Origin of the sequence: Kribbella sp. NPDC003505 (assembly GCF_040610875.1) — a bacterium.
Lineage (GTDB): Bacteria > Actinomycetota > Actinomycetes > Propionibacteriales > Kribbellaceae > Kribbella.
In genome coordinates, this window is sequence record NZ_JBEXNA010000012.1 from 166,605 (window position 1) to 223,126 (window position 56,522).

55 protein-coding genes and 1 pseudogene (2 of these 56 cut by a window edge) are annotated in these 56,522 nt (G+C 69.5%); 38 read left to right on the plus strand and 18 right to left on the minus strand.

The window, feature by feature from the left end; all coding sequences use genetic code 11:
- Both ABZX12_RS33860 and ABZX12_RS33865 read right to left on the minus strand, forming a co-directional pair.
- Nucleotides 1-287 carry the 5' end (the start) of a glycoside hydrolase family 3 N-terminal domain-containing protein gene (locus ABZX12_RS33860; protein ID WP_355699506.1) on the minus strand. 2,278 nt of this gene lie to the left of the window's left edge, so 287 of the gene's 2,565 nt are visible here — the first part of the coding sequence; it begins with the start codon at nucleotides 285-287; its stop codon lies off the left edge, out of view.
- Between the two features lie 81 nt (nucleotides 288-368).
- Complete coding sequence (locus tag ABZX12_RS33865) at nucleotides 369-914, minus strand: 4'-phosphopantetheinyl transferase superfamily protein (RefSeq protein WP_355699507.1); 546 nt, start codon at nucleotides 912-914, stop codon at nucleotides 369-371.
- 100 nt (nucleotides 915-1,014) lie between these two features.
- Here ABZX12_RS33865 and ABZX12_RS33870 point away from each other — a divergent pair, with 100 nt between their 5' ends.
- Complete coding sequence (locus ABZX12_RS33870) at nucleotides 1,015-2,181, plus strand: MFS transporter (protein ID WP_355699508.1); 1,167 nt, start codon at nucleotides 1,015-1,017, stop codon at nucleotides 2,179-2,181.
- Between the two features lie 95 nt (nucleotides 2,182-2,276).
- Here the strand turns inward: ABZX12_RS33870 and coaA are convergent, their stop codons facing one another.
- Nucleotides 2,277-3,230, minus strand: coding sequence for a type I pantothenate kinase (coaA, locus tag ABZX12_RS33875; RefSeq protein WP_355699509.1), 954 nt, complete (start codon nucleotides 3,228-3,230; stop codon nucleotides 2,277-2,279).
- A gap of 152 nt (nucleotides 3,231-3,382) precedes the next feature.
- On the opposite strand from coaA, the gene ABZX12_RS33880 reads away from it, so the two are divergent.
- The 5 genes from ABZX12_RS33880 (at nucleotide 3,383) to ABZX12_RS33900 (ending at nucleotide 11,253) form a co-directional block, all read left to right on the plus strand.
- Entirely contained in the window at nucleotides 3,383-5,221 is a 1,839-nt protein-coding gene (locus tag ABZX12_RS33880; protein WP_355699510.1) for an alpha-glucuronidase, read from the plus strand.
- Between the two features lie 32 nt (nucleotides 5,222-5,253).
- Nucleotides 5,254-6,267 (plus strand): LacI family DNA-binding transcriptional regulator, encoded by a 1,014-nt coding sequence (locus tag ABZX12_RS33885; RefSeq protein WP_355699511.1) that lies wholly within the window; start codon nucleotides 5,254-5,256, stop codon nucleotides 6,265-6,267.
- A gap of 174 nt (nucleotides 6,268-6,441) precedes the next feature.
- Entirely contained in the window at nucleotides 6,442-6,792 is a 351-nt protein-coding gene (locus ABZX12_RS33890; RefSeq protein WP_130384581.1) for a holo-ACP synthase, read from the plus strand.
- 2 nt (nucleotides 6,793-6,794) lie between these two features.
- Entirely contained in the window at nucleotides 6,795-8,225 is a 1,431-nt protein-coding gene (locus tag ABZX12_RS33895) for an NAD(P)H-hydrate dehydratase (RefSeq protein ID WP_355699512.1), read from the plus strand.
- 79 nt (nucleotides 8,226-8,304) lie between these two features.
- Nucleotides 8,305-11,253 carry a PIG-L family deacetylase gene (locus ABZX12_RS33900; protein ID WP_355699513.1) on the plus strand — a complete coding sequence of 983 codons (2,949 nt, stop codon included), beginning with the start codon at nucleotides 8,305-8,307 and terminating at the stop codon, nucleotides 11,251-11,253.
- On the opposite strand, the gene ABZX12_RS33905 is transcribed toward ABZX12_RS33900, so the two are convergent.
- Nucleotides 11,202-11,690 (minus strand): hypothetical protein, encoded by a 489-nt coding sequence (locus tag ABZX12_RS33905; protein WP_355699514.1) that lies wholly within the window; start codon nucleotides 11,688-11,690, stop codon nucleotides 11,202-11,204. The two genes, ABZX12_RS33900 and ABZX12_RS33905, sit on opposite strands and share 52 nt — an antisense overlap.
- A gap of 5 nt (nucleotides 11,691-11,695) precedes the next feature.
- Nucleotides 11,696-12,481: an META domain-containing protein gene (locus tag ABZX12_RS33910; RefSeq protein ID WP_355699515.1), complete on the minus strand. Its 786-nt coding sequence runs from the start codon at nucleotides 12,479-12,481 to the stop codon at nucleotides 11,696-11,698.
- Nucleotides 12,482-12,700: 219 nt separating this feature from the next.
- Between ABZX12_RS33910 and ABZX12_RS33915 the strand changes: the two genes are divergently transcribed.
- From ABZX12_RS33915 to ABZX12_RS33960, 10 genes are all read left to right on the plus strand, one after another.
- On the plus strand, nucleotides 12,701-13,945 hold the full coding sequence (locus ABZX12_RS33915) for a hypothetical protein (RefSeq protein ID WP_355699516.1): 1,245 nt from the start codon (nucleotides 12,701-12,703) through the stop codon (nucleotides 13,943-13,945).
- 65 nt (nucleotides 13,946-14,010) lie between these two features.
- Nucleotides 14,011-14,652, plus strand: coding sequence for an HAD-IA family hydrolase (locus ABZX12_RS33920; protein ID WP_355699517.1), 642 nt, complete (start codon nucleotides 14,011-14,013; stop codon nucleotides 14,650-14,652).
- 15 nt (nucleotides 14,653-14,667) lie between these two features.
- Nucleotides 14,668-15,846 (plus strand): alanine racemase, encoded by a 1,179-nt coding sequence (alr, locus tag ABZX12_RS33925; protein WP_355699518.1) that lies wholly within the window; start codon nucleotides 14,668-14,670, stop codon nucleotides 15,844-15,846.
- 6 nt (nucleotides 15,847-15,852) lie between these two features.
- Nucleotides 15,853-16,971, plus strand: coding sequence for an alpha/beta hydrolase (locus ABZX12_RS33930; RefSeq protein ID WP_355699519.1), 1,119 nt, complete (start codon nucleotides 15,853-15,855; stop codon nucleotides 16,969-16,971).
- Nucleotides 16,968-17,891: a tRNA (adenosine(37)-N6)-threonylcarbamoyltransferase complex ATPase subunit type 1 TsaE gene (gene tsaE / locus ABZX12_RS33935; RefSeq protein WP_355699520.1), complete on the plus strand. Its 924-nt coding sequence runs from the start codon at nucleotides 16,968-16,970 to the stop codon at nucleotides 17,889-17,891. The genes ABZX12_RS33930 and tsaE overlap by 4 nt, the downstream gene beginning before the upstream one ends.
- A gap of 171 nt (nucleotides 17,892-18,062) precedes the next feature.
- Nucleotides 18,063-18,731 (plus strand): tRNA (adenosine(37)-N6)-threonylcarbamoyltransferase complex dimerization subunit type 1 TsaB, encoded by a 669-nt coding sequence (tsaB, locus tag ABZX12_RS33940; RefSeq protein ID WP_355699521.1) that lies wholly within the window; start codon nucleotides 18,063-18,065, stop codon nucleotides 18,729-18,731.
- Entirely contained in the window at nucleotides 18,728-19,177 is a 450-nt protein-coding gene (locus ABZX12_RS33945; protein ID WP_355699522.1) for a GNAT family N-acetyltransferase, read from the plus strand. The genes tsaB and ABZX12_RS33945 overlap by 4 nt, the downstream gene beginning before the upstream one ends.
- Complete coding sequence (gene tsaD / locus ABZX12_RS33950; RefSeq protein WP_355699523.1) at nucleotides 19,174-20,232, plus strand: tRNA (adenosine(37)-N6)-threonylcarbamoyltransferase complex transferase subunit TsaD; 1,059 nt, start codon at nucleotides 19,174-19,176, stop codon at nucleotides 20,230-20,232. Before ABZX12_RS33945 ends, tsaD begins: the two co-directional genes overlap by 4 nt.
- Complete coding sequence (locus ABZX12_RS33955) at nucleotides 20,229-20,675, plus strand: GNAT family N-acetyltransferase (RefSeq protein ID WP_355699524.1); 447 nt, start codon at nucleotides 20,229-20,231, stop codon at nucleotides 20,673-20,675. The genes tsaD and ABZX12_RS33955 overlap by 4 nt, the downstream gene beginning before the upstream one ends.
- Nucleotides 20,672-21,424, plus strand: coding sequence for an alpha/beta hydrolase (locus ABZX12_RS33960; RefSeq protein ID WP_355699525.1), 753 nt, complete (start codon nucleotides 20,672-20,674; stop codon nucleotides 21,422-21,424). The genes ABZX12_RS33955 and ABZX12_RS33960 overlap by 4 nt, the downstream gene beginning before the upstream one ends.
- Nucleotides 21,425-21,444: 20 nt before the next feature.
- Here ABZX12_RS33960 and ABZX12_RS33965 read toward each other — a convergent pair whose 3' ends face one another.
- The 5 genes from ABZX12_RS33965 to ABZX12_RS33985 form a co-directional block, all read right to left on the minus strand.
- Nucleotides 21,445-21,840 carry a hypothetical protein gene (locus tag ABZX12_RS33965; protein WP_355699526.1) on the minus strand — a complete coding sequence of 132 codons (396 nt, stop codon included), beginning with the start codon at nucleotides 21,838-21,840 and terminating at the stop codon, nucleotides 21,445-21,447.
- Nucleotides 21,841-21,854: 14 nt separating this feature from the next.
- Nucleotides 21,855-22,115, minus strand: a complete 261-nt coding sequence (locus ABZX12_RS33970) for a 2TM domain-containing protein (protein WP_355699527.1) — start codon at nucleotides 22,113-22,115, stop codon at nucleotides 21,855-21,857.
- Nucleotides 22,116-22,341: 226 nt separating this feature from the next.
- Nucleotides 22,342-23,112 (minus strand): AraC family transcriptional regulator, encoded by a 771-nt coding sequence (locus ABZX12_RS33975; protein ID WP_355699528.1) that lies wholly within the window; start codon nucleotides 23,110-23,112, stop codon nucleotides 22,342-22,344.
- Nucleotides 23,102-24,259 carry a class I SAM-dependent methyltransferase gene (locus tag ABZX12_RS33980; protein ID WP_355699529.1) on the minus strand — a complete coding sequence of 386 codons (1,158 nt, stop codon included), beginning with the start codon at nucleotides 24,257-24,259 and terminating at the stop codon, nucleotides 23,102-23,104. Before ABZX12_RS33980 ends, ABZX12_RS33975 begins: the two co-directional genes overlap by 11 nt.
- A 9-nt stretch (nucleotides 24,260-24,268) precedes the next feature.
- Complete coding sequence (locus ABZX12_RS33985) at nucleotides 24,269-24,868, minus strand: peptidoglycan-binding domain-containing protein (protein ID WP_355699530.1); 600 nt, start codon at nucleotides 24,866-24,868, stop codon at nucleotides 24,269-24,271.
- A gap of 266 nt (nucleotides 24,869-25,134) precedes the next feature.
- On the opposite strand from ABZX12_RS33985, the gene groES reads away from it, so the two are divergent.
- The 3 genes and pseudogenes from groES (at nucleotide 25,135) to ABZX12_RS34000 (ending at nucleotide 29,086) form a co-directional block, all read left to right on the plus strand.
- Nucleotides 25,135-25,431, plus strand: a complete 297-nt coding sequence (groES, locus tag ABZX12_RS33990; protein ID WP_130384566.1) for a co-chaperone GroES — start codon at nucleotides 25,135-25,137, stop codon at nucleotides 25,429-25,431.
- Nucleotides 25,432-25,562: 131 nt separating this feature from the next.
- Nucleotides 25,563-27,182 carry a chaperonin GroEL gene (groL, locus tag ABZX12_RS33995; RefSeq protein ID WP_355699531.1) on the plus strand — a complete coding sequence of 540 codons (1,620 nt, stop codon included), beginning with the start codon at nucleotides 25,563-25,565 and terminating at the stop codon, nucleotides 27,180-27,182.
- 249 nt (nucleotides 27,183-27,431) lie between these two features.
- Nucleotides 27,432-29,086 (plus strand): annotated as a pseudogene (locus ABZX12_RS34000) (IS1634 family transposase).
- Nucleotides 29,087-29,219: 133 nt separating this feature from the next.
- Here the strand turns inward: ABZX12_RS34000 and ABZX12_RS34005 are convergent.
- The 5 genes from ABZX12_RS34005 to ABZX12_RS34025 are packed head-to-tail and all read right to left on the minus strand — an operon-like array spanning nucleotide 29,220 to nucleotide 34,870.
- Nucleotides 29,220-30,569 (minus strand): hypothetical protein, encoded by a 1,350-nt coding sequence (locus ABZX12_RS34005; protein ID WP_355699532.1) that lies wholly within the window; start codon nucleotides 30,567-30,569, stop codon nucleotides 29,220-29,222.
- Entirely contained in the window at nucleotides 30,550-31,506 is a 957-nt protein-coding gene (locus tag ABZX12_RS34010) for an AAA family ATPase (protein WP_355699533.1), read from the minus strand. Before ABZX12_RS34010 ends, ABZX12_RS34005 begins: the two co-directional genes overlap by 20 nt.
- On the minus strand, nucleotides 31,499-32,287 hold the full coding sequence (locus ABZX12_RS34015) for a hypothetical protein (protein ID WP_355699534.1): 789 nt from the start codon (nucleotides 32,285-32,287) through the stop codon (nucleotides 31,499-31,501). The genes ABZX12_RS34010 and ABZX12_RS34015 overlap by 8 nt, the downstream gene beginning before the upstream one ends.
- A complete protein-coding gene (locus ABZX12_RS34020) occupies nucleotides 32,241-33,551 on the minus strand; it encodes a DNA adenine methylase (RefSeq protein WP_355699535.1) in 1,311 nt (436 codons plus the stop codon). The genes ABZX12_RS34015 and ABZX12_RS34020 overlap by 47 nt, the downstream gene beginning before the upstream one ends.
- Nucleotides 33,548-34,870 carry a DNA adenine methylase gene (locus ABZX12_RS34025; RefSeq protein ID WP_355699536.1) on the minus strand — a complete coding sequence of 441 codons (1,323 nt, stop codon included), beginning with the start codon at nucleotides 34,868-34,870 and terminating at the stop codon, nucleotides 33,548-33,550. Before ABZX12_RS34025 ends, ABZX12_RS34020 begins: the two co-directional genes overlap by 4 nt.
- Before the next feature lie 307 nt (nucleotides 34,871-35,177).
- Here ABZX12_RS34025 and shbA point away from each other — a divergent pair, with 307 nt between their 5' ends.
- The 6 genes from shbA to ABZX12_RS34055 all read left to right on the plus strand — a co-directional run bounded on the left by shbA (nucleotide 35,178) and on the right by ABZX12_RS34055 (nucleotide 41,293).
- Complete coding sequence (gene shbA, locus ABZX12_RS34030; RefSeq protein ID WP_355699537.1) at nucleotides 35,178-35,801, plus strand: RNA polymerase sigma factor ShbA; 624 nt, start codon at nucleotides 35,178-35,180, stop codon at nucleotides 35,799-35,801.
- The gene (locus tag ABZX12_RS34035; RefSeq protein WP_355699538.1) at nucleotides 35,794-37,233 is read left to right on the plus strand and encodes a hypothetical protein; all 1,440 of its coding nucleotides are present in this window, start codon (nucleotides 35,794-35,796) and stop codon (nucleotides 37,231-37,233) included. The genes shbA and ABZX12_RS34035 overlap by 8 nt, the downstream gene beginning before the upstream one ends.
- A 129-nt stretch (nucleotides 37,234-37,362) precedes the next feature.
- Complete coding sequence (gene guaB / locus ABZX12_RS34040; RefSeq protein ID WP_355699539.1) at nucleotides 37,363-38,877, plus strand: IMP dehydrogenase; 1,515 nt, start codon at nucleotides 37,363-37,365, stop codon at nucleotides 38,875-38,877.
- Nucleotides 38,878-38,908: 31 nt separating this feature from the next.
- A complete protein-coding gene (locus ABZX12_RS34045) occupies nucleotides 38,909-40,015 on the plus strand; it encodes a GuaB3 family IMP dehydrogenase-related protein (RefSeq protein ID WP_355699540.1) in 1,107 nt (368 codons plus the stop codon).
- Between the two features lie 122 nt (nucleotides 40,016-40,137).
- Nucleotides 40,138-40,872, plus strand: a complete 735-nt coding sequence (locus tag ABZX12_RS34050; RefSeq protein ID WP_355699541.1) for an acyl-CoA thioester hydrolase/BAAT C-terminal domain-containing protein — start codon at nucleotides 40,138-40,140, stop codon at nucleotides 40,870-40,872.
- Between the two features lie 22 nt (nucleotides 40,873-40,894).
- Nucleotides 40,895-41,293, plus strand: coding sequence for a hypothetical protein (locus tag ABZX12_RS34055; RefSeq protein WP_355699542.1), 399 nt, complete (start codon nucleotides 40,895-40,897; stop codon nucleotides 41,291-41,293).
- A 151-nt stretch (nucleotides 41,294-41,444) separates the two neighbouring features.
- Here the strand turns inward: ABZX12_RS34055 and ABZX12_RS34060 are convergent, their stop codons facing one another.
- From ABZX12_RS34060 to ABZX12_RS34070, 3 genes are all read right to left on the minus strand, one after another.
- Nucleotides 41,445-41,801, minus strand: a complete 357-nt coding sequence (locus ABZX12_RS34060) for a nuclear transport factor 2 family protein (protein WP_355699543.1) — start codon at nucleotides 41,799-41,801, stop codon at nucleotides 41,445-41,447.
- On the minus strand, nucleotides 41,783-42,349 hold the full coding sequence (locus ABZX12_RS34065; RefSeq protein ID WP_355699544.1) for a TIGR03086 family metal-binding protein: 567 nt from the start codon (nucleotides 42,347-42,349) through the stop codon (nucleotides 41,783-41,785). Before ABZX12_RS34065 ends, ABZX12_RS34060 begins: the two co-directional genes overlap by 19 nt.
- A gap of 72 nt (nucleotides 42,350-42,421) precedes the next feature.
- Nucleotides 42,422-43,870: a hypothetical protein gene (locus ABZX12_RS34070; RefSeq protein ID WP_355699545.1), complete on the minus strand. Its 1,449-nt coding sequence runs from the start codon at nucleotides 43,868-43,870 to the stop codon at nucleotides 42,422-42,424.
- Nucleotides 43,871-43,962: 92 nt separating this feature from the next.
- Between ABZX12_RS34070 and ABZX12_RS34075 the strand changes: the two genes are divergently transcribed.
- The 13 genes from ABZX12_RS34075 to ABZX12_RS34135 form a co-directional block, all read left to right on the plus strand.
- Nucleotides 43,963-45,555 (plus strand): succinic semialdehyde dehydrogenase, encoded by a 1,593-nt coding sequence (locus ABZX12_RS34075; RefSeq protein WP_355699546.1) that lies wholly within the window; start codon nucleotides 43,963-43,965, stop codon nucleotides 45,553-45,555.
- Entirely contained in the window at nucleotides 45,552-47,264 is a 1,713-nt protein-coding gene (locus ABZX12_RS34080; RefSeq protein ID WP_355699547.1) for a GMC family oxidoreductase, read from the plus strand. Before ABZX12_RS34075 ends, ABZX12_RS34080 begins: the two co-directional genes overlap by 4 nt.
- Before the next feature lie 518 nt (nucleotides 47,265-47,782).
- The gene (bioB, locus tag ABZX12_RS34085; RefSeq protein ID WP_355699548.1) at nucleotides 47,783-48,778 is read left to right on the plus strand and encodes a biotin synthase BioB; all 996 of its coding nucleotides are present in this window, start codon (nucleotides 47,783-47,785) and stop codon (nucleotides 48,776-48,778) included.
- Nucleotides 48,775-48,963, plus strand: a complete 189-nt coding sequence (locus tag ABZX12_RS34090) for a hypothetical protein (protein ID WP_355699549.1) — start codon at nucleotides 48,775-48,777, stop codon at nucleotides 48,961-48,963. Before bioB ends, ABZX12_RS34090 begins: the two co-directional genes overlap by 4 nt.
- A gap of 26 nt (nucleotides 48,964-48,989) precedes the next feature.
- Nucleotides 48,990-49,370, plus strand: a complete 381-nt coding sequence (locus ABZX12_RS34095; RefSeq protein WP_355699550.1) for a hypothetical protein — start codon at nucleotides 48,990-48,992, stop codon at nucleotides 49,368-49,370.
- Nucleotides 49,363-50,319 (plus strand): zeta toxin family protein, encoded by a 957-nt coding sequence (locus ABZX12_RS34100; protein WP_355699551.1) that lies wholly within the window; start codon nucleotides 49,363-49,365, stop codon nucleotides 50,317-50,319. The genes ABZX12_RS34095 and ABZX12_RS34100 overlap by 8 nt, the downstream gene beginning before the upstream one ends.
- A 95-nt stretch (nucleotides 50,320-50,414) precedes the next feature.
- The gene (locus ABZX12_RS34105; RefSeq protein WP_355699552.1) at nucleotides 50,415-51,728 is read left to right on the plus strand and encodes an adenosylmethionine--8-amino-7-oxononanoate transaminase; all 1,314 of its coding nucleotides are present in this window, start codon (nucleotides 50,415-50,417) and stop codon (nucleotides 51,726-51,728) included.
- Complete coding sequence (locus ABZX12_RS34110) at nucleotides 51,728-52,849, plus strand: 8-amino-7-oxononanoate synthase (protein WP_355699553.1); 1,122 nt, start codon at nucleotides 51,728-51,730, stop codon at nucleotides 52,847-52,849. Before ABZX12_RS34105 ends, ABZX12_RS34110 begins: the two co-directional genes overlap by 1 nt.
- Entirely contained in the window at nucleotides 52,846-53,502 is a 657-nt protein-coding gene (gene bioD, locus ABZX12_RS34115; RefSeq protein WP_355699554.1) for a dethiobiotin synthase, read from the plus strand. The genes ABZX12_RS34110 and bioD overlap by 4 nt, the downstream gene beginning before the upstream one ends.
- On the plus strand, nucleotides 53,490-54,587 hold the full coding sequence (locus ABZX12_RS34120) for a hypothetical protein (RefSeq protein WP_355699555.1): 1,098 nt from the start codon (nucleotides 53,490-53,492) through the stop codon (nucleotides 54,585-54,587). Before bioD ends, ABZX12_RS34120 begins: the two co-directional genes overlap by 13 nt.
- An 11-nt stretch (nucleotides 54,588-54,598) precedes the next feature.
- Complete coding sequence (locus ABZX12_RS34125) at nucleotides 54,599-54,796, plus strand: hypothetical protein (RefSeq protein WP_355699556.1); 198 nt, start codon at nucleotides 54,599-54,601, stop codon at nucleotides 54,794-54,796.
- A 21-nt stretch (nucleotides 54,797-54,817) separates the two neighbouring features.
- Nucleotides 54,818-56,368, plus strand: a complete 1,551-nt coding sequence (gene guaA, locus ABZX12_RS34130; protein ID WP_355699649.1) for a glutamine-hydrolyzing GMP synthase — start codon at nucleotides 54,818-54,820, stop codon at nucleotides 56,366-56,368.
- Between the two features lie 99 nt (nucleotides 56,369-56,467).
- A protein-coding gene (locus ABZX12_RS34135; protein WP_355699557.1) for a winged helix-turn-helix domain-containing protein crosses the window boundary here: on the plus strand, nucleotides 56,468-56,522 show its start. The gene runs 923 nt beyond the window's last position; the window shows 55 of its 978 coding nt (coding positions 1-55); it begins with the start codon at nucleotides 56,468-56,470; its stop codon lies off the right edge, out of view.

Genomic DNA, 56,522 nt, shown 5'->3' on the forward strand with positions numbered 1-56,522 from the left:
TCGGTCCAGGTGAAGTAGATGACGCCGCCGAGGTTGAACTTCGCGACCACCTCGGCCGGCGTCGCCACGCCGTACAAGCTGGTGTTGCGCGCGTCCGCGGTGGCGGCGGTCGGGCCGTAGGCGTAGAGAACGAACAGCTGGCCGACCTTCTGCTCCAGCGTCATCCGGCGCAGGGTGTCGCGGACCCACCGGTCGGTGTGGGCGGAAGCGGTCATGGTGCCGGCGACCGTCGACCCGGCGACGGCAGCCGCCGCGAGTCCGAGGGTCTGGCGTCGGGTCAGTTCCATCGGTGTCACCAACTCAGTCCGGGCGGGCAGGGGCGAACGCCAAAGTAATTGAATTACAGATACTCCCCCGCGACGCGAAAGTTACCCACGCGCACACACCGGGTCAAGCCCCGGTGACGCCAGGTGGACACTGACACCGGTCGGCGCCGCCAGCGCAAGGACGCCGCCTGCGCAGGGCAGGTGCGTCACCGAGAGACCGGGCGCCGACTCAACCTGCCCGCCGCCGAGCGGCATCTCCCGCCGCAGCCCTGACCCCCGCAGCCCGGCGCCCAGCGCCTTGCCGACAGCTTCCTTGGCCGTCCAGAGCTGCAGAAACGCCTCCAGCCGATCCCGCTGCCCAACCATCCAGTCCAACTCGCGTTGGGTAAACCAACGGTTCGCCAGCGGCTGGAAATCCCGCGGCGTGATCTCTTCCAGGTCGACACCGAGCGGACCGTCGTACGACGCGGCCACGGCGACGCGGTGCTGCGAGTAGGTGACACTCACGGCCAGGCCCGGGATGTGCGGGCGCCCCGCGTCGTCATGCCGCAGCGACGGCCGATCGACCAGCGTCCCGGCGAGATCGAGCAGGAGTTCATGGGCGGAGCTGCCGGCTGATGCCAGCCGGACATGTACCGGGCTTCCCACCGCAAGAAGATAACTTGTCGACAAAGTTACTCAACTGGTCCTCTCGGGCGGTCTGGAATTGGATCTGTAGGGCGTACCGGTAGTTCCTTACCTTCGAGACATGACCACCGTGTGCGAGATCCCCGCAGTCGCTGTCGATCGTCTTCTGAGCAGCCAGTTCGTGCGGCTGCTGGTGATGGTGTTCGGGTCCGGGTTGAGCATGTACCTGCTGACCTCCGTGGTGCCGATGTACCTCGCGGCCAACGGGTCCGGTGGGGTCGGGGCCGGGCTGTCGACGGCCGCGATGATGTTCTCGGCGGTTGGTGTCGAGCTGGTCGTGCCGCGCATGCTGGCTCGCTGGGGGTACCAGGTGGTGCTCGCGGCCGGGCTGGTGTTGCTCGGGGCGCCGTCGTTGGTGCTGCTCGTGTCGGCGTCGCTGCCGGTGGTGCTGACCGTCTGTGTTGTCCGCGGCGCGGGGCTGGCGATCCTGGTCGTCGGCGCGGTGGCGCTGGTCGCGGATCTCGCACCGTCGAGCCGTCGCGGTGAGGCGCTCGGGGTGTACGGCGTGGCGGTCGGCGTGCCTGCGGTGATCGGGCTGCCGCTCGGCGTCTACCTGACGCACGTGGTCGGCTTCGGCGCGCTGTTCGTGCTGGCTGCGGTCGCCTCGCTCGGCGGGCTCGTGATGCTGATCGGCCTGCCGGCACGGGTCGCGGTCGAGGAGCAGCACGTCAAGGTGCTGGGCGGCGTACGGCGGAGTGGGCTGTTGATGCCGACGCTGGTGTTCGCGGCGGTGACTGTCGCGGCTGGGATCAGCGTGACCTTCCTGCCGCTGTCCGTTGCCGGGAGCAAGCAGTCGATGGTGGCGACGGCGCTGTTGCTGCAGGCGATCGCGGCACCCGCGGCGCGCTGGCTGGCTGGGCGGTACGCCGACCGCATCGGTGCGGCGAAGCTGCTTGCGCCCGCGCTGGGCTTCGCGGTGATCGGCGCCGGGGCGCTGGTGTTCCTGCCGAGCGCGGCCGCGATTCTGATTGGCTCGACCTGTTTCGGGATCGGCTTCGGTGCGGCGCAGAATCTGACGCTGGCTTTGATGTACAACCGCGTCGACCGGTCCCGCTACGGTCAGGTCAGCGCGTTGTGGAATCTTGCGTACGACGGCGGCTGGGGACTCGGCGCGCTGGCCTTCGGGGCGATCGTCAGCGGCACCGGCTACCCGGTCGCCTTCGCCCTGACTGCCGCGGTCGTCGCGCTGGCCGTCGTACCGGCACTCCGCGCCGGAGCCCGCGCCTGACCGCCGAGTCGTGGCGATTGGCTGTCGCCAGGAAACGCGAGTCGTGGATTGTGGTCGTCGGCGCCAGCCGATTTCCACGACTCGGCGGGCGGTGGTCAGAGTTTGCGGAGGCGGACCCAGCGGACGGCGTGGTCGGCGCCTTTGCGGAGGACCAGGGTGGCTCGGGAGCGGGTGGGGAGGATGTTTTCGCGGAGGTTCGGGCCGTTGATGCCGTCCCAGAGGGATTCGGCCTTCTTGATCGCTTCCTCGCGGCTGAGTTCGCCGTACCGGACGAAGTACGACTCGGGGTTGCGGAACGCCGTTTCCCAGAGTTTGAGGAAGCGGGCCACGTACCAGGAGCGGATGTCGTCGGCGGCGGCGTCGACGTACACCGAGAAGTCGAAGAAGTCGCTGACCGCGAGACCGCTCTTGCCGTCCGCGTGCCGCGGTGCCGGCTGCAGCACGTTCAACCCCTCGAGCAGCAGGATGTCGGGCTGCTCGACGGTCGTGCGGACGCCGGGCATCCGGTCGTAGTGCAGGTGCGAGTAGACCGGCGCCTCGACCGCGTCCATCCCGGACTTCACCTCGACCACGAAACGCAGCAGGGCCTTGCGGTCGTACGACTCCGGGAAGCCCTTGCGCTGCATCAGGTTCCGGCGCTCGAGCTCGGCGTTCGGCCAGAGGAAGCCGTCGGTGGTGACGAGCGCGACCCGCGGGTGCTCGGGCCAGCGGGCGAGCAGTTCGCGCAGCAGGCGCGCGGTCGTCGACTTGCCGACGGCAACCGATCCGCCGATCCCGATCACGAACGGCGTGCGGGTCTCGACCTGCTTGCCGAGGAACCCCTCGGTGTCGGCGTGCAGTGCGCGGGCGTGCCGGACGTACAGCGAGAGGATCCGGGACAGCGGCAGGTAGACCTCGCGGACCTCGTCCATGTCGATCTCGTCGCCGAGGCCGCGCAGCCGCTCGACCTCGTCCGCCGTCAGCGGAGAGATGGTGGTCTCGGCCAGTTGCGCCCAGGTGGCCCGGTCGAGCTCGGTGTAGGGAGTCACCTCCCGCGACGGCTGCAGCATGTGGCCCATTCTTCCCATCGGCGACGGATGCACCCACATCGGACCCGAGTGGCCTTGGTCTCAGCTGCGACTCGACCGGCTCAGCTACGGTCCGGTCTCGAAACTTTCGGTCACCGCTCGGTGACCGTCCGGTATGTCAGGATCAGCGATCGATGACCGCCGATTCCGCCTGGCTGGGTACGCAACGCCTGCCCGAGGTGACTGTTCACGCGTCCGGGGTGCTCGCGCAGACGATCCGGGCCGAGCTCCGGCAGATCCGTCGTTTCCGCACCGACGTCCAGGTCGCCGTCTGCGCGCTGAGCCGGGTCCGCGAGACCGCCCTGTGGCGCGAGGTCGAGGCCGCCGTCCCTGAGCACGGGCTGGGCGTCGAGGGGTTCGTGGTGGTGCGACGAGGCAACGACCTGGTCGTTGCGGCCGAGGGCGGGCACGGCTTGCTGTACGGATACTTCTACCTGCTGCGGTATTTCGAGTGGATGAGCGGCGACTTCACCGTCGTCGAGCAGCCCGCCGTACCGATCCGGATGCTGGACCACTGGGACGAACTGTCCGGCGCGGTCCGGCGCGGGTACTCGGGCGGCTCGATCTTCTTCCGCGACGGCGAGGTGGTGCCCGACCTGACCCGGGTCCGGGCGTACGCACGGTTGCTGGCCTCGATCGGGATCAACACGGTCGCCCTCGCGAACGCCGAACTGCCGGACGTGGCGCGGCTCGCCGGCGTGTTCCGGGACTACGGGATCGCGGTCAGTCTCGCGATCGACTTCGTCGACGACCCGCACGACGAACGCGTCGTCCGCTGGTGGGCCGCCGCGATCGCCCGGGTGTACGACGTGATCCCCGACCTGGGCGGCCTGGTGGTACGGACCGCCCGCGACCCCGAGGGTGCGAACCTGCTGGCCCGAGCGGTGGCGCCGTACGGCGGAACGGTCTTCTGGCGCGTTTCCGGCGCGGAACCCGAGCAGGACTGGCGCGATCGCCGGACGGATCGGGCGCGGGCGGCGTACGACGCGGTCGTCCCGCTGGACGGACGGTTCGAGGAAAACGTTGTCTTGCAGATCCGGCACGGGCCGCTGGACTTCCAGGTCCGGGAGCCGGTCTCGCCGCTGCTCGGGGAAATCCAGGAAACCGTGTTCGGGGTCGAGCTCCAGGTCACGCAGGAGTACTCGGGCCAGCAGCAGGACCTGTGCTACCTGGCGCCCTGGTGGCGGGAGATCCTGCAGTTCGACACGACCGGCGGCGGTGGCCCGACGGTGGCCGACCGGATCGGCGCGATCGTTGCCGTGTCCAACGTCGGCGACGACGCGAACTGGACCGGCAACAAGCTTGCGCAGAGCAACCTCTACGCGTTCGGGCGGCTGGCGTGGGACCCGGCCGCGGACCCGGTCAGCCTGTTGCACGAGTGGGCCGCCGCGACCTTCGCGATGGACGACCGGACCCGGAGCGAGCTGGTGACGATCATGGCCGGCTCGTGGCAGACGTACGAGCGGTACACCGCACCGCTCGGCGTCGGGTTCATGGTGACGCCGGGCACCCACTACGGGCCGAGCGTCAACGGCTACGAATACTCGGGAACAGGGAGGTACCACTTCGCGGACCGGTACGGCGTCGGCGCGGACCGCACGGTGAAGACGGGCTCGGGTTTCACGGGGCAGTACCCGGAACCGCTGGCGAGTCGGTACGAGGACCCGTACACGTGTCCCGACGAACTGCTGCTGTTCTTCCACCACGTGCCGTACGACCACGTGCTGCAGAGCGGGAACACCGTCCTGCAGCACATCTACGACACGCACTTCCAGGGGTACGCGGAGGTGGAAGCGATGGTCGCGCGCTGGCGGGCGATCGCCGAACGCTTCGAACCGGCCGTCCGCGCCAACATCACCGCCCGCTTCGAGACGCAACTGTCGAACGCGCGGGAGTGGCGGGACCAGGTCAACACGTTCTTCTACCGGCTGAGCGGCGTAGCGGACGCCCGGGGCCGCGCGATCCACAGGTAGCCTGGTCCGAAAGTTTCGGATCGGGAGGCGTCGTGGGAGAACGGCCGACCATTGCCAAGATCGCCGAGCAGGCCGGGGTGTCGGTGCCGACTGTCTCCAAGGTCCTGAACGGGCGCTCGGACGTGGCCGCGGCGACCCGGGCGCGGATCGAGAGCCTGATCCAGGAACACGGGTACCGGCGGCGCAGCGCGAGCACGACGGCCGGCCCGATGATCGACCTGGTCTTCAACCAGCTCGGCGGCGAGTGGGCGATGGAGCTGATCCGCGGCGTGGAGGAGGTCGTCCGCGCCGAGGGCGTCGAGCTGGTGCTGTCCGAGTGCGGCGGCGCGCTGCGGCCGCGGCAGGAGTGGATCGAGTCGGTGCTGAACCGGCGGCCGCTCGGCGTGATCATGGTGTTCTCGGACCTGGACGCCGACCAGCGCGCCCAGCTGGAGGCGCGCCGGATCCCGTTCGTGGTGGTCGATCCGGTCGGCGACGTGGGCGACGACGTACCCTCGATCGGCTCGGCGAACTGGAACGGCGGGCGGCTGGCGACGACGCATCTGCGGACCCTCGGCCACACCCGGATCGGGATGATCGGCGGTCCGGTCACGACGCTGTGCTCACGGCAACGCGTCGACGGGTACACCGACGCGTTGCGCTCGACCGGCGTCGAGGTCGATCCCGCGCTGATCCGGTGGGCCGACTTCGAGGTCGGCGGCGGCCACCGCGAGGCACTCGCGCTGCTGCGGCTCGCCGATCCGCCCACCGCGATCTTCGCCGGCAGCGACATGCAGGCGCTGGGCGTCTACCAGGCCGCCCGCGAGCTGGGCCTCGACATCCCGCGCGACCTGTCCGTCGTCGGGTACGACGACCTGCCGATGGCGGACTGGGTCACGCCGCCCCTCACCACGGTCCATCAGCCGCTCCAGCAGATGGCCCAGCTCGCCACCCGGGTCGTCCTCGACCTGTCGCGCGGCAAGACCCCGACCGCCCTGCGCCTGGACCTGGCCGTCGACATGCGCGTGCGCCAATCCACCACCTCGCCCCTCATCGACGGCGGCTAGGGCATGTCTGATAATCCAGCACCTACTGCGGGGCACTCGGCACGGCATCTCGCCGCACGTGAGCAAAGGCCACGATGCGCCGCATCGAGACCTTCGCTCCCGCACGCCGAGCTACCGCACCGAGCACCTCCTCGCGACGGCGCTGGATTATCAGACATGCCCTAGGGTGGCTGCATGATCGTCGGCGTGGGTATCGATGTGGTCGACGTGGATCGGTTCATGCGGACGCTGGAGCGGACGCCGGGGTTGCGGGATCGGGTGTTCACGGCCGTCGAGGCGGTGAAGCCGCCGGCGTCGCTGGCGGCCCGGTTCGCGGCCAAGGAGGCGCTGGCCAAGGCGCTCGGGGCGCCGGCCGGGATGCACTGGCACGACGCCGAGGTGCAGACCGACGAGACCGGCCGGCCGTGGCTGGAGATCACCGGCACGGTCGCGGCGCAGGCAGCCAAGCTCGGCGTCCAGAGCCTGCACCTGTCGCTCAGCCACGACGCCGGGATCGCCTCGGCCGTCGTCGTCCTGGAGGGTTGACCATGCGGCACGCGCACACCGTGGAGCAGGTCCGCTCGGCCGAGGCCGAGCTGATGGCGAGGCTGCCCGAGGGCACGCTCATGCAGCGCGCCGCCGGTGGTCTGGCGGTTGCCATCAGCAACTTCCTCGGCGGCACGTACGGCGCCCGCGTGGTGCTGCTGATCGGCTCCGGCGACAACGGTGGCGACGCGCTGTACGCCGGAGCGCGGCTGGCTCGTCGCGGCGCGAAAGTCACGGCCGTACTCCTTTCGCCCACGGTGCACGAGCGGGGTCTTGCGGCGTTGACGGAAGCCGGCGGGCGTGGCGTCTCGACGACCGGTGAAGTCTCCGCCGAGATCTCCAGGGCCGTCGAGGAGGAAATCGCCACCGCCGACGTCGTGGTCGACGGGATCGTGGGCATCGGCGGGCGGCCGGGCCTGCGCCCCGACGCGCTGGCGACGGTGCGGTCGGCCGAGCGGTACGGGATACCGATCGTCGCCGTGGACACGCCGTCCGGGGTCGACGTGGACACTGGAGAGACGCCCGAGCCGCATGTCGATGCGGCGCTCACCGTGACGTTCGGCACGCACAAGATCTGCCACTTCGTCGACCCGGCCGCGACCGCCTGCGGCCCGGTGCACCTCGTCGACATCGGTCTTGATCCCCCGCCCGCCGAGGTGCAGGCCTTCCAGGCATCCGACGTACGAGCGCTGTACCCCGTCCCGCGCGGCGAGTCCGACAAGTACTCCCGCGGCGTCCTCGGCCTGATGGTCGGCTCCGCGCAGTACCCGGGCGCGGCGGTGATCGCCACCTCCGGCGCGCTCGCCGGCCCGGTCGGCATGGTGCGCTACGTCGGCCCGGACGCGGTCGCGCGCGCCGTGCGCGAGGCGCATCCGGAGGTCGTCGGCGACGGCCGCGTGCAGGCCTGGACGATCGGCTCCGGGCTCGGCGACGACCTGGACGTCCCGCGGATCCGCGAGCTGCTCGACGCCGACGAGCCCGTCGTCCTGGACGCCGACGGCCTGAAGGCGCTCGACGACTCCGGCGACCACGTCAACGTCCTCGCGACCCCGCACGCCGGCGAGCTGTCCCGTCTCCTCGGCGTCGACCGAGCAACCGTCGAGGCCGAGCGGCTGAAGCACGCCCGGCTGGCCGCCGAGCGGTTCGACGTGACCGTCCTGCTCAAGGGCTCGACCACGGTGATCGCGAGCCCCGACGGCGAAGTACGGGTGAACACGAACGCCACCCCGTGGCTCGCCACCGCCGGCGCCGGCGACGTCCTCGCCGGCCTCTGCGGTTCGCTCCTGGCTGCTGGTCTGTCCACTCTGGACGCGGCCGCCGCGGGCGCGTACCTGCACGCTGCCGCAGCCAACCTCGCCTCGGGCGGCGGGCCGGTTACGGCCATGACCGTCGCGCGGGCCCTTCCCGAGGTGACTCGCCGCCTCCTGAGCTGAGGCGCGCGATTGGTGTTGCGGGCGCGGGGAGGCGGACGTAGGACTGGAGCGTTGCCTCCGCCGCCCTTGGAGTGTGCTCGTGAAGCGATTCGTGGGGTTCGTGGTCCTGGTCGTCTCGGCTGTCCTGGCTGTCCTGCCGCTGCCGGCGCACGCGCAGCAGGCGCGGCCGTACGTCGCCGACGCGCGGACGAAGATCGACGTGATGGGGGAGTGGGCCCATCCCGACGACGACACCAGCATCATCGGCCCGTGCGGTGTCTGGCATCAGTTGTACAGCGTCAAGTGCGGCGTGATCATGGTGACCCGCGGCGAGGGCGGCGGGAACGCGACCGGCCCCGAACTCGGCCCCGACCTCGGTCTGCGGCGCGAGAACGAGGACCGGGTCGCGCACTACCGCTCCGGGACCGTCGACATCTTCAACCTCGACCGGATCGACTTCTTCTACAACCAGAGCGCACCGCTGACGCAGTACTTCTGGGACGAGCAGGAAACGCTCCGCCGGGTCACGCGGGTGATCCGCGAGACGCAGCCGGAGATCTACATCGGCTTCACGCCGACCCTGGCCGCCGGCCACGGAAACCACCAGCAGGCCGGTCGGCTGATCTGGGAAGGCGTGCTCGCGGCAGCGGATCCGGCCAGGTTTCCCGAGCAACTGAAGGGCCCGCACGCCCTCAGCACCTGGCAGGTGAAGAAGGTCTTCTCCGGCGGGAGCACCGCGGGCACCGGCGGTACGACGGCGTCGGCGAACTGCACCACCGGATTCACCCCGACCGGCCTCGACACGGTCACCGGAGTGTGGACCGGCTACAACTCGCCGTACACCTGGCCGGCCGGCAACTCGCAGGGGCAGCCGGCCGGGACGCCGAAGATCTGGCAGCAGGTCGCCGACGAGGGCCGCGCGGCGTACCCGACGCAGAGCCGCGTGATGTACAAGGGCACGTCGGCGCCGGCCTGTCCGCGCTTCGGGATGACCGAGTCGTTCGTGCCGTTCCAGCCGAACAGCAGCCCGCTCGCCGGCCGCGACGACGCGATCCTGTTCGGTGCGAAGAAGCCTGATCCGGGCGGGTTGCCGCTGGGAGCGCTGGAGTACATCACGTTCTCGCGGTTCTACAACGTCGCCGGTGAACCGTTCCAGGCGACCGTGCACCTGCGGGCACCCGACGGAAAGCTTGCTGCTGGCAACGTTCAGCTCGGCGTTCCGGCGGGCTGGTCGGTGGACGGTCCGCGGCAGGTGCAGCCGAAGCAGTCGGCCGACCTGACGTTCACCGTCACGCCCGCCGCCGCTGCGACGGTCGACCAGAACGCCAAGGTTTCCGCGCTCTACACGACGACCGACCACGCGACGGGCTACACGGAAAACGTTGTACGAATCGTTTCCGCCGCCGAGGGACGTTTCCGGCGCTGGGGAAACTGGCAGGAGTACGACGAGTGGCTGCAGAACACCGCACCGCAGGCCAGCCGGCTCGGCCGCTCCCAGGCGATCCAGTCGATGGGCATCGGACAGACCATCGACGTACCGGTCGTCGTCCACAACTGGTCCGCCAAGCAGCAGACAGGCGCGGTGTCGCTCGATCTCCCGGCGAACTTCACCGTCGACGCGAACGCCAAGCCGTACGATCTGGCACCCGGCGCGGACGCGACCGTCACGTTCCAGCTCACCAACACCGACGCGACCCTGCCGGCCCAGCAGAACGTCAGCATCCCGATCCGCACCGCCACCGGCAGCGAGACCCTCACCCTCACCCTCGTGCCGACCACGGTCATCCCGCAGACAGCACAGGCTCCGATCGTCGACGGGAAGGCCGATCCGGGGGAGTACCCGGGCCCGACGCTCGACCTCGGCCGGATCTGGCAGGGCGCGAGCGGTTGCACCGGCGTCGACGACTGCGGTGTGTCCGCGACCGGCGCCGGCAGCACCGCGAAGGTGAGCCGCTCCGACGACGCGCTGTACTTCTTCGTCCACGTCCGCGACGACTTCCAGTCGTACGCCGTGACGCCGGCCGAATGTGTCGGCCACTGGCAGGCCGACTCCGTCGAGATCCTGCTCGACCCGCGCGGCACCGCGTCGCAGGACCTCAAAGACACGGCGAACACCTTCAAGCTCGGCATCTTCCCCTTCACCCAGACCGGAGCACCGTGCTGGGAACGGGACGCCGACAACCACCAGGGCTATTCGAGCGGCGCGCTCGACACCGGCAACGCGCCCGGCGTCCAGGTCGCGTCGACGGCGCAGTGGGTCGGGAGCAACGAGACGACCGTGCCGCACGCCTACACCGGCGGCGGGTACGACCTCGAGGTGAAGATCCCGCTCGCGGACCTGCCGGCCGCGGTCGACCCGTCGCGGCTCGGGCTGAACATCACGCCGTACGACAACGACGACACGTCGGCGCCCGGTACGACGACGCTGCGGCACATCGACATGAGCACCCGGCTCGGCTGGTCGGCGCTCGGATCCGTGCAGTCCGACCCGTACCGCTGGGGCCTCGCCACGCTCCCCGGCTACACACCGCCCGCGGACCGCCCGACCACGCCGGCGCCGCCCGACGTGTCGAACCCGAACCTCAACGGCGCACTGTCACCGCAAACGATTGCGCAGTCCGCGCGCAACGGCGTACCGATCTCCGGCCGGGTGCCGGCCGACGACCTCCGGATCCTGTCCGCCACGGCGCATGGCAACGCCGTCCAGCTGGTCACGTCGTCGAAGGGCAGCGGCACCGCGCGGGCGTTCCTGACCAGTGGGGACCTCGGAGCGATCCCGGTGTGGACGACGTCGTGTACGGCGGACCCGCCGCCGGACTACGGGTTCACGCCGTGTGCGATCACCGACGGGGCGACGCCGCCGTGGTCACCGGACATGAGCGGTCACCTGGTGCAGCAGGCCACGCAGCAGGTCACGCGCGGCGTCCAGCAGTGGACAATCCCGTTGACCGCGGCCCAACGTCAGCAGTTGCGGGACCGCGGCCACCTGCTGATCTCCTACGAGACGACGAACAACGAGGTCCAGGCCTTCGACATCCGCATCGCGTAGCCCGCCGCCTCGCGGACCTGCTCGCTCGGGTGTACGAGAGTCCGTTCCAGCAGGTCCGCGGTAGCGGGCTCGGCCGCACCGCCGCCTGTTGCCATCAGCAACGGAACGAGGCCGTACGGATCCGTGTCCAGGGACAGCTGCGAGCGCAGGACCGGTTCGGTCCAGGTCAGGGTGTGCCGGTTGACGGCTTCGGTGACCGCGGCAGTGCGTTCGGCCGAGCGCAGCCGGAGGAAGAGCGCCTTGGCCCCGGCGCACTCCACCTCGACGATCTGCTCGTCGCCGGCCGCGAAGACGGTGCCGACGTCGGTGCGACCGAGCCGCTCGAAGGTGGTACCGGTCGCGAGCGTGATCGCGGTCAGCAGATCCTTGTCCAACCAGTCGTCCGGCCGGATGACCAGACCTGTCCAGTGCTGCCCGCTCGCGGGCTCCTCACTCACTCGCGTCAGCGTAGCGCGGTGAAGTCCAAGCCGCCGGAGGAGGAGCGCAACTGCAGCGTCGAGCCGTCGATCGTGTAAGTCAGCTCGCCCTTCAATCCCTTCAGCACAACGGATTCCAGTGTGGCCACGGCGCCGGCGCAGGCCCGCCGGGTGGTCGCGAGTTCGCCGAAGGTCAGCGTGCCGGTCCCGCGCGCGACCGTGCCCTGGAACTCGTTGCATCCGGTCGAGCCGGTGACCCGCTCGCCGTTCAGCGTCATCCAGGCCTTCTCGGAACCGACCTGGTGCGACGCGGACTCGCCGGTGACGACGGTGGACAGCGCCCACTTCGTCCCGTCGAGCGCGAGGTCCGGTTCCGCGGTCTGCCGGTCCAGCAGCGAGATCGTCGTACTGTCCGTGGACAGTTCGAGTTTGTCGCCGTCGAGCTTCCAGGCCGGCTTGGCCGCGATGACGCTGCCCATCCAGGCGTCCTGGCTCTGGAGCGGCTCCATGCAGCCGATCAGTGTCGACGTGATCTGCTTGTCCAGGACCAGCCGGCCGTCGCTCGTCGACACCTTCGCCTGTGACGAGTTGCAACCGGCGTCGAAGGACAGCCGGCCGTCCTCGGTGAACTCCAGCCGGATCCGGGTCCGCGGAGCAAGTGCTCGCGGTTTCCCGTTCTCGGTCACCGAGGTGGACAAGAACGTCCGCCCGGTCAGCGCGGCGCCGTCCCGTGCGCCGTCCCCGGAGCCGGTCCCGGCCTCGGTCCCGCACGCGGTCAGTAGGAGCAGAGCCGTCGCGGAGAGTGAGATCATCCGTGTGTTCACACTCTGAGGACGCTGCCGGCAGCGCTCGCGTTGCAGGTGAAGCCTCCGTTAATTCAGGACCCGGGGTTGACATCGGTTGGTCACGGTTGGATAACGTCAGGCGCCGTACGCGAGAGCAACCTTCCTGGGGAACCAACCGACGAGCTGGTCACCTGGTAGCACTGGGGCAACACCGGGCGGACCGTCAGACAGACAGGAACGTTACGAATGCCCCCCACCTCCCGATCATTCCGGAGTCGCACCCTCCTCCCGGCGGCCGTCCTCGCGGTCGGCGTGCTGGTCGCGGCGCCGATCGTCGTGCACGCGAGCAAGGACTCGCCGGTCGCGACCGCGAACGCCGCGGACAGCACGGTGACCGCCCTGCCCAGTGCCGGACGTGTGGAGACCTGCGTCCTGGACGCGTACTCCGGATGCACGGTCCTGCACGGCTTCGGCCAGAAGCCGGTCGCGATCACCGCGACCCCCTCCGGCCCCGCGATGCTGTCGATCGACCCGAGCCGCACGACGGACCAGAGCTACCGGCTCCGCGCACTCCGGTACGACGGCAACCGGTACGCGGCCGGCACCAAGCTGACGTACACGGCGCACTACGACTTCGCGGCGGTAGCGGGTCAACCCACGACCCCGGCGCCGTCCACCACCACGACACCGACCAAGCCGCCGACGTCCAGCACCCCCACCGCGACACCGACGCAAACCACCACCACACCGACCGAACCGCCCACGTCGAGCCCGTCCACCAGCACACCGACGAGCCCGCCGAGCAGTACTCCGACGAGCACGCCGACCGGGACCAAGAGCTGCACCAACCCGGGCTGGGTCACCACGGCGACCGGCAACGCCGGCGAGGGCCGGACCTACGGCCAGTACTACGTGCACAACAACATGTGGAACAACCACAACGGCACGTACACGATGTCGGTCTGCAACTACGACAACTGGTTCGAGGACGTCACGCAGCCGAAGCCCGGTGACCTCGGCGTCCAGGCGTACCCGAACGTGCACAAGGACTACGCCGACTTCCCGCTCGCGCGGATCCAGTCGGCGAAGTTCGCCGCCACCGCGCCGAGCTGCTCGGGCTGCATCTACAACGTGGCGTTCGACATCTGGATCAACAACGGCTTCGAGAACGAGCTGATGATCTGGACGCAGAACTCCGGCCAGACCCCGGCCGGCTCGAAGATCGGCACCACGACGATCGGCGGCCAGCAGTACGAGGTCTGGAAGACCGACGGCGCGAACACCCCGGGCGGCATCTTCACCTACAAGTCGGTGAACACCCAGACCGCCGGCACGATGCCGTTGCAGTCGTTCTTCCAGGACCTGGAAGCCCGGAAGTGGATCCCGGCGAACTCCACCACCTGGCAGGTCGACTACGGCGTGGAGGTCGTCTCCACCAACAACACCAAGCAGCGCTTCACCTTCACCGATTTCTCCATCCAGGAGAGCTGACCCCTCGCGCTCTCGCGTACCCGGCGGCCACCGTGCTTTCACGGTGGCCGCATAGGGTTCTGACTGTGACGGAACTGGTGATCTTCGACAACGACGGTGTGCTGGTGGACTCCGAGCGGCTGGCCAACACGATCCTGGCCGAGCTGCTCACCGAGGCGGGGCTGCCGTATACGTTCGAGGAGGCGGTGCGGGACTTCATGGGCGGGTCCATGGCCTCGATGCGCCGGACGGCGGAGGCGCGGCTCGGGCGGCCGTTGCCGGCCGATCTCGAGGACCGCTATCACCAGCGGCTGTTCGACGGGTTCGCGAACCTGCGGGCGATCGAGGGCGTCGAGGCGGTCCTCGACCACCTGGACGACCGCGGCGTGACCTACTGCCTGGCCTCGTCCGGCACCCATCGGCGGATCCGTACGGCGTTGACCGCGGTCGGTTTCCTGCACCGGTTCGAAGGCCGGATCTTCAGCGCCGAGGACGTCGCACACGGCAAGCCCGCCCCCGACCTGTTCCTGCACGCGGCCGCCGCGATGAGCGTGAAGCCGGTCGACTGCCTGGTGATCGAGGACAGCCCGCTCGGCGTCGCCGCCGCGGTCGCCGCCGGGATGAAGGTCTTCGGGTACGCCGGCATGACCGACCCCGCGAAACTTTCCGATGCGGACACGGTTTTCCACACCATGACCGCCCTGGCGGCCTTGATCGACGCCGCCTGAGACACTGGATTGACCATGCCTACTCCTCAGTCACGCCCGGTCCGCGCCGAGGCGGTGGTCGATCTGGCCGCGATCCGTCACAATGTGACCACGCTGCGTGCCCGCGCCGCGGGTGCGCAGCTGATGGCCGTGGTCAAGGCCGACGGGTACGGGCACGGGATGGTCCCGGTCGCCCGGGCGGCCCGGGAGGCCGGCGCCGACTGGATCGGCGCCGCCGTACTCGAAGAGGCGCTCGCGCTGCGCGAGGCCGGTGACACTGGGCCGATCTTCTGCTGGCTGACCACGCCCGGCGAGCCGCTCGAGGACGCCATCGAGGCCGGGATCGACCTGTCGGCCGGGGCGCCGTGGGAGATCGACGAGCTCGCCGCGGGTGTGCAGGACCGTCCGGCGCGGGTGCACCTGAAGATCGACACCGGCCTGTCCCGCGGTGGCGCCGTACCGGAGGAGTGGCCGGCGCTGATCCGCGCCGCCGTCCGCGAGCAGGCCGCCGGGCGGATCGAGATCAAGGGCATCTGGTCGCATCTGGCGTCCTCGGACGAGCCGAAGAGCCCGGTGAACGAGTCGCAGCTGGCGACGTTCAGCGAGGCGATCGAGGTGGCCGAGTCGTTCGGCGTCGACGCCGAGTTCAAGCACCTTGCCAACTCCGGGGCCACGCTGGCGCTGCCGGAGACCCATTTCGACCTGGTCCGGCCGGGCGTCGCGACGTACGGGCTGTCGCCGTTCGGGCATGCCTTGCCGTCGGCCGAGCTCGGGCTGAAGCCGGCGATGACGCTGAAGGCGCGGCTGGCGATGGTGAAGCGGGTGCCGGAGGGCGCAGGCGTCTCGTACGGGCTGACCTGGACCGCGCCGCGGCCGTCGACACTCGGTCTGGTCCCGCTCGGGTACGGCGACGGCCTGCCGCGGCACGCCTCGAACGGCGGCCCGGTCCAGGTGCACGGTCGGCGCCGGGCGATCGTCGGCCGGATCTGCATGGACCAGTGCGTCGTCGATCTCGAGGACGACGAGGCCGCGGCGGGCGACGAGGTCGTGCTGTTCGGCCCGGGGACGGCGGGTGAGCCGACCGCGGACGACTGGGCCGACGCGGCCGGGACCATCAACTACGAGATCGTGACCCGGCTGGGTGCGCGGATCCCGCGCAGGTACGTCGACAGCGCTCAGGATCTCACCGGTTCTGCTGCTCCGGCCGAAAGGTAGGCCGGCATGTCCAAAGCAAGTCGGACTGCCGGTCTGATCGGGGCCGCGGTCGGCGTGCTGGCCGCGGGCGCCGCGGCCGGTGTCGCGGTCGAGCGTCAGGTGATCGGGCGGCGCTCGGGCCAGCGCAAGCAGCTGGAGGCGGAGCCCTTCGGTTCGCAGCGTGGGACGCCGTACGTCTTCACCGCCGACGACGGCGTCGAGCTGTACGTCGAGGTGGACGAACTCAAGCGTTCCCGGCGGCCCGCGCCACCGCCGAAGCGGCGGCTAGGCCGGAAGTTGCCGCTGCCGCCCGAGGACCTGACGGTGATCTTCGCGCACGGGTACGGCCTGAACCTGGACGCCTGGCACTTCGAGCGCCGCGACCTGACCGGAATCGGCACGATGGTCTTCTACGACCAGCGCTCGCACGGACGCTCCGGCCGGTCGCCCAAGGAAGGCGTCAGCATCGAGCAGCTCGGCAAGGACCTCTACGGGATCCTGGAGCGGTTCGCGCCGACCGGTCCGGTGATCCTGATCGGTCACTCGATGGGCGGCATGACGATCATGGCGCTCGCCGAGCAGCATCCGGAGCTGTTCGGCGACCGGGTGATCGGCGTCGGTCTCTGCTCGACCAGCGCCGGCGGGCTGGACCAGGTCCCGATCGTGTTCCCCGGCAAGGTCGGCCGGCTGGCGCGGGCGCTCGCGACGCCGACGGTCGCCGCGCTGGCCCGGATCCCGGACGTGGTGGAGCGCAGCCGGAAGGCCGGGACGGACCTCAGCTACCTGCTCACCCGGAAGTACTCGTTCGGCTCCGAGGTGCCGCCGGCGTTCACCGAGTTCGTCAACGAGATGATCGCGGCGACGCCGATCGAGGTGATCGCGGACTTCTACCCGATCTTCGCGCTGCACGACAAGTTCGAGGCGCTGGAGCCGCTCCAGAAGGTGGAGTGCGTCGTGATCGGCGGTGACCGGGACCACCTGACGCCGTTCGCCCATGCCGAGGAGATCGTCCGGCGGGTGCCCGGCGCCGAGCTGGTCGAGGTGAAGAACTGCGGCCACCTCGGCCTGATCGAGCACCACCGGGAGTTCACCGCCGCCCTCCTTGGGATGATCGAGCGAGCCGAACAATCGTTGGGGGGGTCATGACCGACCTGCACGTCGTCGACGCGACTCCGGAGCACGCGGCGGAGATCGTGTCGGTGATCCACCACGCGTTCGCCGCGCGGCGGGTGCTCGATCCGCCCTCGACGCAGTTGTCCGAGAACGTCACGACCGTGGCGGCCGCGCTCGCGGAGCACGGCGGGCTGCTCGTGCTCAGCGACGGGGTGCCGCTCGGCGCGATGCTGTTCGAGCAGACCGGTGACGTCCTCAACCTGCGCCGCGTGTCGGTCGACCCGCGGTCCCAGGCCCGTGGCGTCGCCTCGGCGATGGTCGGCTGCGCCGAGGAGGTCGCCGTACGGCGGGGGCTCAACCGGGTGAACCTGATCGCGCGGGTCGAGCTGCCGGACACCGTGGAGTTCTGGCGCCGGCGTGGGTACTCCGTCGTCGACCAGCAGGCACACAACCTGACCTTCGCCAAGGCGATGCCCGTCGAGCTGGACGTGCCGACTTCGGACGACATGCGGGCGATCGGCGAGGAGCTGGCCGGGCAGCTGCGGGCGGGCGATGTGCTCGTGCTGTCCGGGGACCTCGGCGCGGGCAAGACGACGTTCACGCAAGGGCTCGGCGCCGGGCTGAAGGTGCGCGGCGCGATCACGTCGCCGACGTTCGTGATCTCGCGGGTGCATCCGTCGCTGGTCGACGGGCCCGCGCTGGTGCACGTCGACGCGTACCGGGTCGGGGGTTTCGCGGAGCTGGACGATCTGGACCTGGACGCCAGCCTGGAGGACGCGGTCACCGTCGTCGAATGGGGTCATGGCCTGGCCGAGGCGCTCGCGCCCGACCGGCTCGACATCGTGGTGACGCGCGGCGACGACGACACCGACGAGACGCGGGCGCTGCGGATCACCCCGGTGGGCCCGCGCTGGGCCACCTCCGGTGTCCGCGTCTCGGCACTGGAGAGATAGTGTCCCGTCGACGATGCTGCTCACACGCTAACGGCGCCCAGGCACGCACCTCGCTGCGTTGGACGAGCGTCCACGATGAACCCCGCATCGAGGGCGCTCGTCCGCCTTGCGATGCACGCACCTGGACACCGTCATCGTGCAACCAGCATCGCCGACGGGACACTGACTGACATGCTGCTTGCCTTCGACACCTCGAGTGCCGCGGTCACGGTCGCGCTGGCGACGCCGGCCGGTGAGATCGTCGCGTCGTCGACGACCGTCGACGCGCTGCGGCACGGCGAGCTGCTCGCGCCCGCGATCGCGTCGGCGCTGGACACGGCCGGAGCCGGCCCGCGCGACCTGACCGGGATCGCGGTCGGCGTCGGTCCCGGCCCGTTCACCGGCCTGCGGGTCGGGCTGGTGACGGCCCGGACGATGGGCGAGGTGCTGGGCATCGAGGTCTCCGGCGTCTGCAGCCTCGACATCCTCGCGCGCCAGTCGTCGCTGACCCTGCCGGTCGCGGTCGCCACGGACGCGCGCCGCAAGGAGATCTACTGGGCGCTGTACGACGGGCCGGCCGCGGACGGGAGTCGCCGGCGGCTGGAGGGGCCCGCGGTCGACAAGCCGGCCGACGTCGCCCACGTGCTGTCCGGGCTGCCCGTCATCGGCCGAGGTGCTGTTCTGTACGGCGACGTGCTGGGTCTGCCGCCGGCGGCCGATGACGCGGTTGCCGAGTATCCGTCGGCCGAGGTGCTCGCGACCGGTGTGGCGACCGGGACCTTGGTGGTCGTCGAGCCGGAGCCGATGTACCTGCGCCGCCCGGATGTGACCATGTCCGCCGGGCCGAAGAGCGTGCTGTGAGACCTGCCATCCGGCCTGTGCGCGCGGACGACCTGCCGGCACTGGTCGCGCTCGACGAGGTGTGCTTCGGCTCGGACGCCTGGAGTGCGGGCGCGTGGGCGGACGAGTTCGAGCGGCTGTCCGAGGACCGGGTGATCCTGGTCGCGGACGAGGGCGCGGTCGTCGGGTACGCCGTACTGCTGGTGCCGCCGGTTGTGGAGGACGTGGTCGAGGTGCTGCGGATCGCGGTGACCCCGGCCGAGCGGCGGACCGGTATCGGTGGGCAGCTGCTGACGATCGCCCTGGATCGATGTGCGGGCCGGACGGTTCTGCTTGAAGTTGCCTCGGGCAATCAGTCGGCGCGGGCCCTGTACGCCGGGTTCGGGTTCGAGGAGATCAGCCGGCGGCCGGGGTACTACGGCGGCGGCGAGGACGCGGTGATCATGCGGTGGCGGGAGGAACTGTGAACGAGCCTTTGATCCTGGGGATCGAGACGTCGTGCGACGAGACCGGCGTCGGGATCGTGCGCGGGCAGACGCTGCTCGCCGATGCGGTCGCGTCCAGTGTCGAGGAGCACGCCCGGTTCGGCGGTGTCGTCCCCGAGGTGGCCAGTCGCGCGCACCTGGAGGCCATGGTGCCGACGATCCGGCGGGCCTGCGAGACCGCCGGGATCAAGCCGACCGATGTCGACGCGATCGCGGTGACCAGCGGCCCCGGGCTGGCTGGTGCGCTGCTCGTCGGTGTCGCGGCGGCCAAGGGCCTGGCGTTGTCGCTGGGCAAACCGATCTACGGCGTGAACCACCTCGCGGCGCATGTCGCGGTCGACACCTTGGAGCACGGCGACCTGCCGAAGGGCTGTGTCGCGATGCTGGTGTCCGGCGGGCATTCGTCGCTGCTCGCGGTCCATGACATCACTGACATCACCGACGGCGTCGTACCGATGGGCAGCACCATCGACGACGCGGCCGGGGAGGCGTTCGACAAGGTCGCGCGGGTGCTCGGGCTGCCGTTCCCGGGCGGGCCGTACATCGACAAGGCGGCGCGCGACGGCGGCGACCGGCTGTACGTGACGTTCCCGCGCGGGCTGACGTCGCAGCGCGACCTCGAGCGGCACCGGTTCGACTTCTCGTTCTCGGGGTTGAAGACCGCGGTCGCCCGCTGGGTCGAGGCGCGCCGCCGCGACGGCGAGGACGTGCCGGTGAACCATGTGGCCGCGGCCTTCCAGGAGGCGGTCTGCGACGTGCTGACCCGCAAGGCGATCGACGCCTGCAAGGACCGCGGGTTCGAGCACCTGCTGATCGGCGGCGGCGTCGCGGCGAACTCGCGGCTGCGGGCGATGGCCGAGGAACGGGCCGCCGCGGCCGGGATCGCCGTCCGGGTGCCGCGGCCGGGGCTGTGCACCGACAACGGCGCGATGGTCGCCGCGCTCGGTTCGGAACTGGTCCGGGCCGGGAAGCAGCCGTCGCCACTCGATCTCCCCGCCGATTCCTCGATGCCGATCACGGAGGTACTGAACAGATGAAGTGGACCGGGCCGGACGGTTTCGAGGCTGACGACACCGCCGAGCGCGTCGACGCCGCCGTCGTCCAGGGCTTCCTGAGTTCGTCGTACTGGGCACAGGGGATCCCGCGCGAGGTGGTGGACCGCGCGATCGCGGGATCGCTCAACCTCGGGGTGTACGACGCGGCCGGCGCGATGGTGGCGTACGCGCGGATGGTGACGGACCGGGCCACGTTCGCGTGGCTGGCCGACGTGTTCGTGCTGGAGTCGCACCGGGGGCACGGCCTCGGGCGGTTCGTCGTGTCGACGCTGCTGGAGCACCCGGACCTGAAGGGCCTGCGGCAGATCCTGCTGGCGACGGCCGACGCGCACGAGCTCTACCGCTCGTACGGCTTCACCGAGACGCCGCCCGGCCGGATGATGGCCATCCGCAAGGAGCCGACCGAGCTGTACAACCAGCTGTGAGCTGCCCGGGTGTCGACTTCGTCCGGCGCCCGGCCGGAGCGACGGATCTGGTGCTGCTCGCCCACGGCGGGTCGGAGCACTCGCACGCCGACCCGCATCGGTGGCGGCCCGCGCTGCTGCGGATGTGGCCGTTCGCGGTGGCCGCGCGCGCGGCGGCGCCGGGCGCTGCGATCGGGTTGCTGCGGTATCGCTTCCGCGGCTGGAACGACGCAGGCGACGCGGCCGTCGATCTGCGGACCGTCCTGGACGAGCTGCCGCCGGTGCTCTCGCGGGTGTTCCTGATCGGGCACTCGATGGGCGGGCGGGCGGTTGTTGCCGCGGGCGATCATCCTCGGGTGGCGGGCGTGCTCGGCCTGGCCCCGTGGCTGCCGGCCGGCGAGCCGCTCACCGCGCTGCGTCCGCCGGTCACCTTCGTCCACGGCACCGACGACAGGATGACCGATCCGGCGACGACGATGGCGTACGCCGGCCGGCTGCGCGCCGCCGGTACGCCAGTCACGACATATCTGGTACGCGCCGAAGGGCACGCGATGCTCCGCCGCGCCCCGGAGTGGAACCTGCTGGTCGCCGACTCCGTCAGAGCGGCCCTGGGCGGGTCGGCGTCGTCGGATCGGCAGGCCTCGCGCGATGTCGTGGTCGAAGAGCTGCCGGCAGGCCGGCACCGGACGTCGACGGCGGCCGCGGTCGGGGGGATCGCGATCGCGCGGCTCCGGTTGCCGATCCGGAGCCGCTTCCGCACCGGCCGGTGACTGCCGGTCTGTCGTGGTGGTCAGGCGGCCAGCCGGAAGTGCCGTCGGCCGTGGACCTTGGCGTCGATCAGCATGTGGTGGGACGTCGCGATCGCCCACAGGACCACCATCGCCGACATCAGTACGGCGAGGCCGATGTCGCTCGCGCTGATCAGCATCAGCAGACCCCCCGCGAAGGCGGCGGTCCCGAGCAACAAGGTGACGGCCAGGTAGGCCTTGTTGCCGTGCAGGAGCGCAGCGAATCCAGGAACCACGGCGATCAGCGATGCCGCGAATCCCAGCCCGAGCAGGACCGCGCCGGTGGCCCGGATGCCGTCCATCCAGGGCAGCGCGATGTCGACGAGCCACAGCACGTACAGCGCGACGGCCAGCGCCACGACACCGGTGGCGATCAGGTCTCGCTTCGGAACACGCATGACGAACACTCCCTTCACCGGGTACGGCGCAGCTCGCGCTGGATGTCGGCCTCGGTCACGTCGTGACGGACGAACGCCTGCCACACGTCGAGGGCGAGGAAGGCGCCCCACACGGCGAGGACCCAGCCCGGCCAGAAGTAGCCGAAGCCGGTGACGGCCCAGATCCCCACCAGGACGGCGTTGACGATCACGTAGCTGACGACGGCGCCACGGACCTTGCGCTTCTTCAGCAGACGAGAGCGCGCCCGCTCGTAATCGGAGGTTGTCTGTGTCATGTCGACACCTCCTTCGATGCGAACCTCTCCACCTTCAGCATCGGTCGGTGACCCGCTGCACGGCAGAGCCGTACGTCCCGAAGAATCCTGTCTCCGCCGGACTGTCGGGTGTTGGTGGCGGGCCTCCGGGGAGAGCGGCAGCGGACGCAGCACCTCGCCCGCCGGCAGGTCCCCGGAGACCCGCTCGCGAGGTCGATCATATGTTCGAATACAGGTCGAGCGCAAGTCAGGACTGTTCGGCCCGATGCCGGCCGGGTGTGGTGCCGACGATCGCCGCGAAGGCCGCGATGAAACCGCTCGGGTTCGCCCAGCCGCAGGCGTGTGCGACGTACGTGGTGTCGTGGCCGGCGGCGAGCAGCACGAGGGCATGGTAGATCCGCAGTTGCGTGCGCCATTCGTAGAAGGTCATGCCGAGCTCGTCGCGGAGCAGCCGGCTGAGCGTCCGCGAGCCCGCGCCGGCCGCGCGGCCGAGCTCGGCGAGCGGGGTGTTGTCGGCCGGGTTCTCGCGCAGCAGCCTCGCGATGGTGCGCAGGCGATCGTCCCGCGGCTCGGGGAGTTGCAGCGGTTGCTCGGCGGCTTCGTGGAGTTCGTCGACAAGGATGTGTTCCAGGCGGCGCCGGGCTCCGGTGTCGAGTTGGCGGCTGGTCAGGGCGAGCAGTACCTCGCGGGCGAGGCCGGAGGCAAGGAAGACGGCCGGGCGATCGGGGATGCGCCGCGCCAGTCCGGCGGTCAGGAACACGATCCGCATGTCGGTCTCGCCGTGCGCGCGGTGATGGTGCGTCGTGTGCGCCGGCGTCCAGGCGACGCGGTTGGCGGGCACGATCGAGGTGCCGTGGTCGGTGTGGACGGAGATGACGCCGCGGGCGGCGTACACCAAGTGCCCTTCGTCGTGGGTGTGCACCGCGCTGGTGCCTCCGGAAACCCATCGGTGTGCGCCCGCGGACGGGAACAGTTCCGACTCGAGCGGCCGGCCGTGGGGCATGGCGCTAGCGGCCATCGGCCACTCTGCGGCAGGAGTAGGCGACGGCGTCCCGGTCGATTCGCGTGATGATCAGCGTCGCCGACGCCGCACCCTTCGGAGCGACCTTCTTGCGCAGCTGCGCCGGATCGAGATCGACCCCGCGCTTCTTGATCTCCAGCGTGCCGATGCCGTTGCTGCGAACCCAGGCGCGCAACGCCTTCTCCTTGTAGGGCAGCTCTTCCAGCACCTCGTACGCCGAGGCGAGCGGCGTCGGCACGTGCTGCGCCGCCGTGACGTAAGCGATGCGCGGATCGAGAAGCCAGCCACCCACGGCCGCCGCGGCCGCCGTCACCAGACCCGCCCGGACGACCGCTCCGTCCGGCTCGTAGATGTACCGCCCGACCGGGCCGACCTCGGCGTCCGGCGCTCCGGTGACACTCGCCTGGCTCGGCAGCAGCGTCGCCCGGCGGGACGTGCCGCCGTACAGCTTTCCGGACCACAGTGCGGCTTCCTTCACCTCACCGGCATCGCTGATCCACTCGGCTTCCACGCCGTCGGGAATCGCGTCGTGCGGAATGCCGGGCGCCACCTTGACGCACGCGGTCCGCTCCAGGAGCGACGTGACGAACGACCACGGCGGCGAGTAGGCGTTGTGGTCGAACACGCGCCGCCCGTCGGCCCGCCGCGCAGGATCGGCGAACACCATGTCGTACGGCGTGAGGTCCGTGGTCTGCGCATCGCCTACCAGCACATCGCCGGGCAGGCCGAACGTGGCCAGGTTCGCCCGGGCGACGGCTGCTGTCTCGGGGTCCCGCTCCACGCCGGTGACCCGCAGGCCGGCGCGGGCCATCGTGACGAGGTCGCCGCCGATGCCGCATCCGAGGTCGACCACGGTGTCGATCTGGGTGGCAGCGATCCGTACGGCGCGGTGGGTGCTCACTGTGGTGCGGGTGGACTGCTCCAGGCCGTCCGGGGTGAAGTACATGCGCTCCGCGTCCGGACCGAACTTGGCGGTCGCACGGTGACGCAGTGCGGCCTGGGTCACCGCGGTCGTGACCAGCGTCGCGTCGTACGAGCGTCTGAGCTTCTCGACGAGCTGAAGCTCTTTGCCGGGGCGGTACTCGGCACAAGCAGCCGCCAGCACCTCAGCGCCTGGTCCGTCGAGCAACGCCGTGACAGTCACCCGGTAAGCCTAGAGCGGGCTGGAACAGCTCCTGCTCCAGCTGCGGGTAGCCATCGAGTACAGGCGCCAGTTCATCGCGGAGCGGGTCTTCGGGCCGTAGATACCGTCCACCACCAGGTGGTGCTTGCGCTGCACCATCTTGATGACAGTGCGGGTGTTGGTGCCGTAGATGCCGTCGACGGCGAGCTTGGTGCCGTAACAGAAGTTGAGGTTGCGCTGGAGGACCTGGATCGCGGTGTCCGGATCGCCTGTCCGGCTGGAGCCGCGGTACGGGTCGTCGCCGTACATGAGGTTGCAGGTCGTGCTCGTGCTGCCCAGGATCGACGGCATCGGAATGCCCCAGCTGCGGTTCACCGGCACGAGCCGGGCAGACCTGCACTGCGGCAGCGCGGCCGCTGCCTTCAGCTCGGCCGCCGTCGCGTCGTGGGACACCGCTTCGTCTGCGTCGGGTGCGTCTGCTGCCGGGGCCGCGACGGGCGTTCCGGCGGCCGGTGGCGACTCTTTCGACGCGTTGGCCGCGACGGCGCCGACGCCGACCGCGGCGACGGCGGTCAGGAGCGCGATCGTCCGGCCGGACAGCTTCGGCAACGCCGGCAGCTTGAACGCCATGGGCCCCTCCTGTGATCGCTCTGAGAGAACGGTCGCATGCGGACCCGGGTCCGGCCCAGCGTTCGGCCACATTCCGTACCCGGACGATCACCCGCCCGGTGAGAATTCGTCTGGCACTCGAGTTGACCGAGTGCTAATCGCGGCCTAGATTCGGTGTTGGCACTCTCCACACGAGGGTGCCAGCGGTCCGGCCTCTGACCCCCGCGACGGCAGGGGAGCGCGACCACATGCCACAGACAAGCGAATTCGACCGTGGAGGTCAGCAAGTGTCGGTCACGATCAAGCCGCTCGAGGACCGCGTCCTCGTCGCGCCGCTCGAAGCCGAGCAGACCACGAAGTCCGGCCTGGTGATCCCGGACACCGCCAAGGAGAAGCCGCAGGAGGGCGAGATCCTCGCCGTCGGCCCGGGCCGGATCGACGACAACGGCAACCGCGTCCCGCTGGACGTCGCCGTCGGCGACAAGGTCATCTACTCCAAGTACGGCGGCACCGAGGTCAAGTACGACGGCCAGGACTACCTGATCCTGGGCGCCCGCGACATCCTCGCAGTCGTCAGCAAGTGACGATCGCTCGCTGTTCCTGACTGACACCGCCCTGGTGCCGCACCGGCGCCGGGGCGGAGTCGGTCTGGGACCAGCGAGTGATGCGCACGGCTGTCACGAAGAGCGAATTTCAGAGAGGGACTGGATTTTTCATGCCGAAGATCCTCGAGTTCGACGAGAACGCGCGGCGCGCGCTGGAGCGCGGCGTCGACAAGCTCGCGAACACGGTGAAGGTGACGCTCGGCCCGAAGGGCCGTTACGTCGTCCTGGACAAGAAGTGGGGCGCCCCGACCATCACCAACGACGGTGTCACCGTCGCCCGTGAGGTCGAGCTGGACGACCCGTTCGAGAACCTTGGTGCGCAGCTGACCAAGGAGGTCGCCACCAAGACCAACGACATCGCCGGTGACGGCACCACCACCGCGACGGTGCTGGCGCAGGCGCTGGTGCACGAGGGCCTCCGGGCGGTCGCCGCCGGCGCCAACCCGATGGGCCTCAAGCGCGGCATCGAGGCGGCTGTCGAGGCCGTGTCGGCCAAGCTGGTGGACACCGCGAAGCCGGTCGACGACAAGGGCGACATGGCCCACGTCGCGACCATCTCCGCCCGCGACGCCGAGATCGGCGCGCTGATCGCGGACGCGTTCGACAAGGTCGGCAAGGACGGTGTGATCACCGTCGAGGAGTCGAACACCTTCGGGACCGAGCTCGAGTTCACCGAGGGCATGCAGTTCGACAAGGGCTACATCTCGCCGTACTTCATCACCGACGCCGAGGCCGGCGAAGCGGTGCTGGAGGACCCGTACATCCTGATCCACCAGGGCAAGATCTCCGCGATCGCGGACCTGCTGCCGCTGCTGGAGAAGGTCGTGCAGTCCGGCAAGACGCTGCTGATCATCGCCGAGGACGTCGAGGCCGAGGCGCTGTCCACCCTGGTGGTGAACAAGATCCGCGGCAACTTCACCTCGGTCGCCGTCAAGGCGCCGGGCTTCGGTGACCGCCGCAAGGCGATGCTGGAGGACCTGGCCGCGCTCACCGGCGCGCAGGTCGTCGCCCCCGAGGTCGGGCTGAAGCTCGACCAGGTCGGCCTCGAGGTGCTCGGTTCGGCCCGCCGGATCGTGGTCTCGAAGGACAACACGACCGTCGTCGAGGGTTCCGGCAAGGCCGAGGACATCGAGGGCCGGGTCAGCCAGATCAAGTCCGAGATCGAGCGCACCGACTCCGACTGGGACCGCGAGAAGCTGCAGGAGCGGCTGGCCAAGCTGGCCGGCGGCGTCTGCGTGATCAAGGTCGGCGCGGCCACCGAGGTCGAGCTGAAGGAGAAGAAGCACCGGATCGAGGACGCGGTGTCCGCGACCCGGGCCGCGATCGAGGAGGGCATCGTCGCCGGCGGCGGCTCCGCTCTCGTGCACGCGGCGACGGTCCTGGACGGCGCCCTCGACCTCGAAGGTGACGAGGCGACCGGTGTCCGGATCGTCCGCAAGTCGATCGTCGAGCCGCTGCGCTGGATCGCCGAGAACGGCGGCTACGAGGGCTACGTCGTGACGTCGAAGGTGGCCGAGCTCGAGTCCGGCAGCGGCTTCAACGCCGCCACCGGTGAGTACGGCGATCTGCTGGCCCAGGGCGTGCTGGACCCGGTCAAGGTGACCCGGTCCGCGCTCGCCAACGCCGGCTCGATCGCCGCGCTGCTGCTGACGACCGAGACGCTGGTCGTCGACAAGCCCGAGGAAGAGGAGCCCGCCGCGGCCGGTCACGGCCACGGGCACGGTCACTGACCTCAGGCAGTAGTCAGCCAGTAGTCAGGCAGTAGTTCGACAGCACAGCACACAGAGCACCGCCCGGCAGGAAACTGCCGGGCGGTGCTCTGTTCTTCGTGGCCTTGGGCCATGGCGAGTGACGCGTCAGTCTGACTCCTGAGTTGGGTCATATGAACAGATTTCCGCGGGTCGGATCGCTGTGACCTGCGGTGATGCCTGTGCTTAGGGCGTCTTCAAGGCGCTAATTCGGGTCGGTAGGATTGGCTGGTGGCCTGGGTTCGCAGGGTTCGTACGGGCTCGGGGGCTACTGCTGTGCAGATCGCTGAGTCGGTTGCGGGCCGCCGTCGGCTTGTTCGTCACGTCGGTTCGGCGCGCGATGAGGCCGAGCGCGGACTGCTCATCGAGGAAGCGCACCGGCTGCTGGCCGATGACCAGCAAGGATCTTCGACCTCGGGATCACCCCCGCTGTCCCAAAGGCCACGATGATCGCACCCGCGAGACAGGTACCGACTCAGCCAGGGCTGTTCGCCGGCACCCCTGCAGCACCGTCTTCGCGGCAGTTCGTCTCGCGTCCACGGGTGCTCAAGACCTCCTCCGGGCTGCTCTACGAGGCGCTGGCCGGGGTCTACCTCCAGCCTCGGCTTCGATGTGGTGGACGACGAGGTCTTTCGTGACCTGGTGATCGCTCGCGTGGTCGAGCCCACCAGCCTGCTCGATGTCGACCGGGTCCTGGCAGAGATGGGTCGAGTGTCGGTGAGTCTCTCGACCCGCAAGCGCACGCTGCGTCGCGCGCACGCGGGCGCGTATCGCGACCAGATCGCGACCGCGTGCTTCAACCACGCTCTGACACCAGCGGCGGTGTGTCGCTGCCTCGACGACGTCACCCCCCTCTACTTCGAAGCCGAGAAAGAAGACGATCTGCGGAAGGTCGGCTACTCCAAGGAACGACCTGTCGATCCACAGATCGTGGTCGGGCTCCACGGACCGCCAAGGGTTTCCGCTCGAGATCGGCTTCTGGGAAGGGAACAAGGCCGAGAAGCTGACGATCCTGCCGATCATCAAGCAGTTCGAGAAGCGTCACGAGCTGATCGACTTCGTCGTGGTCGCTGACGCCGGGATGCTCTCCGCGACGAACCTGCGTGACCTCGACGAGGCCGGGTTCCGGTTCATCGTCGGATCCCGGACCACCAAGGCACCGGTCGATCTGGAGTCCCACTTCCGCTGGCACGGCACCGCGTTCACCGACGGGCAGATCATCGACACGATCACCCCGAAGACCCAACGATCCGGCGCGAGCGCTGCGAGCAACCGAGCGTCAAGGCCGAACCGGTCTGGGACCCGACAAGCATCCGTCCTCGTGGCGGTCCGTGTGGGCCTACTCGACCAAACGCTGGATGCGAGACAACAAGACCCTGACCCTGCAGGAGAACCGAGCCCGCGAGGTCGTCGCCGGAGACAAGTCCGCCCGGACGCCGCGGTTCGTGAAGACCACCAACGGCTCCCGCAGCCTGGACGAAACATCCCTCGCACGTGCCCGGCGACTGGCCGGCCTGAAGGGCTACGTCACCAACATCGACGCCGGCACGATGCCGGCGACCGAGGTGATCGCGTCCTACCACGATCTCTGGCACGTCGAGCAATCCTTCCGGATGAGCAAGACCGACCTGCGCGCCCGGCCCCTGTTCGGCCGCACCCGCGACGCGATCGAGGCCCACCTCACCATCGTCTTCACCGCGCTCGCCCTCAGTCGCACCGTGCAGAACCGCACCGGTCAATCTCTGCGCCGGGTCCTGCCGACCCTGAAGCCACTGCGATCAGCAACCGTGCAGATCAACGGCATCACCACCACGATCCCGCCTAGCCTCAACCCCGACGAACAAGCCCTCCTCGATGACCTCGAAGCCCCGAATCCAAGGCACTAAGGCGTTTGACCCAACTCAGGTGAGGCAGTAGTCAGGCAGTAGTTCGACAGCACAGCACACCGAGCACCGCCCGGCAGGAAACTGCCGGGCGGTGTTCTGTTCTCCGTGGCCTTGGGCCATGGCGAGTGACGCGTCAGTCTGACTGGAACAGGTCGGTCTCAGCGAACAGCCCGCGGCAGTAGGACACATTCCCCGCATGCACGGCGGCGACCGCCTCGTCGACGGGGATCAAGAGGAGCGTGAGACGAGCGGCAACATCACTCAAGTCCTCTCCCCAGTGGACCTGCCGATAGTCTGGACTTGGCGGCGTGGCGCCCGCCAAGAGTGGAGCGGCGACAGCTGCCGGGACAGGGTGATTGAGGCCGTTGCGCTGTGCGATCCGAATCGCGTAGAAGAACGTCTGGAAGATATCCTCCCTTGAGATTCTGTGAGGTGCGGCGGGGGTCGGTCCCCCTGTTGCGTACTTGGATTTGAACTTGCTATCGACAACGAGAACCGGGGCCCCGCGCCTCGACACTACGAGGTCCGGTCGAATGCGTCGGTACGTTTCGCCAGACTGAGTGAGGATTGAGCGCTTCTCGGAGGTCTGAGCCCTGACCTCCAATCCAGTACCAGCCGCCGCGGTCTCCGCGACGAGCTGTACCAGGGTCTCGAACAAGTCCGCCAAGTCGAAAACCGGTGCGTAGACCGGCGTGTTCGGGGCGGACGTCGTGAGGTCGAATCCGAACAACAGAGCGCGCGCCAGGGAGAGCGCGGGTCGGTAACCATCGGTCAAGCGGTTCAACCGCAGGTCGGCGCGATCGAAGTCGTGTCGTGCTGGCACGAAGGGGTCCGCGATCGAGCGCCATACGTGCTGCTGGGTTCGTAGCACCGCTCGTTCCGGCCCGGCTCCGACCCATCGCGCTGCCGCGGCCAGTCCGGCGAGGATCAACCGATTCTCGAGAGTGTCGGTGGATTTCTCCATGAACCTGCAGGTCACCTTACCGTCCGCCGGACGACCATCCTGTTTGTGCCACAGCGGACGGCCCCGAACAAGGCCTGTCCGTTCGATGCGCGTCTCGTAGGACTGAGCGATGTGACCAGCGGCGAGTCGTTCCGCCTCGGTCACCATCGTGACCGCGAGGACGCGCATCAGCCCGCGCAACGATCGATCACGCCGATTCGATGCGATGGCATACGCTCGGTCGGCCGCCTGCCTCGCGCCTCGGCGCAGCAGGAGCAGATAGACGAACGACGCTGGCTCGAAGGGCGGCTCCAGCCAGTACGAGGTTCCCCCGACTTGCACAAGTCCCGCGTATCGACTGCGCCTCGACACCGCCCATCGATCACCGGAGCGGCGGATGTTCAGGTACTTGCTTAGGGTACGTTGCTCCTGCTCCCGTAGCCCCTGCTGTGGGTCGATCGCGACACGGAGCGAAGACTCATTTAGCACGACGGGTGTGCGCGCCCTGCTTACGTCCACGCTAAGCGTCCGAAGCAACATCGTCGTGGGAATCTGCCTCGATGCCAGGCGATTCGACCCTGCCCGGAAGCCACGATCGCAATATCTCGACAGTCAGCCCCTGTGGATCCAGTCCTCCGTGTTGGTCTACTAGGCCGGGCAGCACATCAGCCATGCGGGCCGCATCACCGAACAGATATTCCTCGACGAGTGGATACACATCGTAACGCAGTCGGTCGAACAGATCTGAGTCGTCGGCGGCGGAGTCGATCGACAAGAGGGCCTGGCCGACAAGCCGGTCCCGGCCGATATCTGCCCGCAGCAAGGCGTCGTTGATGGCCGTCAACAGGTCGCCGAGATCGATTCCGAACGCCGACGCCTTCCACTCCGTTGCGGTGACGAACGCTGTTGGATCGGGAGGGCATTCAACGAACTTGAATCGTCGGCGCAGAGCGACATCCAGCAAGCTGATCGATTTGTCCGCTGTGTTCATCGTCCCGATCACATACAGCTCAGACGGGATATCGCGCGGCTCGTCCGGGCGTTGCGCCGTCGTGAAGTCGGTGTCACGCTTGTCGGCCTCGATGTAGGTGATCAGCTCACCGAATACCTTCGCTACATCGGCGCGGTTAATCTCGTCGATGACGAGCAAAGTGGGCCCGGCCTTCGCGCGGTCCGCTGCCTTGAAGAGCACGCCGTCGGTCAACCTGAACTTCGAAGGGTCCTCTGGATCGGGGCGGAAGCCCTCGACGAAGTCTTCGTAGGAGTACGACGGGTGAAAAGTGGTGTTGATCACAGAGTCGTCTCCGTACTCTATGCGCCACCCGTCGGCAACAAGCTTCGCGGCCCTACTCTTGCCTGTTCCCGGCGGTCCGTAAAGGACCACATTTTCGTGACGCGTCAATAGCCTCGTGGCCACGGTGACCGGCGTGTCCATCACGAGCGCGGCCACGGCGGTCGCGGCAGGTGTGTCAGGCATCTTCAACTCCCCAAGCGGTGAACGTGTTGTGAAGCTGCTCCGAGCTCGCGCCCTCACGCTTCAGGCAAACCGCTTCCATAGCGCGGCAGAACATCACCTTTGCGCCCGCGCGCGAGGCGGTGTCGCCAACCCGGTCCGCCAGCAGCACGGACAATCGAGAGCGGCTCCAACCCGCGGGCCGTCGCATTGTTGCCGACCAGTGCTCGAGATCCGAACGGTGCTTCCAAGGTGGGCAGCCGGCCGCGACCATGACGTCGTACGGGTGGTAGCCCCCGCGACGGACGCGGAGATACGCCGCGAGCGTCAGCCCCCAGACATCCCCGAACCAGTCACCCGCCGGCCGGTCTGTCCGCAGCCGCCGCCAGTGCCGGAACCACTCGACATAGGGCAACTCTCTGCGCCTCAGGGCTGTCTCTACAAGCACCACATTCCGAGAGAACTCGTAGCGCTTGGCGTCGTTGGAGCTCAGCTGGAGGATGTCGTGGCGGGCCCACGCCGCAGCGACTGCCGCGCCGAGTGGCGTCAAGGCCGGCGCAGCCAGGCCTCCAGTAGCCAGGGCCGCGCCTGCGAGGTCGGTGAGCCGCTGCTGTGGTCGCCCCGGGCTCGCTCGGAGAGTGCCTGCTTTGATCCGTGCAACGCCATCGGCGAGGAACTCCGCGCTTCGTGTCGAAGTGACATACGGGTCGATCTTCTCCCACGTGACCTTGGCGCCCGTCTCCGCCGGGACTGTGGCGTCAAGCCACTTCTGGAATCCCTCCGTCAGCGCTTCCTCTGGCGTCACTATCGCCCTTTCGCTTCTTCGCGACCAGAATCAGTTCTTGCACCGTTCTTGCTCTGTAGCCGCCGTAGCTCGCGTAGTTGAGGCGGTCGACTTCGAGTGCCTCGAACGTGTCGGCGTCGAACATACTGCCGGTCATCAACTCTCGCAGGAGGTTCAGCCCCGTGTCGTCCCGGCCTCTGTCGAAGTCGCTCCAATGGTTTCTGCCGGTGTAGTACGACACCACAACCGTCTCAGCCGCCGCGTCCCGCATCACAGCACCCATGTCGGAAAGGAATGATGACGACCTGCAGAACGTCGACACGAAATCATCCTCAGGGTTCTGGCCCCGTACGTAGGTGACCTTCGAGAAGTAGTCCTCGAGATCATCGATGTCGGTGTAGCGGCACAACAGGTTCAGTAGGAAGTAGTACGCGGAGTACTGCCGGAAGTTGTACGGCGGGTCGAGGTACAGAATCTTGTGTGGTTCGAGGGTCTTGACAAAATCTCGAGAGTCCTCAGCCTTCCCTACTCGGTGCCCAGCGATGTCAGACAGCATTGGGTCTGTCGGCAGGCCCTCGATGCGAATCGGATTGAGTGCCCGCTGGTCCCACTTGTCACGGGGAAAGTCGTGAAATGTGCCCTGCGTGTTGGCGACCTTCTCGACCGCACGCATCAGCGATGCGAGCAAGTAGGCGCGGACGGGCTCGTCGAGACGTCCGCTCCGCGCCCACAGCCGCAGCTGACTCAGGGCCAGGTCGATGCGCCGAGCATTGGCACCAGAGAAGAACCGCCGCCGGCCGGTGCTACCCCGCAACGACGTGAATTCTGAACGTTCCCCGTCCTCCGAGTAGGTGTTGAAGATGTCGAACCGAACAGCGCCGGTCGGTAGGTCCGCCACGGTCACTTCGTTCAACCAGGCCGCAAGCGCGTGCAGCGAACTCGCCTCGTCGGTCCGCCCAGCGGCGACGCTCACGTCGAATCCGGTCGCCCCCCGAACGTGTCGGCGCGACTCCGCCAACAGGCGATCTCTGTGCTCAGCAGGTAGCAGGCTCAGGTCCGCTTCGGGCACTGTGGACGGCACGAGGAAAGCCTCACCTATGACGTACGACAGAAGGTTGGCGTCGTTCGCCGATACGCGGTATCCGGCAGCCTTCATGGCCATCGAGACGGCAAGGCTTCCGGAGAACAGGTCCACTACATGGTCGCCGCGCTCCGCGTGGCCGCCGAAAACAGCGAGGAGCTGACCAAGCACACGGCCCTTGTTGCCGAGGTATCGCTGGATCATGACGCGACACCGATCAACAAAACCTCACCCGTTCCAATCGTCTCGGTGCGTCGTGATTCATGATTGAACTGCCGGTATCCATACTCGAGATTGACGATCGACACACAGTCAGGCCCATATGAGGAGGAAACCAGTGTCAAGAGGTCAGCCTCGCTGACCGTGCGCTGGTTCCCCGAGTCGGAGCCCGTTGTCGAGTAGCTCAAGATCAAGTGAGCGCCCGCATCACGGGCGATCCGGACGAGGTGCTCGAACGCAGCTGGAGCCTGTCGGCGTGAGCAGAAAGGCGACAGATACCGATTGGCTGGATACAGGCCTTTGGGAGTCTCGCCGCGCACAATCTGAATCGGCTCCGCGACACCTTTCACCAATGTCTCCAGCACGTGGTAGAAGCGGGAGTACTGCTGGGCAGTGTACGGCGGATCGGCATACACCACGCCGACACCACGCGCGATCAGGTCATCGGCACTCACGGCAAGCACATCTGCCGTCGTCGCGTCGTGAGACCCTCCTATCGGAGCCAGTAACGCGAGCTGATTGGCGGCATCAATCGCCCTCGCCCCTACCGATACGGACCGATCTCTCAGCGAGCGCCCGCGCACGAACTCGTAGTTCGCCGCACCTGTCGTCGCGGGCTGCATCGGCTGGGCGAAGTGCTTTCCCGCACTGTGCACAGCCTCCGACGCGGCATGGCACAGAGCGGTCAGAGCGGCGTCGTAACTCCACGGATCGACAGCTTGGGATACCTCCAGCCTCTGCAACTCGTATCTGGCGGCATCGAGCATCATCGCCTGACGCAGGGAGAGATAGGTGCCGGCGAAGGTCGTGGTCAATGGCGTCAGCTCGTTCCACTCACCGTCGACCCTCCACCGCTGCGGTAGCGAGGCATACAGGTCGACCAGGGAGTCGTAGTCACCAGCCGCGATCAGTTCGTCCTCACGCGCCAGCCAGGGACTCCAGATGTCAGTCTCCGGGTGGGTGGCTCCGACCAATCGGTCCACGAACGCCGGAAGGCTGTCCGCAGCCTGGGCAGTAGCCCTAACGCCCAGCACGGCAGAAGAGAACGCCGAGGACGATTGTTGGGTATCGGTCGCCCACACCGTGAAACCGGCTTGTGCCGCTGCCTGAGCAACAACGGACGACCCTGCGAAGGCGTCCCAGAAGACTCCGCCGTCGTTGAGGTCGGCCGCGACCGCCGTGATCGCATCGAGCGCCCGGAGCTTTGAGCCGAGGTACTGAACGGGTCGCCAGACAGTCGCGCGAGCGGTGCCGGTTGGCTTAGGATCGCCGGCTGATCGCGGCGCGGACACATCGAGAGTCATTGAGTGCGGCTCCTTCGCGACGAGAGTCTACGGGCTCGCGATCGACCAACCCCGGAGCGACCCGGGCCAATCGACGGCGAGGCCCATATTGTCGCTAGCTATCGACAGCCGGGACCGAGTACACCGCGACCATGTGGAGAACCGTGTGGAAACCGTCTGGACCGCACGAGGGGCGCGGATGTGAACCGGTCAGTAGTGACAGATCGTGACCAAAACCCTGGGTTGACCACGAATTGCCACTATGCAAGGAGAGTTGAGCGCCGTACCATCTTTCGAGCTGACCGGTCCGAACACGAGGGGGCGAGGGGTGACAGAGGTCCGAGTACCTGACACCCACGACCGGGTCGAGCTCAGGGATCTTGCCGCGCTGGCCGGCGACGGGGACCGCACAGCTCTCAACGACCTGCTCACCAGGGTGCGCGCTGTGGCGCACCGCTACGTACGGTCCCGTCTGTGGACCTATCCCGGCGGCGCCGACATGGTCGACGACGTCGCGCAAGAAGTTTGTGTCGCGGTCTTCGGCGCGCTCGGCCGCTACCGCGACGAGGGGAGGCCTTTCGAGGCTTTCGTCTACGGCATCGCGGCCCGCAAGGTCGCCGATGCCCAGCGTGCGTTCGCGGTGGCCGACGTCTCGACGCCGGACCTGCCGGACGGCGCGGACGAGTCACCGACGCCGGAGGAGCACGCGGTTCGGCACTCAGAGGTCCAGCACATCATGGGGCTGCTGGACAAGCTGCCGGAGAAACTGCGCGAGATCCTGCGCCTTCGCGTCGTCGCGGGGATGTCAGCCGAGGAGACCGGCCGGGCACTGGGGATGACACCGGGGGCGGTGAGGGTCGCACAGCATCGGGCGTTGAACACGCTCAGGGGGTTCGTGGGGCATGAAACACAGCTGGAACGAGGAAGAGCAGGGGAGGGGCATCATGGCTGACCGATTCGACCTGGACGCGATCGAGGCCGATGACGCACTGCTCGATCTGCTTGCCGCCGGTGGGGAGTCCGCCCGCTCGGCCGGCGAGCACGACCCGGCCGTCGCGCTGCTGGCCGATCTACGGCTCGCGGTGGAGGTCGAGGACGAGCTCCCGGTGGAGACCATCGACGATCCGGAGAGCTTCCTGGCGCGCTGCGCCGCGCTCAACCCGATGACCGACCCGTTCGCCCGCAAGATGGCGACCCGCGGTCTGGCCTTCGGCGTCGCCGCGGTGGCCGCGCTGTCGGTCTCCGGGGTGGCCGCGGCGGTCACCGGCGATCCGCTGTCGCCGTACGAGAAGGTCATCGAGAAGATGGTCGACGCGGTCCGCCCGCAGACCAGCTTCCCGAAGGAGAACGTCGACGGTTCGCCGGTCGTGGACCGGAGCAAGATCGTCAAGGTCAGCAAGGACTTCAAGAAGGACAAGGCCGAGCACGCCGCCCAGTCCGGCAAGGACACTGCGGCCGGCGACGACGAACCGCAGTCGCAGGACCTCAAGGGCACGCCGGCGGTTGTCCAGCCGGAGGACAGGCCGGTCGTGAGCCGCGAGTGGCCGTACCCGCTGCTCCCGACCGACGAGCAGAAGACGCAGGAACCGGTCAAGCCGACGACCGAGGTCACGGCGACGCTGAAGCCGACCGACGGCACGACGGACGAGCCGACCGGCACCACGACCGACGAGCCGACCGACACCACGACCGAGAACCCGCCGGACACGCCGCCGTCGACGCCGACCGAAGAGCCGACCGACACGACGACGACGCCCACTCCGACGCCGACCGACACCACGACGCCGACCCCGCCGCCGGCCAACACCGAGACCGGGACGGGTGACACCGGAACCGGCAACACCGGTGACAACACCACCGGCGGCGAGGAGACCACGACGCCCAGCGCGGGCGCCGGCGAGGGCCAGACCGGCGGCGAGGAGACCACAGGGTCCGACAGCACGCCGGGCGGCGAGACCGGCGGCACCGACAACACCGGGAGCAGCGACTCGTCCGGCGACGACGCGGAGCCGAGCAGCCCGGTCACCGAGGTGCCCGAGCAGGTCCAGCAGCTGGTCGAGACGATCACGGAATCGGTCCTGCCGACGCCGTCCGGCCTGCCGGTCGCCAACGAGAGCGCCGAGCAGTTCTTCGGCACTCCCGACGCAACCGCGAAGTCGATCGACACCCGCACACCGGCCAAGAGCACGAAGTCGGCCAAGAGCGGGAAGCACTCGAGCGGGAAGGTCAGCACGGGCTCGGTCCGCAAGACGTACCCGACCGGCAAGCACTCCACCGGTCAGTACCCGGAGGGCAAGCACGCCGCCATCGAGCGGACCCACGGCTCCACGACCGACGCGAGCCTGCTGCAGATCCTCGAGGTCGTCAACAAGCCGATCCGGTAGCCGCCCGGCCACGCACCGCCCGTCGCGCAGCGGCGGGCGGTTGCCTGTGGACGGCGGATTCGGGGCCTGGCGGCGGCGCGGATAGGATGGGGTCCCGTTGTCGCCGTACAAAAGGTGCTCGTTTTCCCCATGGACATCACCCCCGCTGGAGTTCCCGACAAGTTCGCCGTCCTCGGTCTCACCTTCGACGACGTGCTGCTGCAGCCGAACGAGTCCGACGTCATCCCGTCCGAGGCCGTCACCCGGTCTCGCCTGAGTCGTAACGTCGAGGTCAACATCCCGCTGGTGTCCAGCGCGATGGACACCGTCACCGAGGCGCGGATGGCGATCGCCATGGCGCGCCAGGGCGGCCTCGGCGTTCTGCACCGCAACCTTTCGATCGAGGACCAGGCCCAGCAGGTCGACCTGGTGAAGCGCTCCGAGTCCGGCATGATCGCGCAGCCGATCACCATCGGCCCGGACGCCAGCATCGGCGAGGCCGACGCGCTCTGCGGGCAGTACCGGATCTCCGGCGTCCCGGTGGTGGACGACGCCGGCGTCCTGGTCGGCATCGTCACCAACCGCGACATGCGCTTCGAGACCGACCTGTCCCGGCCGGTCCGCGAGGTGATGACCAAGCAGCCGCTGATCACCGGCCGGCAGGGGATCGCCGCCGACGACGCGATGGCGCTGCTCAGCAAGCACAAGGTGGAGAAGCTGCCGCTGGTCGACGAGGCCGGCAAGCTCACCGGCCTGATCACGCTGAAGGACTTCGTCAAGCGCGACAAGTTCCCGCTGTCCACCAAGGACGCCACCGGCCGGCTGATGGTGGGCGCCGCGATCGGCTTCTTCGGCGAGGCCTACAAGCGGGCCATGACGCTGGTCGAGGCCGGCGTCGACGTGCTCGTCGTGGACACCGCGCACGGTCACTCCCAGGCCCAGATCGAGATCATCCGCAAGCTCAAGGCCGACCCGGCGACCCGCGGCGTCGACGTCGTCGGCGGCAACGTCGGCACCCGCGCGGGCGCGCAGGCGCTGGTCGACGCGGGCGCGGACGGCGTGAAGGTCGGCGTCGGCCCGGGCTCGATCTGCACGACGCGGGTCGTGTCCGGCGTCGGCGTGCCACAGGTGACCGCGATCTACGAGGCGTCGCTGGCGTGCAAGCCGGCCGGCGTCCCGGTCATCGGCGACGGCGGCCTGCAGTATTCGGGTGACATCGCCAAGGCGCTCGTCGCGGGTGCGGACACCGTCATGCTGGGCTCGCTGCTCGCCGGCTGCGAGGAGTCGCCGGGCGACCTGGTGTTCATCAACGGCAAGCAGTTCAAGGCGTACCGCGGGATGGGCTCGCTCGGCGCGATGTCGTCGGCCGGCGGCCTGCGCAAGTCGTACTCCAAGGACCGCTACTTCCAGCACGACGGCAGCGGCGACGAGAAGCTGATCGCCGAGGGCGTCGAGGGCCAGGTGCCGTACCGCGGCCCGCTGTCGGCCGTCGCGCACCAGCTGGTCGGCGGCCTGCGGCAGTCGATGTGGTACACGGGCGCCCGCACGGTGGCCGAGCTGCAGGAGAAGGGCCGGTTCGTCCGGATCACCTCCGCCGGCCTGCAGGAGTCCCACCCGCACGACATCCAGATGACGGTCGAGGCGCCGAACTACTCCGGCCGCTGACCCCGCCTGCACACACCCGTTAGGACACCAGATGACCGAGATCGAGATCGGCCGGGCCAAGCGCGGCCGGCAGGCGTACGCGTTCGACGACATCGCGATCGTGCCGTCGCGCCGGACGCGGGACCCGGAGGAGGTCTCGGTCGCCTGGCAGATCGACGCGTACCGGTTCGAGCTGCCGATCCTGGCCGCGCCGATGGACTCGGTGATGTCACCGGCCACCGCGATCGCGATCGGCAAGGCCGGCGGTCTCGGCGTCCTGAACCTCGAAGGCCTCTGGACGCGGTACGAGAACCCGGCGAACCTGCTCGAGGAGATCACCACCCTCGACGCCCAGCAGGCGACGCACCGGCTGCAGGAGATCTACGCGGCGCCGATCAAGCCCGAGCTGATCTCCCAGCGGGTGCAGGAGATCCGTGACTCCGGTGTCACGGTGGCCGGCGCGCTCTCGCCGCAGCGCACCAAGCAGTTCGCCAAGCACGTCGTGGACGCCGGGGTCGACCTGTTCGTCATCCGCGGGACGACGGTGTCCGCCGAGCACGTGTCCGGGCAGGCCGAGCCGCTGAACCTGAAGCAGTTCATCTACGACCTCGACGTCCCGGTGATCGTCGGCGGCTGTGCGACGCACCAGGCGGCGCTGCACCTGATGCGGACCGGCGCGGCCGGCGTCCTGGTCGGCTTCGGCGGCGGCGCCGCGCACACCACCCGGAAGGTGCTCGGCGTCGCGGTGCCGATGGCGTCGGCGGTGGCCGACGTCGCGGCGGCCCGGCGGGACTACATGGACGAGTCCGGCGGACGCTACGTGCACGTCATCGCGGACGGCTCGGTCGGGCGGTCCGGTGACGTGGCGAAGGCGGTCGCCTGCGGCGCGGACGCGGTGATGGTCGGTTCGCCGCTGGCCCGCGCGAGCGACGCCCCCGGCGGCGGGTACCACTGGGGCGCCGAGGCCTGGCACCAGGACCTGCCCCGCGGCGAGCGGGTCGAGGTCGGCGTCACCGGCACGATGGAGCAGATCCTGTTCGGCCCGTCCTGGGTCCCGGACGGCACGATGAACCTGGTCGGCGCGCTCAAGCGCGCGATGGCCACCACCGGCTACACGGAGCTCAAGGAGTTCCAGCGGGTCGAGGTCGTCGTCGGCTGATGGGCACGGTGTTGAATGCCGCGACTCCGTCGCGGCGGATCATGGGGCTGTAACTCCCGGCCTTCCCTCGTCGCTCCAGTCGCTGCGCTCCCTCCGCTCCTCAGTCCAGGCCGGGAGGCCCCATGATCGGCGTCCTGCTCCTGCACGGTTCGAGCGGTGCGCCGGACGTCGACCGTGCGCGCCTCCTCGAGGCGGAGGGGTACGACGTCCTCGCGCCGCGCTGGACCGTCACGCACGAGGTCCCGCTGGAGTCCTTCCCGCTGGACGAGCTGGCTGATCACGATCGGCTGGTCGTGATGGGCAGCTCGTGGGGCGCCGAGGCGGCGTTGCTGCTGGGCGCGCTGGACGAGCGGGTGGACGCGGTGGTCGCGTTCGCGCCGAGCGCCTACGTGTGGGGCCGGGTCCTGGAGGACGGCAGCCAGCGGTCGGCGTGGACCTGGCGGGGCGAGCCGCTGCCGTTCGTACCGTTCGCCCCGGACTGGGCAGCCATCGACGATCCGCCGAGCTACGTCGGGCTGTACCGGCAGAGCGTGGCGACGTACGCCGACGCCGAGCGCGCCCGGATCCCGGTCGAGCGCATCCGCGACGTGCTGCTCGTGGCGGGCGGGGACGACCAGGTGTGGCCGGCGGTCGAGTTCGCCGCGGAGATCGCGCGGCGGCGCGGCGACCTGCCGACGCGGATCGTGACGGTCCCGGAGGCCGGGCATCGCGCGGTGCTGCCCGGTGAGGAACCGAAGGCCGCGGGGCAACGGATGGCCCGCGGCGGTACGGCGGCCGCGGACCGCGAGCTGGGCGCTCTGGCCTGGCCCGAGATCCTCCGGTTGCTCGCTGACGGGCTTCGAGTTCACCGGGCTTGATGGGTTCTGGAAGGATTGCGGCATGGGATTGTTCAGCCGACGGAGCAGCCAGGAGACGGACAATGTCGCCCTCGCCGCGGCGCGAGGCCGACTGTCCGCGGACGATGTCGATCAGGTGCGGTTCCTGATCACCACGAAGAAGGCGGTGCACGCGGTCAGGCTGATCCGTGACCGCACCGGCCTCGACCTCAAGCACTCCAAGGAGCTGGTCGACGACATCCGCCTCGGGCGGTATGTGCCGCCGACCACCGGGACGCCGTTGGTGCGCCGGCCCGGCACCAACCTGGCCGAGCGCACCCGCGCGCTGAAGGCCGCGGGCGAGCTCCACCAGGCGACCGCGCTGGTGGTGTCCGAGACCGGCATGACCGAGGCCGAAGCCGGCCTGTTCGTCGGCGCCCTGAAGACCGAGCTCCAGGACTGACCGCCCTGCTGTAAGTGCGGGGTTGGCCTGTCCCAAGATGTGCACGCTGGACAGGTAGTGCACTGCCGAGACGCTGTATGCGCAGCAAGGTTCACGCTCAGGTGCACTACCCGGAGGACTGACACGTCCTGTCGAGCTTGCACGCCAGAGCCTAGCCCTTCACATACGAGAGCTTCTCCGCGATCCTCCCGTCCCGGAGGCGCAGGATGTCGACCCCGCGCACGTGGCCGCGGTCGCCGGAGTCCGTCTTCCACGAGTACTGCCAGCGCACCACGGCCCGGTCGCCGAGCAGCACGGTCTCTTCGGTCTCGAAGTGTGGCTCGGCGGTCTCCGCGAACAGCTTCGCCCATGCTGCCCGGACGGCGTCCGCGCCCTCGAAGCGGCTGCCGTCCGGGGCCGGCGAGGTGGACTCGAACACGATGTCCGCTGTGACCAGCGACATCGCGGTCTCCAGGTCGCCCTGGTCGAAGGCGGTGCCGAACCGCTCGACTACGTCGCCGGACTCCACCGCGGGTTCCTTCCGAAGGCGGCCAGCAGCGCGTCGGCCGGTTCGGTGAAGCCGTCGAGGTGCTCGCCGATCATGCCGGCCGAACGGTAGAGCTCCTCGCGCTTCGCGAACCAGGTCGCGACCTCGTCGACCAGGTCGGCATCCATCCGCGGCGGTGTGCCGGTGGCCACGGCCAGGTCCCACCCGTGCACGAGATGGTCGGCCGCGAGTTGCCGCAGGTACTCGTCCGGATCCTCGTCGCCGTACGACAGATGCACCTTGTCGATCGAGCGGGTCGCGGCGGCTCGGGCCTCCGCGGCCGCGGCCGACGCCGCTCCGGCCGGGTCGTCCCCGAGCAGGTCGCCGTCGAGGGTGTCCCCGACCTCGGCGATCGTCCGGCCCTCCATCAGCGGCCGGGTCCAGCGCTCCTCGCCGACGACGTGGTTCACCAGCGCGCGGACGTCCCAGTCCGAGCACGGGGTCGGCGCCGACCACTGATCGGCGGCCACCTCGGAGGCCAGTTCCGCGAAGTTCGCGACCGTACGGTTGTGCAGCTCTACGACATCCATGAGCCTCCCCCTTTCAGCGCCAGCGTCCGTCCGGGCGGAATGCGCGTCAAGCAGCGGGGGTCTTACCGCCTCTCAACGGCCGAGCTGGAGTTGCTCCGCCGCCTCGTGGGCGTGGTACGACGCCGCCAGGTCGCCGGTGGCGGCGAGCAGGTTGCCGTGGTGCCGGTAGCAGGCCCCGGCCAGCTCCTTCATCGCCTCGTTGTCGTCGGCGAACGGGATCAGCGCGGTGGCCACCTCCGCGCACCAGCCGCCGAGGTCGAGCGCGATCTCGGTCCGCCCGGCCTGGAAGTAGCCCTCGGAGATGTCGAGCAGCAGCTGCGCCCAGATCGGCACGTACGTCGCGGTCTGGAAGCGCATCCGGTGCGACTCCCGCTCGGACGAGATCGCGAACAGGTAGTGCGCCTCGAGACCCAGCGTCAGCGCGGTGTCCGCGTCCTCGCGCAGCAGCGGCCGCACCAGCTCGGCGAGCTCGGCCGCTCGTTGCGCCGCCGACTCCGGGTCCGTCCGGCCGGACACGGTCGCCAGCGTCATCCCCGGCGCGGGCTCGCTGAGCGCGACCAGGCGGTGGTACTGCTCGAACGGCCCGAGCTTGATCTCCGCGTTCTCCAGTGCGGCGACCAGCGTCAGCGGCAGGCCCCGGTCCAGCTCCTCGACCACGCGTGCCGCCGTCTCGGCGTCGGTGTCGTACGCCGTCCGCAGGCAGGCCTCGCCCTCCAGGCGGCCGACGGTGCCGAGGTGCTTGCCCTTGCGGACCAGCGCGGCGACGAGCGTGCGCATGTCGGTCGTCGAGTCGGAGTCGGCGAGTGTGTCGGCCGTGGTGAGCCCGATCTCGTCCGCCTCGAGGGCGAGGTCCAAGCGTCCCTCGGCAGCGTGGACGTCGGCCGACACCGCGGTCGCCGTACACAGGTAGCGGGCGTAGGACAGCGACTGCGGGCTTTCGTTGATCTGGTCGGCGAGCTGCAGGAACAGCTGGGTCGCCGCGTCCGCGGACGCGACCGCGAGCGCGGGGTCGCCGTACCGGCGCAGGATGAGCGCGTTCATCGCGAGCACGCGGGCGAAGTCGGGCTGGTGCTTGAGGCCGTCCTCGCCGCCGACGAGCTGCCCGTACGCGATCACCGCGCCGTCCATCTCCAGGACGGCGGTGGCGCCGTGGCCGCGGTGCGCCTGCGTCATCGCGCGCCGGGCGCGGACGTCGGCGAGGAAGCAGGTGGCGTCCAGCACGCCGGCGTCCTGGAGCTCGGTGTAGCCGAGCTGCGCCTCGTGCAGCGCAGCGAGTGCCTCCTCGTGCCGGCCGGAGGCGTTCAGCGACCCGGCCAGCTCGTACTGGGTCGCGGCCATCAGGTGCTTGGCCTCGTAGTGGTTCGGGTGCCCTTCGGCCCGCTCCCTGGCCAGCTCGATGACCCGCTGCTGGTACGGCCCCGCCTCGTCGGCCCGGCCTTCCTCGATCAGCACCTGGGCTGTCTGCAGCGCCTCGCCGAGCTCGTCCTCAGGAGGCGTCCAGAGCCCCCCGCTGTCCACCATCTGTACGTTCCACCCCTTCGCAGGTATCAGCGGATCAGCTTAACCATTCTCTGATACTGACACCCTGCATTACCGGCAGGTAGCCTTCCTCTATGAGTGACCAGACGTCGATTCCTGCGGATCCGGAGCTCGACCCCACCGCCTCGTACGCGACCGACCAGTCGGTGATCCGCCGGTTGTCGGGTCTGCTGCGGGCCACGGCCGGGACCCGGACGTCGTACGCGCCGGCCACCGGGCAGCCGATCGCGGACCTGCCGGTGTCGAGCGCGGACGACGTGGTCGCGGCGGTCCGGACCGCCCGGAGGACCCAGCAGACCTGGCGGCGGGTCCCACTCGCCGAGCGCGCCGCGATCCTGCTGCGGTACCACGACCTGGTGCTCGACCATCGGCACGAGCTGGTCGACCTGATCATCCGCGAGTCCGGCAAGGCGCGGAAGCAGGCGTTCGAGGAGCTCGCCCACGTCGCGCTCACCGCGCGGTACTACGGCCGCAAGGCGTTCGAGCTGCTCGAGCCGCAGCGCAAGCTCGGGATCTTCCCGCTGCTGACCCGCGCCGAGACGCGGTTCGTCCCGAAGGGCGTCGTCGGCATCATCTCGCCGTGGAACTACCCGTTGACGATGGCGATCTCCGACGGGCTGCCGGCGATCCTCGCCGGCAACACCGTGGTCCACAAACCCGACAGCCAGACCCCGCTGACCGCGCTGCGCGGTATCGAGCTGCTGTACGAGGCGGGCCTGCCGCGGGAGGCGTGGATCCCGGTCAACGGCGACGGCCCGACGGTCGGCGGCGCGCTGATCCAGAACGCCGACTACATCTGCTTCACCGGCTCGACGAAGACCGGCCGCCTGGTGGCGAAGCAGGCGGGTGAGCGGTTGATCGGCTGCAGCCTCGAGCTCGGCGGCAAGAACCCGATGCTCGTCCTGCGCGACGCCGACATCCACCGTGCCGCCGAGGGCGCCGTCCGCGCGTGCTTCGCGAACGCGGGCCAGCTGTGCGTCTCGATGGAGCGGCTGTACGTCGCGGACCAGGTGTACGACGCGTTCGTCACGGCCTTCGTCGACCGGGTGAAGAAGCTCCGCCTGAGCGCCGGCACCGGCTGGGACGTCGACATGGGCTCGCTGATCTCGAAGGCACAGCTGGAATCCACGACGCGGCATGTCGAGGACGCCCGGGCGAAGGGCGCGACCGTCCTGACCGGTGGCAAGCCGCGACCGGACATCGGGCCGCTCTTCTACGAGCCGACCGTGCTGTCCGGCGTCACCCCGGCGATGGAGTGCTTCGACAACGAGACCTTCGGCCCGGTCGTGTCGATCTACCGGTTCTCCGACGAGTCCGAGGCGATCCAGCGCGCGAACGAGGGCGAGTACGGCCTGAACGCGAGCGTCTGGACCCGGGACGGCCGCCGCGGCCGCGCGGTCGCGGCGCAGCTGATGGCCGGCACGGTCAACGTCAACGAGGGGTACGGCGCGACGTTCGGCTCGATCGACACCCCGATGGGCGGCATGCGCCAGTCCGGTCTCGGCCGGCGGCAGGGTGTCGAGGGCATCCGGCGGTACGTCGAGCCGCAGGCGATCGCCACCCAGCGGCTGCTCCCGATCGCGGCCTCGCACGGTCTGTCCGACGAGAAGTTCGCCGAGCTGATGACCGGCGCCCTGCGGGTGCTGAAGAAGATCGGACGCCCGTGACGAGTTACGACTACGATGTCGTCGTCATCGGGTCCGGCTTCGGTGGGTCGGTGTCGGCGCTGCGGCTGACCGAGAAGGGCTACCGGGTCGCCGTCCTGGAGGCCGGGGCGCGGTTCGAGGACGCCGCCTTCGCGAAGAACTCCTGGGACGGCAAGCGGTTCCTGTTCGCCCCGAAGCTCGGGATGTACGGGATCCAGCGGATCAGCGCTTTGCGCGACGTGATCATCCTGTCCGGCGCCGGGGTCGGCGGCGGCAGCCTCAACTACGCGAACACGCTGTACGAGCCGCTGCCGGCGTTCTACACCGACCGGCAGTGGGCGCACATCACCGACTGGCGGTCCGAGCTGGCGCCGTACTACGACCAGGCGAAGCGGATGCTGGGCGTGACGACGTACCCGGGGTTCACGCCGGCCGACAAGGTGATGAAGCAGGTCGCCGAGGACATGGGGGTCGGCGAGACGTTCCGCGCGACACCGGTCGGTGTCTTCTTCGGTGAGCCCGGCGTGGAGGTCGACGACCCGTACTTCGGCGGCGTGGGCCCCCGCCGGACCGGCTGCATCAACTGCGGCGAGTGCATGACGGGCTGCCGGCACAACGCGAAGAACACACTGACCAAGAACTACCTGTACCTTGCGGAGAAGGCCGGCGCGGAGGTGTACTCGCTGACCACGGTGACGTCCGTCGAGCCGCTCCCTGAAGACACAGGCGGCGGGTATGCGATCGAGACCCGGCGGACGTCGAACAGGAAGGCCACCCGCCGGTTCACCGCGCAGCAGGTCGTGTTCGCGGCCTCGGCCCTCGGGACCGCGAAGCTGCTGCACCGGCTCCGTGACGAGGGCAAGCTGCCCCGGCTGTCGGACCGGCTGGGCGTCCTCACCCGGACGAACTCGGAGTCGCTGCTCGGCGCGATCTCCCGCGACCGGGATGTCGACTACAGCTACGGCGTCGCGATCACGTCGTCGTTCCACCCCGACGAGATCACCCACATCGAGCCCGTGCGGTACGGGAAGGGCAGCAATGCGATGTCGCTGCTGCAGACCGTGCTGACCGACGGCGACGGGGACAAGCCGCGCTGGCGGACCTGGCTGCGCGAGCTCGGCGTGCAGCGGAAGAACATCCGTCGGCTGTACGACCTGAAGCACTGGTCCGAGCGGACCGTGATCGCGCTGGTGATGCAGACCGCGGACAACTCGATCACGACGTTCGGCAAGCGGGACCGGCTGGGCCGCTGGCGGCTGACGTCGAAGCAGGGCCACGGCGCGCCGAACCCGTCCTGGATCCCCGTCGCGAACCAGGTGGTCCGGCGGATGGCGCGGCTGATGAACGGTACGCCGGGCGGCACGATCGGCGAGCCGTTCAACGTGCCGATGACGGCGCACTTCATCGGCGGCTGCGCGATCGGCGACTCGCCGGCGTCGGGCGTCGTGGATCCGTACCACCGCGTCTACGGGTACGACGGCCTGCACATCGTCGACGGTTCGACGATCTCCGCGAACCTCGGCGTCAACCCGTCCCTGACGATCACCGCGCAGGCCGAGCGGGCGCTGTCGTTCTGGCCGAACAAGGGCGAGGCGGATCCGCGTCCGGCGGCCGGATCGGCGTACGAACGCGTCCAGCCGGTGCAGCCGGCGCATCCCGTCGTACCGGCCGAGGCGCCCGGCGCCCTGCGGCTGCCGATCGTCCCGAAGCAGGCTGTGACGGATCCGTAACAAAGCGGTGCGAAAAGATAGCAAATGAAAAAGCCTCAGCAGTAGGTTGCTGAGGCTTTGTGAAAAGGTCCGGAAAAGGGAGCAGGTCCCTCGGGAACGTTTCCGCCCAAATCGTTTCCCGAGGGACCCACTCAAGCCGGGGTGAGGCGCCCGGCGCTTTGGGATCGGGTCACCAACCACAGCTGGCGACCCGAGCTCTTGGTCACTACCTTACATCCGATTTCCGCGAGCTTCAGGCCTTGTGACCACTCTGCGTGCTGATCGTAATGATCGGCCTTGTCGCTCTTGGTAATCAGGTGGCGGTCTTCCTTGCGGTAACCGCCTTCGTACACATCAACGAGCCCTTCTACAGGGGGTTACGAGGTTTCCCAGAAAAATCCAGAAACTTTTCCGGGGGAGTGCGGAGAGTGGCGATGAGGCACTCCGGCGGCATCTGTTCCACGTGACGCCCGCCGCAGCCCCGGCGTACCCCTCTGACCTACTGTGAGCCCGGACCGTTGAGTTGAGGCAGGAGAATGATGAGCGAGATCCTGGGCGTGGCACGTGAGCAGGTTCTGGAGCAGGGCATCGGGCTGAGCCAGGAACAACTGGTCGAGGTTCTCCGGACCCCTGACGACCGGCTGCCCGAGCTGCTCGCGCTCGCCCACGACGTCCGGGTGAAGTGGTGCGGCGAGGAGGTCGAGGTCGAGGGGATCATCTCGCTGAAGACCGGCGGCTGCCCCGAGGACTGCCACTTCTGCTCGCAGTCCGGCCAGTTCACCTCGCCGGTGCGCGCGGTCTGGCTGAACATCCCCGAGCTCGTCGAGGCCGCCAAGGAGACCGCGAAGACCGGCGCCACCGAGTTCTGCATCGTGGCCGCGGTCCGCGGGCCGGACGAGCGGCTGATGTCGCAGGTGAAGGCCGGTATCGAGGCGATCAACGCCGAGGTCGACATCAACATCGCCTGCTCGCTCGGGATGCTGACCCAGGCGCAGGTCGACGAGCTGAAGTCGTGGGGCGTGCACCGCTACAACCACAACCTCGAGTCGGCCCGCTCGTACTTCGGCGACGTCGTCACCACGCACTCGTTCGAGGAGCGCTGGGAGACCTGCCTGATGGTGCGTGAGTCCGGGATGGAGCTGTGCTGCGGCGGCCTGGTCGGGATGGGGGAGTCGCTGGAGCAGCGCGCCGAGCTCGCCGCCCAGCTCGCCGAGCTCGACCCGCACGAGGTGCCGCTGAACTTCCTCAACCCGCGGCCGGGGACGCCGTTCGGCGACCTGGACGTGATGGACGGCAAGGACGCGCTGCGCACGATCGCCGCGTTCCGGCTGGCGATGCCGCGGACTGTCCTGCGGTACGCCGGCGGCCGGGAGCTGACCCTCGGCGACCTCGGCACCCGCGAGGGCCTGCTCGGCGGCATCAACGCGGTCATCGTCGGGAACTACCTGACCACCCTAGGACGCCCGGCCACCGCCGACCTGGACCTGCTCGCCGAGCTGAAGATGCCGGTCAAGGAACTCCAGAAGACGCTGTGACCGAGACGTACTGCGGCCGCTGCGGCCGCGAACTCGCCGACGGCGGTCACGAGGACTGCCGCCAGGCGCTGGCCCTGGAACCTCCCAGGTACTGCGGGACCTGCCGCCGCCGGATGGTCGTCCAGGTCCACCCGATGGGCTGGTCGGCGCGCTGCTCCGTCCACGGCGTCCTGACTGCAGGCTGACCCGAGGCGTCGGATATCGTTTGTCTGTGGGTAATTTCGCCGACCTGACTGTGCTTCCGGCGCTGGGTACGGCGAAGTGGACGACCGCGCAGATCTTTGCGTACGAGGTCGCTCTCGAAGCGGTCCGGCAGGCGATCGGGTCCTGCGCCCAGCGGATCGCCGAGGCCGAGGCCGCCGACGAGCCCGACCAGGAGCTGATCGCGGCGTTGCGCGCCGAGCAGGCCGCCTGGGCGGCCCGCGGCGAGCAGCTCGACCCGCTCGACAGCCGCGCCGTCAGCCGGGTTCGCGCCGACGCCGACAACCTGCTCAGCGTCGACGACGAGGACGAAGACGACGATGAGGGCCACGACGGGCCGGACGACGAGGCCGAGGAGGCGCCGGGCGGGCAGGACGGCCGAGGTGACTGAGCAGGACCGGTTCGTGCCGAGCGCCTTCTCGCCGAGCGGCTTCCGGCCGCGCGAGTTCGTGCTGAGTGACGCGGACAGCGAGCGGATCTTCCGCGAGCGGATCGTCCCCGATCGGCTCACCGGCACCCCGCAGGACGATCCGCTGGTGGTCTTCGTCGCCGGTCAGCCCGGCGACGGCAAGGCCTCGATCACCGCGCTGGTGAAGGCCGTACTGGCGCGTCGCGGCCGGCCGGTCGTGCTGAGCAGCTTCGCCCTCGAGGCATACCACCCGCGGCTGTCCGAACCCATCAGCGACGAGCCCTCCACCGCCGACCGGTACGTCGAGACCGACGGCCTGCGCTGGCTGGCCCGCGCCGAGGAGCTGGTCGCCGAGCAGCGCTACGACGTCGTCGTCGAGACCGAACTGGCCGACCCGGAGGCGTTCGCGGCATCGGCCCGTGCGTTCAAGGCGGCCGGCTACCAGGTCGAGGTCGCCCTCGTCGCCGTGCACGAGGCCGTCAGCCGCCTCGGCGTACTGCAGCGCCACATCCGCGCCCTGGAGGACTTCGGCTTCGGCCGCCTCGTCACGCAAGCCCGCCACGACGCCGGGCACGCCGGGGCGCTGCGCGCGGCCGAGCTGATCGACGAGGGCGACTGGGCGGACCGCGTCGGCGTGCTGCGACCCGACGGCCAGCTGATCTACGGCAACGAGCGCGACCCCGACTGGCAGCAACCACCCCGCGCCGCCGACGCGATCACCTGGGAGCGCGAAGGCCTCTGGTCGGTCACCGAATCCCGCGACTTCCTCGACGCCACGAGCTCGGTCGAACGCTTCGGCCTGTCCGCCCCGGTCCAATGGATCCGTGACGAGTCCGTCGACGGCGCCAGGGCCTTGATGACGCTGGCGAAGCCGCGCCTCGACCCCGTGGCCGTCACTTTGCACATCGCCAAGGCGGGGACCGCGTTCTAGCGCCGAGCGAGGTCCTGATCACATCGGGCCCACCTGCGGGTCGCGCGTGCGGGAGAAACGATTACCGTTGGGAATCCTCAGGACGGAGGAGGACGGTGTCACAGTCGGTCAATGCGTGGCGACAGCGGGACGCGGAGGTGCTCTGGCATCCGTACTCCTCGCTGACCGAGCCGTCGCCGGTGCGGATGGTGCGGGGCGCGTCCGGCGTGCGGTTGCAGCTGGACGACGGCGTGGGCGGGACCGTCGAGGCGATCGACGCGATGGCGTCGTGGTGGTGCATGATCCACGGCTACCGGAACCCGGTGCTGGACGCGGCGCTGAAGCGCCAGGTCGACGAGTTCAGCCACGTGATGTTCGGTGGGCTGACCCACGAACCGGCGATCCGGCTGGCGGACCGGCTGATCGAGATCACGCCGGAGCCGCTGCGGCACGTGTTCTTCTGCGACTCGGGATCGGTCTCGGTCGAGGTGGCGATCAAGCTCGCCCTGCAGTACCAGGTTGCGCGCGGCAACCACGGCCGGACCCGGATGCTGACGGTCCGCGGCGGGTACCACGGCGACACGTTCGCCCCGATGAGCGTCTGCGACCCGGTCAACGGCATGCACTCGCTGTTCACCGGCGCCCTCAAGGAGCAGGTCTTCGGCCCGCAACCACCCGCCGGCTTCGACCGCCCGGACGACGACCCGGAGCTGCGGTCCTGGGCCGACGCGCTGGCGGCACTGGCCGAGCAGCATTCCGGTGAGGTCGCAGGCATCGTCGTCGAGCCGGTTCTGCAGGGCGCCGGCGGCATGTACCCGTACAGCCCGGCCTGCCTGCGGGTTCTCCGCGAGATCGCCGACCGCCACGGTTTTCTGCTGATCTTCGACGAGATCGCCACCGGGTTCGGCCGCACCGGCACGATGTTCGCGTCCGAGCACGCGGCCGTCGACCCCGACATCCTGTGCGTCGGCAAGGCGCTGACGGGCGGGTATCTGACGCTGGCGGCGATGCTGTGTACGACGGACGTCGCGCACACGGTGTCGAACGGGCCAGGTGGTGCGTTGATGCACGGTCCGACGTTCATGGCCAACCCGCTCGCCTGCTCGGTCGCTCTGGCGTCGATCGACTTGCTGCTCTCCCAGGACTGGGCCGCACGAGTGGACCGGATTTCGGCCGGTTTGTCCGTTGGGCTGGCACCGGCGCGGGAGTTGCCTGCCGTGAAGGACGTGCGGGTGCTCGGGGCTGTCGGCGTAGTGCAGCTCGGCGGGCCGGTGGATCTGCCGCGCATGACCGAGGCGGCGTTGCGGCGGGGCGTGTGGGTGCGCCCGTTCCGCGATCTCGTCTACACGATGCCGCCGTACGTCTGCACCGACGCCGACATCGCCGCCATCGGCGCCGCGATCACGGGTGCGGTCGAGGAGGCCGGCTGATGCTGGAGGACTGGCTCGCCCCGAAGGCGGCCGCGCTGGAGGCGCGCGGCCTGACCCGGCGGCTGCACGCCCGCGCCGCGGACGCCGACCTGATCGACCTCGCAGGCAACGACTACCTCGGCCTGGCTCGCGATCCGCGGGTGGCGGCGGCCGCCGCGGACGCCGTACGTACGTGGGGCACGGGCGCGACGGCGTCCCGCCTCGTCACCGGTACGACGGAACTCCACGAGCAGCTCGAGTCCGCGCTGGCGGCGTACACCGGGCAGGAGTCGGCGCTCGTGTTCTCGTCCGGGTATCTGGCCAACCTCGGCGTGGTCACCGCGCTCGGCGGCCCGGGCACCCTCCTGGTCTCCGACGAACACGTCCACGCCTCCCTCGTCGACGCCTGCCGCCTGGCCCGCTCCCGCGTCGAGATCGTCCCGCACAACGACGTCGACGCCGTCGAGAAGGTGCTTGCCGAGCGCAACGAGCCGCACGCGGTGGTGATGACCGAGTCGGTTTTCAGCGTCCTCAGCGACGAGGCGCCGCTGCCCGAACTCGCCGCGATCACCAAGTCCCGCAACGCCGTACTCCTGGTCGACGAGGCCCACGGTTTGGGTGTCACCGGCAACGGACACGGATCCGTCCACGCGGCCGGCCTCGCCGGTCTCGAGCATGTCGTCGTCACGATGACGCTGTCCAAGTCCCTCGCCTCGCAGGGCGGAGTGGTCCTCGGGCCGTCGCTCCTCCGCGAGCACCTCGTCAACCGGGCCCGCCCGTTCATCTACGACACCGGCCTCAACCCGGCCGCCTGCGCCGCCGCCCTGGCGGCCCTGCAGATCCTGCAGGCCGAGCCGGACCGCCCCGCCGCGATCCACCAGGCCACCGCACGTCTAGCAGCCGTAGGCAAGGTGCCGCCACCACGCGGGGCAGTCGTCTCCATCCCGATGCCAGGCCCACACGAAACCGTCCAAGCGGCCGAGCTGTGCCTGGAGAACGGCGTACGCGTCGGCAGCTTCCGTCCACCGTCCGTCCCCGACGGCATCTCCCGCTTGCGGCTGACCGCGCACGCCGGATTGCCGGATGCGGATCTCGATCGCGCCTGCGCCGTGATCACCGACGCGATAGAACAGTTCTCATGATCACCATCGTCACCGGGACCGACACCGGCGTCGGCAAGACGATCGTCACGGCCGCGCTCGCCGTCCTCGCGGGGGCGTCTGTCTCGGTCGTCAAGCCCGCGCAGACCGGCGTCGGGCCGGACGAGCCGGGGGACCTGGACGACGTGCACCGGCTGAGCGGGCTGACCAAGCTGCACGAGGGCGTCCGGCTGCGGGATCCGCTGGCGCCGACGACCGCGGCCCGGCGGGAGGGCGTCCGGCTGCCTCCGGTGCTGGCGCACGCGCGGGCGATCGACGAGCTGGCCCGGACGAACGACACCGTGCTGGTGGAGGGCGCGGGCGGCATCCTCGTCGGGCTGGATGCTGAAGGCAACAACCTTGCGGATCTCGCCGGGCACCTGACGTCGCCGTTCGGATTCGTGGTGGTGGCGAGGGCGGGTCTGGGCACGCTGAACCATGCCGGCCTGACCGTCGAGGCGTTGCGGTCCAGGGGCCTGCCGATCGACGGGCTGGTCATCGGGTCGTTGCCGGAGCAGCCGGATCTCGCCGAGGAGTGCAACCTGGAGGACCTGCCGGCGACGACCGGGGTCCCGCTGCTCGGACGGATCCCGGCCGGGGCGGGATCGCTGAGCCAGGAGGAGTTCGTCGCCGCGGCGCCGGGATGGTTCGAGTGACCGGCTGCCCGGCGCGGTACGACGAGCAGCTCGGGTACTGGGTCGTCGACGATCCGGCGCTGGCGCGCGACGTCCTGCTCGATCCGCGGATGTTCCGCCCGGACAACGCCGTCCTCGCGCACACTCCGCTGGCGGTGAAGGCGCTGCGGGTGCTGTCCACGGTGGGGTTCGCGCTGCCGCCGACGCTGGCGAACAACGCGGGCGAGTCGCACCGGCCGATCCGCGCCGCAGTCGCCCGGTTCTTCAGCCCGGCGCGTGTGGCGGCGGCCGAGCCGTTCACCCGGGAGCTCAACGCCGTGCGGGTCGCGGCGGCAGCTGCGGAGCTCGCGAGCGGGCGGGAGGTGGACCTGGTCCAGGCGATCGCCGCCGAGCCGCCTGCCCTCGTCGTACTGCGGTTGCTCGGCCTGACGGATGTCGACGTACCAGCGTTGAAGGCGTGGAGCCTGGACTCGCTCGAGCTGTTTTGGGGATGGCCCGACGAGGACCGGCAGCTGGAGTTGGCACACAGCGCGGCCGAGTTCTATGCCTGGCTGCGCTCGCGGACGGCGGCCGCGCGGCAGGCGCCGGCCGACGATCTGTTCGGTGCGCTGGTCGGGCTGGGGCTGACGGACGAGGAGGTCTGTGCGGTCGGCTACTTCCTGCTGATCGCCGGTCAGGAGACCACCACCCAACTCATCTCCGCCGCTTTCCACCGCGTGCTGGGAGAGGCCGAGCGCGCTGCCGAGCCGGCGGAGCTGGTCGAGTGTGTGCTGCGGGATGCGTCTTCGGTCCCGACCTGGCGGCGGATCACCGCCGAGCCGACGGTCCTCGGAGACGTGGAGCTGCCGGCCGGAGCGCCGGTGCTGCTCGGACTGAGCGGCCACGGCGGCCCGGCGGATCTCGCGTTCGGGATCGGGATGCATCGCTGCCTGGGGGCCGGCCTGGCGCGGATGGAGACGCGGGTGGCGCTGGAGAGCGCCGGCGAGCTGCTGGCCGGCGTCCGGCCGGTGGAGGAGCCGCCGATGATCGACCTGCTCTCGTTCCGGGCGCCGAAGCGTCTCCGGGTTGTAACGCGCGGTAACACCGAGGACAACTCGCGGCCCTAGCGTCACCTCTCGTGAGCTTCCCATCGCGCCGCCGGGTGCGGCTGTGGTTCGGACCGCACCAAATCGCGGACTACATCGGCGAACCGGCCGCGGCCGCCCGTCACGAGGCCGCGATGCGGCGCCGGTTCCCGGGCCTGGACGTCACCAACGACCCGCTGCCGGCGCCGCGGCGTTCGGCGGATTACAGCCCTGCTGACCTGCACCGATAGGCTTTGCGCGTGGCCCACGAAATCCCGCAGCACGAGCTGGTCCTGGTCGTCGACTTCGGCGCGCAGTATGCGCAGCTGATCGCCCGCCGGGTGCGCGAGGCGAAGGTGTACTCCGAGATCGTGCCGCACTCGATGCCGGTCGAGGAGATGCTGGCCAAGCAGCCGAAGGCGATCATCCTGTCCGGCGGCCCGCAGTCGGTGTACGCCGAGGGCGCGCCGCGGGTCGAGTCCGGACTGTTCGAGGCCGGCGTCGCGGCGTTCGGGATCTGCTACGGGTTCCAGGCGATGGCGCAGACGCTCGGCGGCGACGTCCGGCGGACCGGGTTGCGCGAGTTCGGCCGGACGCCGGTCACGGTGAGCGCGGCCGGCACGCTGCTGGCCGGTATCCCCGAGGACCTGAACGTGTGGATGTCGCACGGTGACGCGGTGCACGCGCCGCCCGCCGGCTTCGCGGTGCTCGCCGCCTCCGAGGGCGCGCCGGTGGCCGCGTTCGAGGACCTGGACCGGCGACTCGCCGGCGTCCAGTGGCACCCGGAGGTCCTGCACTCGCAGGCCGGGCAGGCCGTGCTGGAGCACTTCCTGTACGACATTGCCGGCTGCAAGGGCGACTGGACGACGACCAACGTCGTCGACGAGCAGGTCGAGCTGATCCGGCAGCAGGTCGGCGACAAGCAGGTGCTGTGCGCGCTGTCCGGCGGTGTGGACTCCGCGGTCGCGGCGGCCCTGGTGCACAAGGCGATCGGTGACCAGTTGACGTGTGTGTACGTCGACCACGGCCTGCAGCGGGCCGGGGAGTCGGAGCAGATCGAGAAGGACTTCGTCGCCGCGACCGGGATCCGGCTGGAGGCGGTCGACGCCGAGGAGCAGTTCCTGACCGCGCTGGCCGGGGTGACCGACCCCGAGCAGAAGCGGAAGATCGTCGGCCGGGAGTTCATCCGCACGTTCGAGGCGACCGCGCGCAAGGTGGACGCCGAGCGGCACATCGAGTTCCTGGTCCAGGGCACGCTGTACCCGGACGTCGTGGAGTCCGGCGGCGGCGCGGGCGCGGCGAACATCAAGTCGCACCACAACGTCGGCGGCCTGCCGGACGACCTGCAGTTCAGCCTGATCGAGCCGCTGCGGACGCTGTTCAAGGACGAGGTCCGTGAGCTCGGCCTGGCGCTTGGCCTGCCGGAGACGATGGTCTACCGGCACCCGTTCCCGGGTCCCGGCCTGAGCATCCGGATCATCGGCGAGGTCACCCGCGAGCGGCTGGACATCCTCCGCGCCGCGGACCTGATCGCCCGCACCGAGCTCACCGCGGCCGGGCTCGACCGCGACATCTGGCAGTTCCCGGTGGTCCTGCTGGCCGACGTCCGGTCGGTCGGCGTCCAGGGCGACGGCCGGACGTACGGTCACCCCGTCGTGTTGCGCCCGGTCACCAGCGAGGACGCGATGACCGCCGACTGGGCCCGCCTGCCGTACGACGTGATCGAGAAGATCTCCACCCGGATCACCAACGAGGTCGACGAGGTCAACCGCGTCACCCTCGACGTCACCAGCAAGCCCCCGGGCACCATCGAGTGGGAGTGAGTGCGACCGCAGTCACAGCGGGTGACCCCCACGACTGTTAGTGTCGTAGTGTCGCCCGTTGACCACGGCGGGTGATATTCCTCGGGGGAGGAGACCGTGGTGTTCCGCGTTTATTTCGAGTGTGCGGATCTGGCGAGGACGACGATCGCGCAGC

Bases quoted from the DNA above. Each gene is read 5' to 3' on its own strand.
- ABZX12_RS33870 (WP_355699508.1), top strand. From the start codon at position 1,015: ATGACCACCGTGTGCGAGATCCCCGCAGTCGCTGTCGATCGTCTTCTG.
- coaA (WP_355699509.1), bottom strand. From the start codon at position 3,230: ATGCTGCAGCCGTCGCGGGAGGTGACTCCCTACACCGAGCTCGACCGG.
- ABZX12_RS33880 (WP_355699510.1), top strand. From the start codon at position 3,383: ATGACCGCCGATTCCGCCTGGCTGGGTACGCAACGCCTGCCCGAGGTG.
- ABZX12_RS33890 (WP_130384581.1), top strand. From the start codon at position 6,442: ATGATCGTCGGCGTGGGTATCGATGTGGTCGACGTGGATCGGTTCATG.
- ABZX12_RS33895 (WP_355699512.1), top strand. From the start codon at position 6,795: ATGCGGCACGCGCACACCGTGGAGCAGGTCCGCTCGGCCGAGGCCGAG.
- ABZX12_RS33910 (WP_355699515.1), bottom strand. From the start codon at position 12,481: ATGATCTCACTCTCCGCGACGGCTCTGCTCCTACTGACCGCGTGCGGG.
- ABZX12_RS33915 (WP_355699516.1), top strand. From the start codon at position 12,701: ATGCCCCCCACCTCCCGATCATTCCGGAGTCGCACCCTCCTCCCGGCG.
- alr (WP_355699518.1), top strand. From the start codon at position 14,668: ATGCCTACTCCTCAGTCACGCCCGGTCCGCGCCGAGGCGGTGGTCGAT.
- ABZX12_RS33930 (WP_355699519.1), top strand. From the start codon at position 15,853: ATGTCCAAAGCAAGTCGGACTGCCGGTCTGATCGGGGCCGCGGTCGGC.
- tsaE (WP_355699520.1), top strand. From the start codon at position 16,968: ATGACCGACCTGCACGTCGTCGACGCGACTCCGGAGCACGCGGCGGAG.
- tsaB (WP_355699521.1), top strand. From the start codon at position 18,063: ATGCTGCTTGCCTTCGACACCTCGAGTGCCGCGGTCACGGTCGCGCTG.
- ABZX12_RS33955 (WP_355699524.1), top strand. From the start codon at position 20,229: ATGAAGTGGACCGGGCCGGACGGTTTCGAGGCTGACGACACCGCCGAG.
- ABZX12_RS33965 (WP_355699526.1), bottom strand. From the start codon at position 21,840: ATGCGTGTTCCGAAGCGAGACCTGATCGCCACCGGTGTCGTGGCGCTG.
- ABZX12_RS33970 (WP_355699527.1), bottom strand. From the start codon at position 22,115: ATGACACAGACAACCTCCGATTACGAGCGGGCGCGCTCTCGTCTGCTG.
- ABZX12_RS33975 (WP_355699528.1), bottom strand. From the start codon at position 23,112: ATGGCCGCTAGCGCCATGCCCCACGGCCGGCCGCTCGAGTCGGAACTG.
- ABZX12_RS33985 (WP_355699530.1), bottom strand. From the start codon at position 24,868: ATGGCGTTCAAGCTGCCGGCGTTGCCGAAGCTGTCCGGCCGGACGATC.
- groL (WP_355699531.1), top strand. From the start codon at position 25,563: ATGCCGAAGATCCTCGAGTTCGACGAGAACGCGCGGCGCGCGCTGGAG.
- ABZX12_RS34005 (WP_355699532.1), bottom strand. From the start codon at position 30,569: ATGTTGCTTCGGACGCTTAGCGTGGACGTAAGCAGGGCGCGCACACCC.
- ABZX12_RS34010 (WP_355699533.1), bottom strand. From the start codon at position 31,506: ATGCCTGACACACCTGCCGCGACCGCCGTGGCCGCGCTCGTGATGGAC.
- ABZX12_RS34020 (WP_355699535.1), bottom strand. From the start codon at position 33,551: ATGATCCAGCGATACCTCGGCAACAAGGGCCGTGTGCTTGGTCAGCTC.
- ABZX12_RS34025 (WP_355699536.1), bottom strand. From the start codon at position 34,870: ATGACTCTCGATGTGTCCGCGCCGCGATCAGCCGGCGATCCTAAGCCA.
- ABZX12_RS34035 (WP_355699538.1), top strand. From the start codon at position 35,794: ATGGCTGACCGATTCGACCTGGACGCGATCGAGGCCGATGACGCACTG.
- guaB (WP_355699539.1), top strand. From the start codon at position 37,363: ATGGACATCACCCCCGCTGGAGTTCCCGACAAGTTCGCCGTCCTCGGT.
- ABZX12_RS34045 (WP_355699540.1), top strand. From the start codon at position 38,909: ATGACCGAGATCGAGATCGGCCGGGCCAAGCGCGGCCGGCAGGCGTAC.
- ABZX12_RS34050 (WP_355699541.1), top strand. From the start codon at position 40,138: ATGATCGGCGTCCTGCTCCTGCACGGTTCGAGCGGTGCGCCGGACGTC.
- ABZX12_RS34055 (WP_355699542.1), top strand. From the start codon at position 40,895: ATGGGATTGTTCAGCCGACGGAGCAGCCAGGAGACGGACAATGTCGCC.
- ABZX12_RS34065 (WP_355699544.1), bottom strand. From the start codon at position 42,349: ATGGATGTCGTAGAGCTGCACAACCGTACGGTCGCGAACTTCGCGGAA.
- ABZX12_RS34070 (WP_355699545.1), bottom strand. From the start codon at position 43,870: ATGGTGGACAGCGGGGGGCTCTGGACGCCTCCTGAGGACGAGCTCGGC.
- ABZX12_RS34075 (WP_355699546.1), top strand. From the start codon at position 43,963: ATGAGTGACCAGACGTCGATTCCTGCGGATCCGGAGCTCGACCCCACC.
- bioB (WP_355699548.1), top strand. From the start codon at position 47,783: ATGAGCGAGATCCTGGGCGTGGCACGTGAGCAGGTTCTGGAGCAGGGC.
- ABZX12_RS34110 (WP_355699553.1), top strand. From the start codon at position 51,728: ATGCTGGAGGACTGGCTCGCCCCGAAGGCGGCCGCGCTGGAGGCGCGC.
- bioD (WP_355699554.1), top strand. From the start codon at position 52,846: ATGATCACCATCGTCACCGGGACCGACACCGGCGTCGGCAAGACGATC.
- ABZX12_RS34120 (WP_355699555.1), top strand. From the start codon at position 53,490: ATGGTTCGAGTGACCGGCTGCCCGGCGCGGTACGACGAGCAGCTCGGG.